Origin of the sequence: Curtobacterium uvaldense, assembly GCF_028307415.1 — a bacterium.
GTDB lineage: Bacteria > Actinomycetota > Actinomycetes > Actinomycetales > Microbacteriaceae > Curtobacterium.
The window spans coordinates 1-57,671 of the sequence record NZ_JAQMHU010000014.1 but is presented as its reverse complement, the minus strand read 5'-3'; the positions used below and the strand labels follow the sequence as shown (position 1 = coordinate 57,671).

Below are 57,671 nucleotides of genomic sequence, written 5' to 3'. Positions count from 1 at the left end.
CGAGCTGCTCTGGTTCCTGCGCGGCGACGGCAACGCCCGGTGGCTGCAGGAGCACGGCGTGCGCATCTGGAACGAGTGGGCGGACGAGGACGGCGACCTCGGCCCGGTCTACGGCGTGCAGTGGCGCTCGTGGCCGACCCCGTCGGGGGAGCACGTCGACCAGATCGCCCAGGTGATCGAGCAGATCCGGACGAACCCGGACTCCCGTCGTCTCATCGTCTCGGCCTGGAACGTCGCCGACGTGCCGGAGATGGCGCTCGCCCCCTGCCACGCGTTCTTCCAGTTCTCCGTGGTCGACGGCAAGCTCTCGTGCCAGCTGTACCAGCGGAGCGCGGACATGTTCCTCGGCGTGCCGTTCAACATCGCGTCCTACGCGCTGCTCACGCACATGATCGCCGCGCAGACCGGGCTCGAGGTCGGCGACTTCGTGTGGACCGGCGGCGACTGCCACGTGTACGACAACCACGTCGAGCAGGTCCGCGAGCAGCTCTCCCGCACGGCGTACCCGTACCCGACGCTCGAGATCGCTCCGCGCGACTCGATCGACGACTACGTGTACGAGGACTTCACGGTCGTCGACTACGAGCACCACCCGGCGATCAAGGCCGCGGTCGCCGTCTGATGGCCTGGACCGAGCCCGTCCGCGGTGTCGGCATGGTCTGGGCGCGCACCGCGTCCGGCGTGATCGGCGCCGACGGCGGCATCCCGTGGCACGTCCCGGAGGACCTCGCGCACTTCCGGCAGGTCACCGGCGACGCCGTGGTCGTGATGGGGCGGCGCACCTGGGACTCACTGCCGCCGCGGTTCCGACCACTGCCGGGGCGTCGGAACGTCGTGCTGACGCGGGACACCTCGTGGTCGGCCGAGGGCGCCGAGGTCGTGCACGACCTGGCGACCGCACTCGACACCGACGAGACCGTGTGGGTGATCGGCGGGGGAGCCGTCTACGCCGACGCCCTGCCCTTCGCCGACCGGGTGTCCGAGACGATCGTCGACCGGGACGTACCGGGAGACACCCGCGCGCCGGCGCTCGACGACGCGTGGGAGCTCGTCGACGAGGGCCCGTGGCAGGAGTCGCGCGTCGACGCCACCCGCTACCGCTTCCGGGAGTGGCGCCGCCGCGCGTAGCGCCCGCGGTGCCCGCGGTGCCCGCGATGCCCGCGGCCGGCACGCGCCGGCGCGACGTGCTCGCGCACAACACGAAGCACGTCGCGCCACGCAATCCCCTGGCGCGACGTGCTTCCGGTTGTGCACCGCGCCAGCGCGCGGCGTCCACCCGCCGGGCCGCGAGTCGCCGCACGGAGCCGCGCCGCGCCTCCCGGCCGCAGCCGAGCCGCGCCGGAACCGGCCGCGGCGTCGCACCGTCCGCGAGCCGCGCACCGTCCGACCGGACGGCGGTGCCGTCGCGCATCCCCGGTACGCTGGAGGGCGTGTCCCCGCGTGAGAATCCCTTCGGTCAGGTCCTCGTCGCCCTCGTGACGCCGTTGACGGCCGACGGCGAGGTCGACTGGCCCGGCGTCGAGCAGCACATCGACGACTGCATCACGGCCGGCGCCGACGGCATCGTCGTCACCGGCACCACCGGCGAGACGAGCACGCTGACCGACCCGGAGAAGCTCCGCCTGGTCGAGGTCGGCAAGTCCGTCGCCGCGGGCCGCGCGAAGATCATCACGGGCGGCGGCTCCAACGAGACCGCGCACGCGATCCACCTCTACAAGCAGAGCGAGAAGGCCGGCGCCGACGGCGTGATGATCGTCACGCCGTACTACAACAAGCCGACCCAGGCGGGCGTCCTCACCCACTTCCGGATGATCGCCGACGCCACCGACCTGCCGGTGATCCTGTACGACATCCCGGGCCGCACGGGCATCCCGATCACGTACGAGACCATCGTGCGGGCGTCACACCACCCGAACATCCTCGCCGTGAAGGACGCCAAGGGCGACTTCGCCGAGGTCTCCCGGGTGCTCAACAACACCGACCTCATGTACTTCTCGGGCGACGACACGAACGTGCTCCCGCACCTGTCGATCGGCGCCACCGGGCTGATCGGCGTCACGGCGAACATCACGAGCACGCCGTACCGCACGATCGTCGACGCCGTGAACCGCGGCGACCTGGCGACCGCCACCGCGGAGCACAAGCGCGTCGAACCGCTCGTCCGTGCGATCATGACCCACGTCCCCGGGACCGTCGCGGCGAAGTACGTGCTCCACGGCCTCGGCCGGATCGGCAGCCCGCGCGTCCGGCTGCCGCTCGTCGGCCCCGAGGACACCGAGGCCTACGCCATCGAGACCTCCCTCGAAGCGGTCCGGGACATCCCCGGTGCCGACTTCTCGAACTTCCGCCCGGACCGCAACGCGGCGGCCGGCGGCGCACTGCCGAAGGTGCCAGGCACCACACGTTAGGAAAGCACGCGGCGCAGCGGTAGCGCGTCGCACGACAGTCAGGACCGAATGCCCACCCAGATCTCCACACCGCAGCCGCTCGAACCCGGCACCCTCCGCGTGATCCCCGTCGGGGGTCTCGGCGAGATCGGTCGCAACATGACCGTGTACGAGTTCGACGGCAAGCTGCTCGTCGTCGACGCCGGCGTGCTCTTCCCCGAGGAGCACCAGCCGGGCGTCGACCTCATCCTCCCCGACTTCGGGCCGATCCGGGACCGTCTCGACGACGTCCTCGGTGTCGTGCTCACCCACGGGCACGAGGACCACATCGGCGCCGTCCCCTACCTGCTCAAGCTCAAGGGCGACATCCCCCTGATCGGTTCGACGCTGACCCTCGCGCTCGTCGAGGCGAAGCTCAAGGAACACCGGATCAAGCCCTACACGCTCGTCGTGCAGGAGGACCAGACCGAGCAGCTCGGTCCGTTCCACCTCGAGTTCGTCGCCGTGAACCACTCCATCCCGGACGCCCTCGCCGTCGCGATCACGACCCCCGCCGGGCGCGTGCTGCACACCGGTGACTTCAAGATGGACCAGCTCCCGCTGGACGACCGGATCACCGACCTCCGTGCCTTCGCCCGCCTGGGCGAGCAGGGCGTCGACCTGTTCCTGCCGGACTCGACCAACGCCGACGTCCCCGGGTTCACCGCGCCCGAGCGTGACATCGGACCGGTGCTCGAGAACGTCATCTCCCGCGCCCGCAAGAAGGTCGTCGTCGCGAGCTTCTCGTCGCACGTCCACCGCGTGCAGCAGGTCCTCGACGCCGCCGCCGCGACCAACCGCAAGGTCGCGTTCATGGGGCGGTCGATGATCCGCAACATGACCATCGCCGCCGAGCTCGGCTACCTCCGGGTGCCGGACGACGTGCTCATCGACACGAAGAAGGCGAAGAACGTCCCGGACGACCAGATCGTCTACATGTCGACGGGGTCGCAGGGCGAGCCGATGGCCGTCCTCGCGCGCATGGCGAACCTCGAGCACCAGATCGAGATCGGCGAGGGCGACACCGTCATCCTCGCGTCGAGCCTCATCCCGGGCAACGAGAACGCCGTCTACCGGGTCATCGACGGGCTGACGAAGCTCGGCGCGAAGGTGGTCCACAAGGGCAACGCGAAGGTGCACGTCTCCGGCCACGCGTCGGCCGGCGAGCTCCTCTACTGCTACAACATCCTGCGCCCGCGCAACGTGCTGCCCGTGCACGGCGAGCACCGCCACCTGTACGCGAACGCCGACCTGGCGATCCAGACGGGTGTGCCGCCGCGCAACGTCATCCTCGGCCAGGACGGCATCGTCGTCGACCTCAAGGACGGCGTCGCGAGCGTCGCCGGACAGCTCGACATCGGCTACGTCTACGTCGACGGATCGACCGTGGGCGAGATCACCGACGCCGACCTCAAGGACCGTCGGGTCCTGGCGGAGGAGGGCTTCATCTCGATCTTCTGCGCCGTGGACTTCACGACGGGGCAGTGCGTGGTCGGCCCGGAGATCCAGTCGCGCGGCTTCGCCGAGGACGACTCCGTCTTCGACGACGTCCGTCCGCAGATCGCGAAGGCGCTCGCCGACGCGGCGGGCAACGGCACACGGGACGCGCACGCCTTCCAGCAGGTCGTCCGCCGCACCGTCGGCCGCTGGGTGAACACGAAGCACCGCCGCCGCCCGATGATCGTCCCGGTGGTCATCGAGGCGTAGGCAGACGCGCCGCAGCCGGCCGGGTGGCCGACCTGCGTCATCCCACAGGCTGATGCTCCCTCGGTATGTCAGCCAATACCGTCCCAGGGTGACCGTCCTGCGTCGCTGGGTGTGGCCCGGCCTGAAGTTCCTCGTGTTCGCCGCCATCGCGGTGTCCCTCGTCCGCCTCGCCTTCTTCGCGGCGCAGCCCGAGGGCGAGGAGACGACCCCGACCGCGCAGCTGGAGGACCCGACCGTCACCGTCGAGACGGGGGACGTCGTCAACGACGTCGAGGCGACCGGTCACGTCGAGTCCGTCGCCGCGACGCCGGTGCGTTCCACCGCCGAGGGCACCGTCAACCGGGTCTTCGTGACGAACGGCACGCACGTCGAGCAGGGCGCGCCGATCATCGACCTGCGGGTCGAGACCCCGGCGGAGGGCACGACCGAGGACGGCGAGCCCTCGCCGGCATCCGTGACCTTCGCGACCGTCGTCGCCTCGTCGTCCGGCACGGTGTCCGGACTCGACCTGGTGGCGAAGCAGCCCGTCGCGATCGGCGACACCGTCGCCCGGGTCGCCCCGGAGTCGTACCGTGTGACCGCGACGCTCGAGGCCGCGCAGCTCTACCGACTCACCTCGCGCCCCTCCGAGGCGACCGTCACCATCACGGACGGGCCGGCGCCCTTCACCTGCACGAACCTCGCGCTCAGCTCCGCGTCCGCCTCGGCGGCGGGCGAGCCGTCGGACGCGGGTCCCGACGGTGCGGACGGTGGCGGGGGCTCCTCGGGCGCCGAGAGTGCGACGCAGCTGCGGTGCGACGTCCCCGGGGACGTCACCGTGTTCCCGGGGCTCGAGGTCACGGTCGCCGTGTCCGCGGGCTCGGCCGAGGGCGTGCTGACGCTCCCGACGACCGCCGTGCAGGGGACCGCGCAGCGCGGCGTCGTCACCGTCGTCGACGACGACGGGAAGCGTTCCGAGCGCGAGGTCGCCCTCGGCCTCAACGACGGCGAGACGGTCGAGGTGCGTGACGGGCTGACCGAGGGCGAGACCGTCCTGCAGTTCGTCCCCGGCAAGGAGGCGCAGCCCGAGGACGAGTTCGCCGAGGACGGCGCGGTGGTGACCGGATGAGCCTCGTGCACGTCCGCGACCTCCGGAAGTCCGTCCCGCTCCCCGACGGCTCCACGCTGGAGATCCTGCGCGGTGTCGACCTCGACGTCGAGGCGGACAGCCGCGTCGCCATCGTCGGCCGCTCGGGTTCGGGCAAGTCGACGCTGCTCAACGTCCTCGGCCTGCTCGACACCCCGACCGAGGGGCTGCACGAGTTCGACGGGCGGGACGTCGGCCGTGCCGGCTCGGTCCGACGCGACCGGGTGCGCGGCGCGGACGTCGGCTTCGTCTTCCAGCAGTTCAACCTGCTGCAGGGTCGCACCGCGGTCGAGAACGTCGAGGTCCCGTTGCTCTACGCGACCGGCCGGGCGTTCTGGTCGCGTCGTCGCCTGGCACTGGGGATGCTCGACCGGGTGGGCCTCGCCGACCGTGCCGACACGCAGCCGCACCGGCTCTCCGGCGGGGAGCAGCAGCGCGTCGCCATCGCCCGGGCACTCGTCCGGTCGCCGCGGCTCATCCTGGCCGACGAGCCGACCGGTGCACTCGACGTCGACACCGGCCGCGTGGTCATGGAGCTGCTCGAGACCGTCGCGGCCGAGACCGGCGCGGCGCTCGTCACCATCACCCACGACACCGCGGTCGCAGCACGGGCGGACGTCGTCCACCGGATCGACCACGGGCTCGTCGTCGACACGGCAGCGTCCGCTACCGAGTCCGCCTCCGCTACCGAGTCCGCGTCCGCGTCCGCGTCCGAGTCCGCCTCCGTCGAGCGGCCGGGGGTGGCGGCGTGAACCGGCTCCTCACCACCGTCGTCGGGACGTTCGTCGAGTCCTGGCAGGAGCTCCGCGTGCACCGCGGCCGGGTCGTGCTCAGCCTGATCGGGGTCACGATCGCGGTGGCGTCGCTCGCGGTCGTCGTCGGTTTCGGGTCGCTCGCCGAGCGGGTGACCGCCGCCTTCAACGAGCAGTACGGCGGACGGCCGGCGACCTACCAGGTCACCGGCTCGTCCTCGGCCACGGGGGACGGCACGGGTGCCGCTGCCGCGGCCGACGCCGAGGCGCTCGACCGGGAACTCCGCGCCGGCGCCGAGCGCTACCACGTCCGGTTCTCGACCGAGGCGTCGTGGACGCAGCGCCCCGTGCAGTTCCCCGACGGGGTCACCCTGGCCCAGGGCGTCACCGTCGACCCCGCGTACGCCGAGATGCACCGCGTCCGCGTCGACGACGGGGCGTGGTTCACCGAGGACGACCGGGATCGACTCGCGCCGGCGCTCGTCGTCAACCAGGCGTTCCTCGACCGTCTCGGCAGCCCGGACGTCGTCACGCACCCGGTCGTGCGCCTGCCGGGGACGCCCGACGTCACCGCGGTCGTGATCGGCCGGTACGTGTCCTCGGAGTACGACACCGAGCCGATGTTCTACCAGCTGGCGCGGTCGGTCGCGACGTCGAGCGCGGAGGCCGCACCCGACGACGGTTCGCAGCGGCTGTTCGAGGTGTGGGTACCGGAGAGCGACGGGAAGGCGGTCGCCGGACGGATCGCATCGGACGCCGAGCGGGCGCTCGGCCCCGGGTGGACCGTCGACGCGAACCGTTCCGACGCGGCCGGCTCGGTCGACGGCGACCCGCTCGGTGCGCTGCGCTGGGTGATCGCCGGGGTCGCCGTCCTCGTCCTGGTGCTCGGCGGGCTCGGGCTGCTCAACGTGTCGCTGGTGAGCGTCCGGCAGCGGATCCGCGAGATCGGCATCCGACGCGGGGTCGGTGCGACCGCCGGACGCATCTTCGTCGCCGTGCTGCTCGAGAACGTGCTGGGGACGCTGGTCGCCGGCGGGATCGGCGTCATGGTCGGCGCGGCGGTGCTCGGGAACGAGACCGTCCGGGGGCTCATCACGAGCGGGGTCGACGTCGGGGGAGCGCCCTTCCCGGTCGAGGCGGCGCTGATCGGTGTCGGCTCGGCGCTGCTCGTCGGGGCGCTCGCCGGGTTCCTGCCCGCGATCGTGGCGGTCCGGGTCAAGGTCATCGACGCGATCCGGTACTGAGCGCGGAGGGCGTCCGGTCGCGGCGGGGCGACCACGGAATGTCCCGAGCGGGGATTAGGCTCCGTCGCATGGCCGGAGGCACCAAGTCGACCACGCGCTCGCGCGCGTCCACGTCGTCCCGCGGGAGCGGGTCGCGCGGTACGTCGCGCACGCAGGCCACGACGAAGAAGCTGCCGCAGGCGGCACCCACCCCGGTGTTCCGCGAGCAGAACCCCGTCGTGACCGCATGGCTCGCGATGGCGCACGGCGTCGGAGCACTGTTCCGGCTGCTCGGCAAGGAGACCCTCGCCAAGGACGAACGACGCGACGGTTTCCCGTTCCTCCTGTTCGTGCTCGCGCTCGCGGGCGGTGTCGTCGAGTGGCTCAACCCCACGAACCCGGTGTCCGTCACGCTCGACGCCTACACGTTCGGCGGGCTCTTCGGGCGACTGGCGGTCGCACTGCCCGTCATCATGATCGTCTTCGCCGGATGGCTCTTCCGCCACCCGGCGTCGGTGCACGACAACACCCGGATCGGCATCGGTCTCGGGCTGATGCTCGTCTCCATCGCGTCGCTCTGCCACGTGTTCGGCGGGCAGCCGAGCGCGTCCGACGGCATGGTCGCCCTGGCCGCCGCCGGTGGTGTCCTCGGCTGGGTGGTGATCAGCTGGCTCGTCGCGGTCGCCACCGTGTGGGTCGCGGTGCCGGTCGCGGTGGTGCTGCTCGTGCTGTCGCTCTTCATCATCACGAAGACCCCGCCGAACAAGACCGGACGCCGCCTCCACGAGCTGTACGCGTACCTGTTCGGTGCGCCGGCCCCCGTGGCCGAGGACGAACCCGCCACCGAGGCGGACGCCGCTCCGGCAGCGTCCCGAGCACGGACGTCGAAGCGCCGCACGAAGGACCAGACCGACTTCCCGCTGTTCGAGGACCTCGGGTTCGAGGACGAGCAGGCTGCCGGCAGCGAGGACGCCGAGAGCACCGTCCCGTGGTGGCGCCGGAACAAGTCCGGTCGCGAGGAGGACCCGGCGTACGACAGCCCCGTGCTGCCCGCGTCGGCGACGCAGGCCGTGCCCGACCGCGGAACCGGTGCCGGAGTCGGCGTCGGTGCCGGTACGGCTGCAGGTGCCGCTGCCGGTGCCGCTGCTCCGGCCTCCGGCGCGAACGCGGGCGCGGCCGCCGGACTCGTGGACCACACGCCCGTGGTGCCCGCCTCGGTGAACCTCAACGACTCGGTCGAGCACGACGACGTGCACGGCGCACAGGAGGTCGAGCAGGACCTCGCCGTCGCCGAACAGGCCCTCCGCGACTTCGGCACCCCGGTGCCCGAGCAGCCCGCGGCGGTCGCCCGGCCCGACGCCGGGGTCTCCCCGGTGGTCTCGCCGACGGCGCCCGAGCCCGAGGCCGCCGACGACGGCCTGCCCGCCGCGACCGCCGCCGACGAGGACCCGGCAGCCCCGTACCGCCTGCCCGCAGCCACCACCCTCAGCGCCGGCACCCCCTCGGTCGCCCGCAGCCAGGCGAACGACGACATCGTGGCGGCGATCACCGGCGTGCTCACCGAGTTCAAGGTGGACGCGAAGGTCACGGGGTTCTCGCGCGGACCGACGGTCACGCGCTACGAGATCGAGCTCGGTCCCGGTGTGAAGGTCGAGCGCGTCACGGCGCTGTCGAAGAACCTGTCGTACGCCGTCGCGTCGAACGAGGTCCGCATCCTGTCACCGATCCCGGGCAAGAGCGCGATCGGCGTGGAGATCCCGAACACGGACCGCGAGATCGTCTCCCTCGGCGACGTCCTGCGCTCCGGCGCGGCCACGAAGTCGAAGCACCCGATGACCATCGGCGTCGGCAAGGACGTCGAGGGCGGCTTCGTCGTCGCGAACCTGGCGAAGATGCCGCACCTGCTCGTCGCCGGCTCCACGGGCTCCGGCAAGTCGGTGTTCATCAACTCGATGATCACCTCGCTGCTGATGCGCGCGAAGCCGTCCGAGGTCCGCATGGTCCTCGTCGACCCGAAGCGCGTCGAGCTGTCGATCTACGCCGGGGTCCCGCACCTCATCACGCCCATCATCACGAACCCCAAGAAGGCCGCCGAGGCGCTGCAGTGGGTCGTGAAGGAGATGGACATGCGGTACGACGACCTGGCGTCGTTCGGGTTCCGGCACGTCGACGACTTCAACAAGGCCGTGCAGAACGACGAGATCGTCCTGCCCGCCGGCAGCGAGCGGAAGCTCAAGCCGTACCCGTACCTGCTCGTCGTGGTCGACGAGCTCGCGGACCTCATGCTCGTCGCCCCTCGGGACGTCGAGGAGTCGATCGTCCGGATCACCCAGCTCGCCCGTGCCGCCGGCATCCACCTGGTGCTCGCGACGCAGCGGCCCTCGGTCGACGTCATCACCGGTCTCATCAAGGCGAACGTCCCGTCGCGCGTGGCCTTCGCGGTCACGAGCGTCACCGACTCGCGGGTCATCCTCGACCAGCCGGGCGCCGACAAGCTCATCGGGCAGGGTGACGGGCTCTTCCTGCCGATGGGCTCGTCGAAGGCCGTCCGTGTGCAGGGTGCCTGGGTGCAGGAGAGCGAGGTCGCCGAGGTCGTCGCGCACGTCACGCGCCAGGCGCGCCCCGAGTACCGGCAGGACGTCCAGGCCGTGGTGGAGCGCAAGGAGATCGACGCCGACATCGGCGACGACCTCGAGCTCCTGCTCGCCGCGGTCGAACAGGTCGTCTCGACCCAGTTCGGCTCGACCTCGATGCTGCAGCGCAAGCTCCGCGTCGGCTTCGCGAAGGCGGGCCGACTGATGGACCTCATGGAGTCGCGTGACATCGTGGGGCCGTCCGAGGGGTCGAAGGCCCGCGACGTGCTCGTCACGCCCGACCAGCTCCCGGGCGTGCTCGCGAAGCTCCGGGGCGAGGAGCCGCCGGCTGCTCCGGCTGCCGACGGACCGCCGTCGGTCCGGCCGGGAGGCACGACCTCCGTCGCCGGGGCCGACTCGGCTCCGGCTGCGGCCGGCTCCGGGGCTCCTGCCGGACCCGCCGGGGCGGGTGCCGGTGGTCAGGACGACGACCGGTACGGCTCGGACCCGGTGGCGGACATGACCCGCGGGTACCCTGAGGTCGAGGACGACGGACCGGACGAGGACGCATGGGGACTGACGGGCAGGGAGTGAGCACGTGACCAGCTCGGAGACCACACACGGGGCTCGGTTCCCCTGGCGCGGACGGTTGCTCCGCAAGGGGGACGGCCCGGCATCGACCGCGAACGTCGCCAACATCATCACCGTGGTGCGCATCCTCATGGCGCCGCTCTTCTTCGTGATGCTGCTCTCCGACGGCGGCCAGGACACGTCGTTGCGCGTCTGGGCGGCCGTCGTGTTCGTCGTCGCGATCGTCACGGACAGTGCGGACGGCATCATCGCCCGACGCCAGAACCTGGTCACGGACTTCGGCAAGCTCGTCGACCCGATCGCCGACAAGGTCCTGATCGGCGGTGCCCTCGTCGCGCTGTCGATCCTGGGTGAGCTGCCGTGGATCGTCACGGTGCTGATCATGCTCCGGGAGATCGGCATCACCGTGTTCCGCTTCGCCGTGCTGTCCGACCGGGTCATCCCGGCGAGCCGCGGCGGCAAGATCAAGACCGTGCTGCAGGCCGTCGCGATCACGCTCGCACTGTTCCCGTGGTGGAACGTCGTCGGTGACCTGGCGCACTGGGTGAACGGCATCCTCATGACGGCGGCGCTCCTCGCGACGGTGCTCAGCGGGGCGGACTACCTGTGGCAGGCCTGGAAGCACAACCGCCGAGCAGCATGACGTCGGCCGGTACCGGGGCCGCCGGTCCGACGGGTCGGTCGTCGATGCCGGGGTCGGGGTCGGGGTCGGTGTCGGGGTCGGTGTCGGCGTCGGACGAGGAACTCGCGCGCGCGCTCGTCGGTGTCCTGACCGCCCGGGGCGAGACCGTCGCGGTCGCCGAGTCCCTCACGGGCGGACTCGTCGTCGCGACGCTCGTGGGCGTCCCCGGGGCCAGCGCCGTCGTCCGCGGCGGGGTGGTCGCCTACGCCACGCCGGTGAAGGCGACGGTGCTCGGGGTCGACGCCGACCTGCTCGCGTCGAACGGCGCGGTCGACCCGGAGGTTGCACGGCAGATGGCCTCGGGCGTCCGGACGGCCCTGGCGGTGGACGGCGTCCCCGCCACGTGGGGGATCAGCACGACCGGCGTCGCCGGACCGGACCCGCAGGACGGCAAGCCGGTGGGCACCGTCTTCGTCGGCATCGCATCCGCGGAACGCAGTGTCGCGACGGAGTTGCACCTCGAGGGGGACCGGGCAGCAATCCGCTCGGCCACCGTCTCCGAACTCCTGGCACGGATGACGACCGAGGTCGACAGCGGGGAATAGGTCCTGTTGCCACTGGGTTACATCCCACGCAATCTCCAGCAGGACGGCAGCCGGCGTGGTTAGCATGCTGCGAACGGCAACGCTACTGTTGCTGAACCCGACCCCAGGTCACCCGGACCGGGCGGGCGCGGAGACGACAGGAAGGAGGAGTCCACATGGTTCTCGTTCGTCAGGAGATCGGCGACGTGCTTCGGGACTTCCGCTTGCAGAAGGGCCGGACCCTCCGTCAGGTCGCATCCAAGGCCAGTGTCGCGCTCGGGTACCTCAGTGAGGTCGAGCGTGGGCAGAAGGAGGCCAGCTCCGAGATCCTCGCCTCGGTCGCGGATGCCCTCGACACCCCGATCTCGACCATCATGCGCGAGGTGGGCGACCGTCTCGCAGTCGTCGAGGGGCTCACCCCGGTCCCCGACACGCTGCCCGACGACCTCGTCGCCGAGTTCGACAACGACCTCGCGGTGCGCTGACGCACCACCCCCTCGAACGCCCTCGCCGGTCCGCCGGCGGGGGCGTTCGTCGTTACGCTGGACCGATGCGCGTGAGTGAGTTCTGGCGAGCCGTCGACCAGGTGTTCGGGGAGGCCTACGGCGCCGTGGTGTCCCGCGACGTCGTGCTCGAGGAGCTCGGTGGACGTTCGGCGGCGGACGCGCTCGACGCGGGCATCGACGCCAGGCGGGTGTGGGAAGCACTCTGTGACTCCCAGGACGTCCCGCTGGACAAGCGGCACGGCAAGGGCCTGGCGGAGCCGCGCGACTGACGCCGTCGTCCGAAACTGTGTTCGGCGTGTTGCTCGAACGCGTGTTCGATCGGTGCTAGGTTCCTGCACATCGGCGCTGTCCCGGACCATCGTCCACAGGTCGCGCGGTCGCAGGCAGTGATGTCGGTGGCCCGCCCTAGGTTCGAGGTCATCGGGAACAGCCCGAAGCCTTGTCGCCGAACACCAGCCCTGCACCACCGGCTGGGGTGGACGCGACAGCCTACAGGCGGCCGACACCGAGCACGAAGGAGCACCCCATGCCATCACCCGCAGACCGCGAGAAGGCCCTCGAGACCGCACTCGCCCAGATCGACCGGCAGTTCGGCAAGGGGACGGTCATGCGTCTCGGCTCGGACGAGCGCGCGCCGGTCGCCACCATCCCGACCGGCTCCGTCGCGCTCGACGTCGCACTCGGCATCGGCGGCCTCCCGCGCGGCCGCATCATCGAGATCTACGGCCCGGAGTCGTCGGGTAAGACGACCCTGACGCTGCACGCCATCGCGAACGCGCAGCGCGCGGGTGGCATCGCAGCCTTCATCGACGCGGAGCACGCGCTTGACCCCGAGTACGCGAAGAAGCTCGGTGTCGACATCGACGCCCTCCTCGTGTCGCAGCCCGACACCGGTGAGCAGGCGCTCGAGATCGCCGACATGCTCGTCCGCTCGGGGTCGATCGACCTGATCGTCGTCGACTCGGTCGCCGCCCTGGTGCCGCGTGCCGAGATCGAGGGCGAGATGGGCGACTCGCACGTGGGTCTCCAGGCGCGCCTCATGTCCCAGGCCCTGCGCAAGCTCGCCGGTGGCCTGAACCAGACGCAGACCACGATGATCTTCATCAACCAGCTGCGCGAGAAGATCGGCGTGTTCTTCGGCAGCCCGGAGACCACCGCCGGCGGCAAGGCGCTCAAGTTCTACGCGTCGGTCCGCCTCGACATCCGTCGCATCGAGACGCTGAAGAGCGGGACCGACGCCGTCGGTAACCGCACCCGCGTCAAGGTCGTGAAGAACAAGATGGCTCCGCCCTTCAAGCAGGCCGAGTTCGACATCCTGTACGGCACGGGCATCTCGCGCGAGGGCTCGCTGCTCGACTTCGGTGTCGACCACGGCATCGTGAAGAAGTCGGGTGCCTGGTACACCTACGACGGCGACCAGCTCGGGCAGGGCAAGGAGAACTCGCGCTCGTTCCTGATCCAGAACGCGGACATCGCGGCGGAGATCGAGGGCAAGATCCTCGCGAAGCTCGGCGTCGGTGGCGCCAAGGCCGATGCTCCGGTCGAGTCGATCGCGCCGAAGCTGGCGGAGCGCAAGGGCGCGTGACCGGCGCAGACGACCACGACGAGGGCCTCGCACCGGTCACCGACCTGTTCGGTGCGCGGTCCCGTCGTGGTCGACGCACCCCGCCGGCGGAGCCGGAACCTGTCCGATCGAGTCCGTTCGAGCCGGGCACGGCCGAGCCGGGCACGGCCGAGCCGGGCACGGTCAGGCCGGGCACGGTCGAGCCGAACCCGGTCGAGCCGAGCCTGAGCCCGGTCGATCTGGCTCCGCGCGCGGAGCGTGGCGTTCCCGGCGGCACCGGGTCGTCCGACGACGGCTGGGCGCCCGAGTCGATGGTGCTCGGTGACGACGAAAGGCGGTTCGGCCGGGCACCGACCACCGCGGTGAACGACGAGTCCGCCAGCTCGGGGTCGGCGACGGGGACGCCCGTCGAGGACGACCCGCCGGTGCCGGCCGCGATCCCCTTCCGCGGACAGCAGTCCGAGGCGGAGTGGGTGTCGCCGGTCGTCGGCGACGGCTCCGGTCGGAGTGCACGCGCCGAGCAGCACGGGTACGACGACGACGACACCGCGGACGCCGCGAGCGCATCGGTGTTCGCCATCGCCAGCGGTGACGAGATCGACCCGGCCGACGCCCCACGACCGCTCGACGAGCAGCGCGCCGATGCCGAGCGCGTGAGCATGCGCGCGCTCGGGCGCAAGGGGGTCAGCGAGTCGGAGATGCGGCAGCTGCTGACGAAGCAGGACCTCGACGACGACGTCGTCGAGTACGAAGTCGCCCGACTGGTGCGCGTGGGTCTGCTCGACGACGTGGCCCTCGCCACCGACCTGGTGGACCGGCTACACGAGCGCAAGGGCCTCGGTCGCCAGGGCGTGGTCGCCGAGCTGCGGCGCCGTGGCATCGACCAGGCGGCGATCGACGCGGCGCTCGAGGCCGCGGAGGACGACGCCGACGACGAGTTCGTCCGCGCGATCGAGCTCGCTGAGAAGCGTGCACGCCAACTCCGTGGGCTCGACCGTGCGACTGCCGAGCGGCGCCTGAGCGGCTTCCTGATGCGCAAGGGGTACGGCTCGGGAGTCGTCCGCATCGCGGTGGAGCGGGCGCTCGACGGTCCGCCGCGACGCTCGCCCTCGGGTGGGGGCACCGTCCGCTTCGAGTAGCGCGGCGGCGAGCTCGACGGCCGTCCTGCGGACGCCGCGGTCGACCTACACTGGGACGATCATGGCCACCGTCGAAGCCCGCCCCAGAACCTACGAGGTCCGCACCCACGGGTGCCAGATGAACGTCCACGACTCGGAGCGCCTGAGCGGGTCGCTGCAGGCGGCCGGGTACGTGGCGTCGGACGGCGAGCAGGCGGACGTGGTCGTCATCAACACCTGCGCCGTGCGCGAGAACGCGGACAACCGTCTCTACGGCAACCTCGGGCAGCTCGCGGGCATCAAGCGCACGCACCCCGGCATGCAGATCGCCGTCGGCGGGTGCCTGGCGCAGAAGGACAAGAACGTCATCCTCGAGAAGGCGCCCTGGGTCGACGTCGTCTTCGGCACGCACAACATGGGATCGCTGCCGACCCTGCTCGAGCGGGCTCGGCACAACGACGAGGCGCAGATCGAGATCCTCGAAGCGCTCGACGTGTTCCCGTCGACGCTGCCGACCAAGCGCGACTCCACGCACAGCGGCTGGGTGTCGATCTCCGTCGGCTGCAACAACACCTGCACCTTCTGCATCGTCCCGTCGCTCCGTGGCAAGGAGAAGGACCGTCGTCCGGGCGACGTGCTCGCCGAGATCCAGGCGCTCGTCGACGACGGAGCCATCGAGGTGACGCTGCTCGGGCAGAACGTCAACTCCTACGGCGTGGAGTTCGGCGACCGTCAAGCGTTCGGCAAGCTGCTCCGGGCCGCCGGTCAGATCGACGGCCTCGAGCGCGTGCGGTTCACGAGCCCGCACCCGGCCGCGTTCACCGACGACGTGATCGACGCCATGGCCGAGACCCCGAACGTCATGCCCCAGCTGCACATGCCGCTGCAGTCCGGGTCGGACCGGGTGCTCAAGGCCATGCGTCGGAGCTACCGGAGCGAGCGGTTCCTCGGCATCCTCGACCGCGTGCGGGCGAAGATCCCGGACGCAGCGATCTCCACCGACATCATCGTGGGGTTCCCCGGTGAGACCGACGAGGACTTCGAGGACACCCTGCGCGTCGTGGAGCAGTCGCGGTTCGCCTCGGCCTTCACGTTCCAGTACTCGATCCGTCCGGGCACGCCGGCGGCGACGATGCCGGACCAGCTGCCGAAGGAGGTCGTGCAGGAACGCTACGACCGGCTCATCGCGCTGCAGGACCGCATCACCGCCGAGGAGCACGCGAAGCAGGTCGGTCGGAGCGTCGAGGTGCTCGTCGCCACCGGCGAGGGCAAGAAGGACGAGACCACCCAGCGCCTGTCCGGCCGCGCCGAGGACTCCCGCCTCGTGCACTTCGCCGTGCCGCAGGGCTCCGCCGTCCCGCGTCCCGGCGACGTCGTCACCGTCGAGATCACGCGCGCAGCCCCACACTTCCTGATCGCCGACAACGAGGGCCCCCTGCGGATCCGTCGGACCCGTGCCGGTGACGCCTGGGACCGTGCGCAGGCCGAGAGCTGCGGTGTGCCGACCCCGTCCGCCCCGGGCGCCGGGCCCCGTCCGGTCTCGCTCGGGCTGCCGAGCCTCCGTGTCGGACGCTGACCGGCCGCTCGCGGCGGTCGGACCGCGCCAGGACGGTACCCCCGACCTGATCGCGGTCGTCGGTGCGACCGGCACCGGCAAGTCCGAGGTCGCCCTCGCCGTCGCGGAACGGCTGCGGGCGAGCGGCCGTCCCGCGGAGGTCGTGAACGCCGACGCCATGCAGCTCTACCGCGGCATGGACGTCGGCACCGCCAAGCTGTCGGTCGCGGAGCGGCGGGGCATCCCGCACCACCAGCTCGACGTGCTCGCGGTGACCGACGAGGCGAGCGTCGCGGCCTACCAACGCAGCGCCCGTGCGGACGTCGAACGGATCACGGCGGACGGCGGCACCGCGGTGCTCGTCGGCGGCAGCGGGCTCTACGTGTCGGCGGTGCTGTTCGACCTCGCCTTCCCCGGCACCGACCCGGAGCTCCGCGCCGAGCTCGAGCGCGAGCACGCCGAGCACGGGCCGAACGCCCTCCTCGCGCGCCTGCGCGCCCTGGACCCGGCCGCGGCAGCCGACGTCGACTCCCGCAACCCTCGGCGGCTCATCCGGGCCGTGGAGATCGCGAGCCGGTCCGAGGTCGTGACCCCGCGCCTCCCGGCCGCGCCCCGCGCATGGCGACCGGCTCGGGTGCTGCACCTGCACCGCGAGCGCAGCGGGGTCGTCGCGTCCCTGCACGCGAGGGCCGAGCGGATGTTCGCCGACGGCCTCGTCGACGAGGTGGAGGCGCTCTGCGCGGAGGGGTTGGAGCAGGGACGCACGGCGCGCGCGGCGATCGGGTACTCGCAGGCGCTCGACGTCCTGCACGGCCGAGCGACGACGGCCGAGGCGGTGGAGGCGACGGCCGTCGCGACCCGCAAGTACGCCAGGCGACAGGTGTCCTGGTTCAAGCGGTACGACGCCGAGGTCATCGACGTCAGCGGCGCCGACGTCGCGGGGCTGCATGCGGCGGCCCGTAGGATCGTGCCGTGACCGAGCTGCACTTCACGAAGGGCCAGGGGACGGGCAACGACTTCGTCCTGTTCGCCGACCCCGACGCAACGGTCGACCTGACCCCCGAGCGCATCCGGGCCATCGCCGACCGCCGCTTCGGCGTGGGCGCCGACGGTGTCATCCGGGCGGTCCGGTCGGAGGCGATCCCCGAGGGGCGCACGCTCGTCGCCGTCGAACCCGCCGCCACCTGGTTCATGGACTACCACAACGCCGACGGCTCGGTCGCCGAGATGTGCGGGAACGGCATCCGCGTCTTCGCGCGGTACCTGACCGAGTCCGGGCTCGTCGACCTCGCGCCGGGGGAGACGCTCACGGTCGGCAGCCGCAAGGGGCTCGTCGACGTCCAGCGCACCACGAACGGCTTCTCGGCCGACCTCGGGCGCTGGGGCCTCGGCATCGAGGGCGGCGGGGCGAACGACGTCACCGTGCGGGCGAAGGAGCTCGACGGTGCACGACCCGGACTCGGCATCGACGTCGGCAACCCGCACGTCGTCGTGGCCGTGGCGACCGAGGACGAGCTCGCCGAGGTCGACCTGACGTACGTCCCCGTCCTCGACCCGGCGCCCGCAGCGGGCGCGAACGTCGAGTTCGTGCTGCCCGGTGACCCCCTCGTCAAGGACGGCGAGGGGGAGATCACCATGCGCGTGCACGAACGGGGGAGCGGCGAGACGCTGTCCTGCGGCACCGGTGCGGTCGCGGCCGCCCTCGCCACGCGGTACTGGGCGGGGCCCTCGGCGCCGGACACCTGGCGGGTGCGGGTGCCGGGCGGGGTCGTCACCGTGCGGATGTTCGCGGCGGAGGACGGCGAGCACGTCGCGCTGGCCGGTCCGGCAGAGCTCGTGTTCTCCGGGGACCTGACCGTCTGACGCTGCCGCGGTGGCGCGGTGGCGCGGTGCCGCGGTGCCGCGGTACCGCGCTGCCGCCGTGCCGGCGCGAGCGGGACGCCGTCGTGCCAGTGGGACGGCGAGGCGGAGACGACGCGCAGGTGTGCTCGTGAGACGCCGGCGTGTCCTCGAGACGCCGTCATGCGTGCGAGACGCCGTCGATCTCGGCGGCGTCTCGGCTGTCCGGATGCGTCTCGCGTCGACGCCGGCGTCTCGTGCGGGTACGGGCGCAGCCCAGCGCAGCCCGACCCGCCGCCTGCGCCCTGCCCCGGGCTACTCGGCGGTTCGGCGGACCCGGATCACGCGGAAGCCCTTGTCGGTCGTGGCCCGCGACACCGCGAACCCGTCCCCGAGCGCGTCCCCGAGCCACCGCTGCAGGGAGTCCCCGCCGAGGTCCTTCGACACCACCAGCCAGGCGTCCCCGCCGACCTCGAGCCGGGGCAGCCACGTCAGCAGGATGGCGTGCAGTTCGTCCTTGCCCACCCGGATCGGCGGGTTGGACCAGATCGTGCGGAAGCGCAGGTCCGCCGGGAGCTCGTCCGGCAGCCCGACGGTGACGTTCGACACCCCGGCTGCGACGGCGTTGCGCTGCGCGAGACCGAGGACCCGCTCGTTGACGTCCACGCCCCAGACCTGGGCGTCCGGCGACTCGAGCGCCATCGTGATCGCGATCGGCCCCCACCCGCAGCCGATGTCGAGCAGGTCGCCCTCGGGCGCGGGCGGCGGCACGGAGCCGAGCAGCACCCTGGTGCCGCGGTCGACACCGTCCGGGCTGAACACGCCCGCGGCGGTGGACAGCGTGAGCGACCGTCCGGCGAGCGTGACGTGCACCTGTCGCTCACGGGCCTCCGACGAGGGGTTCGCGGAGAAGTAGTGCTCGTTCGCCATGGAAGAACCGTACCGGCGAGCCCGTGTGTCCCGGGCGTGGCGGCGGTACCCTGTGGAGAAGATGACGGAAACCACCATGAACGACGGACGATCCGACGACAGCGCCGAGGGTGTCGTGGAACGCGTCCTCCGCAATGCCGAGACCCGGGCCACGTCGGCGATCTTCGCTCCGGCCCAGGCCATCCAGACACGATCGGTCGACGAGCACGGCTGGTCCGGCGACGGCGACCAGTACGAGCGCGAGGACCGCGCCGCCCTGCGGCGCGTCACCGGGCTCTCCACCGAGCTCGAGGACGTCACCGAGGTCGAGTACCGGCAGCTCCGGCTCGAGCGGGTCGTGCTGATCGGCGTGTACCCCCAGGGCGACGCCCAGGACGCCGAGAACTCCCTCCGCGAGCTCGCCGCCCTGGCCGAGACCGCCGGTGCCGTGGTCCTCGACGGGCTCCTGCAGCGCCGGCCCAACCCCGACCCGGCGACCTACCTCGGCAAGGGCAAGGCCGAGGAGCTCGCCATGGTCGTCAAGGCGACCGGCGCCGACACGGTCGTCGCGGACACGGAGCTCGCCCCCTCCCAGCGCCGAGCGCTCGAGGACGTCGTGAAGGTGAAGGTGATCGACCGGACCGCCGTGATCCTCGACATCTTCAGCCAGCACGCCACCACGCGCGAGGGCAAGGCCCAGGTCGAGCTGGCCCAGCTGCAGTACCTGCTGCCGCGTCTGCGCGGCTGGGGTGAGTCGATGTCCCGCCAGGCCGGTGGTCAGGTCTCCGGCGGTGCCGGCATGGGGTCCCGTGGTCCGGGTGAGACGAAGATCGAGCTCGACCGCCGGCGCATCAACACGCGCATGTCGAAGCTCCGCCGTCAGATCGCGGGCTTCCGACCGGCTCGGGAGGCCAAGCGCGCCGACCGGCACCGCAACGAGGTGCCGAGCGTCGCGATCGCCGGGTACACCAACGCCGGCAAGTCCTCGCTCCTGAACCGCCTGACGAGCGCGGGCGTCCTGGTGCAGAACCAGCTGTTCGCAACCCTCGACGCCACGGTGCGCCGGACCGAGAGCAGCGCCGGCCGCGAGTTCACGTTCGTCGACACGGTGGGCTTCGTGCGGAACCTGCCGCACCAGCTGGTCGAGGCCTTCCGCTCCACGCTCGAGGAGGTCGGCGAGGCCGACGTCATCGTGCACGTGGTCGACGGGTCGCACCCAGACCCCTCCGCGCAGCTCGCGACGGTCCGCGACGTCATGGGTGACGTCGGAGCGCGGGACATCCCCGAGGTCGTCGCGTTCAACAAGGCGGACCTCATCGACGAGGCGCAGCGACTCGTGCTGGTCGGACTCGTGCCGGACGCGGTGTTCGTCTCCGCCCGCACGGGCGAGGGCGTGCCCGAGCTCCTCGCCGCGATCGAGGCACGGCTGCCAGAACCGGACGTCGAGTTGACGGTGGTGATCCCGTACGACCGTGGCGACCTGGTGTCGTCACTGCACGACGCGGGAGCAGTCGAGACGACCGACTACGTCGAGGACGGCACCCGCCTGCGGGTGCGCGTCTTCCAGCGCCAGGTCGCGGAGCTCGACCCGTACGTGGTCACGCCGGTCGCGACGGCGTAGTCCCGCAGGCGGTCGCGCCACACCACCGGCCGGGAGGCACGGGTCGGCTCCGGCGTGCCGGTCCGGCCCCTCGGCGGTACGGTGCGGTCGCCTGCCCACGTCGCGCCGTCGGACGGTGCGGCGTGACTTCGCACAACGCGGAGCAGCGTTGTTCCGGCGTCAGATCGAGCGCAAGACCGCGACGACCTTGCCGAGGACGGTGGCCGCGTCGCCGAGGATCGGTTCGAACGCGGAGTTGCGCGGGAGCAGCCACGTGTGGCCGTCGCGCTGGCGGAAGACCTTGACGGTCGCTTCCTCGTCGAGCATCGCGGCGACGATGTCCCCGTTGTCCGCGGTCTGCTGCGACCGGACGACCACCCAGTCGCCGTCGCAGATCGCTGCGTCGATCATCGACTCGCCGACGACCTTGAGCATGAAGAGGTCACCCGTGCCGACCAGCTGCCGGGGGAGTGGGACGATCTCGTCGACGTGCTGCTCGGCCGTGATCGGCACACCGGCGGCGATCCGACCGACGAGCGGGACCAGGGTCGTGGCGTCGACGTCGGGCGTCTCGACGTCGGGGGTCGGTTCGTCGACCAGGACCTCGAGCGCGCGCGGACGGTTCGGGTCACGACGGATCCAGCCGCCGAGCTCGAGCTGGCCGAGCTGGTGGGAGACGCTCGAGAGCGAGGAGAGGCCGGCGGCGTCGCCGATCTCCCGCATGCTCGGCGGGTAGCCCCGGCTGGCGATCGACGCGCGGATCGCGTCGAGGATCGCCTGCTGCTTCGCCGTCAACGGCTTCTGGACCCGCAGTTCGTCCGCCACGTCGTCTCGCCCTTCGTCGGTGCCGGGCGGTCGGGCAGGAATGTCAGTGGTCCCCGCTTGACTCGTCCCAGTCGATCGAAACAGTATCCGACTGCTCCGGGCCGGACAAACACCTGTTCGAGCGTGTCGGCAGAAAATCCCGCACAGATCTCTTCCTGGGACTTGTGCGAGGTCGCATTCGAAACTATGTTCGGTACACGACTTCGGTTCCTCCGAACGGGAAGGCAAGAACGACATGAGCACCATCGCCATCGCTGACCAGCGCACTGCGACGCCCGCCGTCCGTACCCGCCTGCGCATCACGCGCCGCGGCCGCATCGTCCTGACGACCGTCGCGGCCCTCCCGGTCTTCCTCGTCGTCGCCCTCTCCGTGCTGAACGGTGGACAGGCCTCTGCCGGCGACTCGTCGCGTGCCGGTGCTCCCGTGCACTTCGAGACGGTCACCGTGCAGCCGGGTGAGACCCTGTGGCAGCTGGCAGAGGAGACCGCGCCGCAGGCCGACCCCCGCGACTTCGTGCAGGACGTCGTGAGCCTCAACGCCCTCGACGGTTCGACGCTGCAGGCCGGCGAGCAGATCGCGATCCCGGTCAAGTACACCGCGGGCAACTGATCCGGTCGGCGCTCGCCTGACCACCGTCCGGTCGGCGCTCGCCTGACCACCGTCCGGACGGCCGGTCGCCGTTCGGGGGTCCCGGCCTACGATGGGTCGGTGGACACCACGCTCGAAGACCTCCCGATCCGTGACGACCTCCGTGGGCAGAGCCCGTACGGGGCTCCGCAGAAGCACGTGCGCGTCCAGCTCAACGTCAACGAGAACACGCATCCCGTACCGGAGGCCGTCGCTGAGGACATCGTCGCCTCGATCCGGCAGGCCCTGACGACCGTGAACCGCTACCCCGACCGCGAGTTCACCGAGCTCCGCGAGTCCCTCGCGGGCTACCTGAACGGTGGACTCTCCGCCGGGCAGCAGCTCACCCCTGCGCACCTGTGGGCGGCGAACGGGTCGAACGAGGTCCTGCAGCAGCTCCTGCAGGCGTTCGGTGGCCCGGGCCGGTCGGTGCTCGGGTTCCCGCCCACGTACTCGATGCACTCGATCCTCGCGTCCGGCACCGGCACGCGCTGGATCCCCGCGCAGCGCGACGACGAGTTCCGCATCGCGCCGGAGACGGTCGTCGCGGCCATCCGGGAGCACCGACCCGACATCGTGTTCCTGTGCGGCCCGAACAACCCGACGGGCACCCCGCTCGACATCGAGACGATCCGCGCGGCCTACGACGCAACGGACGGCATCGTGATGGTGGACGAGGCCTACGCCGAGTTCATGCCCTCGGACGCCCCGAGCGCCGTCACGCTGCTGCCCGGCCGTCCGCGGCTCGTGGTCGCCCGCACGATGAGCAAGGCCTTCGCCTTCGCCGGAGCCCGTGTGGGGTACCTGGCGGCCGACCCCGCCGTGGTCGACGCGCTCCGCCTGGTGCGGCTGCCCTACCACCTGTCCGCGCTGACGCAGGCGGCGGCGGTGGCCGCGCTCCGGCACGCCCCGGCGATGCTGGCGATGGTCGACGACATCAAGCAGCAGCGTGACCGGATGGTCACGGAGCTGCGGGCGATGGGGTACCGCACGTACGAGACCTGGTCGAACTTCGTCCTGTTCGGCGGGGTCGCCGACCCGAGTGCGGCGTTCGAGGCCCTGCTCGACCAGGACGTCATCGTGCGCGACCTCGGCATCCCGAACCACCTGCGCGTGAGTGCGGGGACGGAGGAGGAGACCACCGCGTTCCTCGAGGCCATGCGCCGCGTGGCCGCCGTCCAGCCGCCGGTTAGGGTTGACGCATGACCGCCCGCACCGCCTCGATCAGCCGGAGCACGAGCGAGTCGAGCATCGAGCTCTCGCTCGACCTGGACGGCACCGGTTCGTCCGACGTCTCGACGAGCGTGCCCTTCTTCGACCACATGCTGACGGCGTTCAGCAAGCACTCGCTCATCGACCTCCGCGTGCGCTCGACGGGCGACACCGACATCGACGTGCACCACACGGTCGAGGACACGGGCATCGTGCTCGGGCAGGCCCTGAAGCAGGCCCTCGGCGACCGTGCCGGCATCGGCCGCTACGGCGACGCGCTCGTCCCGCTCGACGAAGCCCTGGCACAGGCCGTGGTGGACGTCTCCGGTCGTCCCTTCCTCGTGCACTCCGGTGAGCCCGAGGGGTTCGAGTTCCACCGCATCGGCGGGCACTTCACGGGTTCGATGGTGCGCCACGTGTTCGAGGCGATCACGTTCAACGCCGGTATCACGGTGCACGTCCGTGTGCTCGGTGGCCGTGACCCGCACCACATCGCCGAGGCCGAGTTCAAGGCCTTCGCCCGCGCGCTGCGCCGCGCCGTCGAGCTCGATCCGCGGGTCGACGGCATCCCGTCCACGAAGGGGAAGCTGTGACCGCGAAGCCGAACGTCGTCGTCCTCGACTACGGATCGGGCAACGTCCACTCGGCGGCCAAGGCGCTCGAGCGCGCCGGCGCCGACGTCACCCTGACCGCCGACAAGCAGGCCGCGCTCCGCGCCGACGGTCTGCTCGTGCCGGGTGTCGGCGCGTTCGCCGCCGTCGTCGACCAGCTCGAGGGCGTCCGCGGCGGCGAGATCGTCGACCACCGTCTGGCCGGCGGGCGACCGGTGCTCGGCATCTGCGTCGGCATGCAGGTCATGTTCGCCCGCGGGGTCGAGCGCGGTGCGGACGTCGAGGGGCTCGGCCAGTGGCCGGGCACGGTCGAGGAGATCCGTGCCGAGGTCCTGCCGCACATGGGCTGGAACACGGTCGAGGCCCCCGAGGACTCCGTGCTCTTCGACGGCCTGCACGACGAACGGTTCTACTTCGTCCACTCGTACGGCGTGACGGACTTCCCGCTCGACGCCTACGGCCCGTTCCGTGCGCCGCGCCTGACCTGGGCCGAGCACGGGCAGCGGTTCGTCGCCGCCGTGGAGAACGGCCCACTGACGGCCACGCAGTTCCACCCGGAGAAGTCGGGGGAGCCGGGCATCCGGCTGCTCCGCAACTGGGTCGACTCGCTCTGACCCGGCCGTCCACCGGGCGCACGACCGCCCGACGGACGCGAGCCGCGCCTCCCGGCCGTGGCATCCACCGGGGCGGCCGCACCACACCTCACCGAGAACCGACAGGACCATGACCGACCTCACCTCGACCCCGCCCCTCGTCCTGCTGCCCGCCGTCGACGTCGTCGACGGCCAGGCCGTCCGCCTCACGCAGGGCGAGGCCGGCAGCGAGACCTCGTACGGCGACCCCGTCGCCGCGGCCCGCACCTGGCGCGACCAGGGTGCGGAGTGGATCCACCTCGTCGACCTCGACGCGGCGTTCGGGCGCGGTGACAACCGTGCCGTCATCGCGAAGGCCATCCGCGAGGTCGAGGGCGTCTCGGTCGAGCTCTCCGGCGGGATCCGCGACGACGCCTCGCTCGAGGCGGCGCTCGCGACCGGTGCTGCGCGCGTCAACCTCGGCACCGCGGCGCTCGAGAAGCCCGAGTGGGCTGCGCGCGTCATCGGCGAGTACGGCGAGCAGATCGCCGTCGGCCTCGACGTCCGTGGCACGACGCTGGCGAGCCGCGGCTGGACCGAGGACGCCGGGGACCTGTGGGAGGTGCTCGACCGGCTCGAGGCCGCCGGGTGCGCCCGCTACGTGGTGACCGACGTCACGAAGGACGGCACGCTGCAGGGGCCGAACGTCGAGCTCCTGCGCGAGGTCTGCGACCGCACCGACCAGCCCGTGGTGGCCTCGGGCGGCATCTCGACGCTCGAGGACCTCCGAGCGCTGCGCGAGCTGGTGCCGCACGGTCTCGAGGGCGCCATCATCGGCAAGGCGCTGTACTCCGGCGCCTTCACGCTGCCGGCCGCCCTCGACATCGCCTCGGAGTAGGCACCGTGGCGGGCATCTCGAACGGTCGCGGCACCGGGCCCGAGGCACCGGCGTCGGGGGCGCACGACGACGCCCACACCCCGGGCGGTGCCGCGGACTCGGCGGGGAACCCGTGGGCGGGACGGACCTTCGACGCCCACGACGACGTCTACGCCGACGACGACGGCCTGGCGGACCCGGCGCTCGTCGCCGCGATCACCGCCCTGCAGCAGGGCGGGTCGCAGCGCGAGGTCGTCGAGGCCCTGCGTGGCGCACGACTGCTCATCCCGCTCGTGGCCGAGGCCGGTGACGTCGGGCACACTCCCGACGGGAAGCTCGTCGACAAGACCCAGGAGCTGTCGATCGTCACCGTCGCCGGCCCGGACGGGCGCAGCGTCATGCCGGCGTTCACGTCCGCCGAGGCGATGCGGTCCTGGGACGCCGCCGCCCGACCGGTCCCCGCGGACGCACGCCGGGTGGCGATGGCTGCGGCGAGCGAGGAGACGCAGCTCGTCGTGCTGGACCCGACCGCGCCGACCGAGTTCGTGCTCCGTCGACCCGCCGTGTGGGCGATCGGGCAGGACCTGCCGTGGACGCCGTGCTTCGAGGACGCCGAGGTCGGGCAGGCCTTCGCCGCCTCCGTCGTCGACGAGTCCGCCGTCGCACGCGTCGAGCTGTCGCCGGGCGACCCGCTCGGACGCTTCGCCGGTGCCGAGCTGACGGTCGGGCTGGCGCTGCACCCGGGGCTCGACCAGGCTGCCGTCCAGGCGCTCGTCGGCCGGCTGCAGCAGCGGTGGACGGCGGACGCCGTGATCGCGGACCGGGTGGACAGCATGCGCGTGGCGCTGCGACCCGCCTGACGCAGGACCGACCGTGCGGCCGGGAGGCACGGCCCGGCGCCGTCCCGCCCGCTGCGGCCCGTGCGGCGGTGCGACGGGGGCCGCTCGCGCCACGCCGGTACGATGACGGGGTGAGCACGAACCCGACGACCACCCCCGGCTCCGAGCAGACCCCGGTCGGCCCCACCGGTCGGCCCGTCCGGCAGTTCCCGGTGCCCGCGCCGCTCGACGGCCACGGCCCGGCTCGCATCATCGCGCTCTGCAACCAGAAGGGCGGCGTCGGCAAGACCACGACGTCGATCAACCTCGGCGCCGCGCTCGCCGAGTACGGCCGCAGGGTCCTCGCCGTCGACTTCGACCCGCAGGGCGCCCTGTCCGCCGGCCTCGGGGTCCGCACCCACGACGTGCCCACGGTCTACGACCTGCTGATGGGTTCCGTGAAGGACCCGCGCGAGGTCATCCGCCAGACGAACGTGCCGATGCTCGACGTGATCCCCGCGAACATCGACCTGTCCGCCGCCGAGGTCCACCTCGTCAACGAGGTCGCCCGCGAGCAGATCCTGGCGAGCGTCCTCCGCAAGGTGTCGAACGACTACGACCTGATCCTGGTCGACTGCCAGCCGTCCCTCGGCCTGCTGACGGTCAACGCCCTGACGGCAGCACACGGTGTGCTCATCCCGCTCGAGTGCGAGTTCTTCGCGCTGCGTGGCGTGGCGCTGCTCATCGAGACGATCGACAAGGTGCGTGACCGGCTCAACCCGGCGCTGCGGCTCGACGGCATCCTCGCGACCATGTACGACTCGCGGACGCTGCACTCGCGCGAGGTCATGGAGCGCGTGGTGGAGACCTTCGACGACCACGTGCTCGACACGGTCATCAGCCGGACGGTGAAGTTCCCGGACGCGACGGTCTCGGCGCGACCGATCACGCAGACGGCGCCGGAGCACGCCGCGGCGCACGCGTACCGGGCGCTCGCCAGGGAGCTCGTCGAGCGTGGCGCCGTCGCCTGACCCACCGAGGTCATCGGCCGACCCGACGACGCCGGCCGACCGCAGCGCCGTCGACGGCGCCGTCGACGGCGCGCCCGCGGGCACCACGACCGCCCCGGGGTTCCGGGTCCGACTGCGCAACTTCGACGGCCCCTTCGACCTGCTGCTCTCGCTGATCACGAAGCACGAGCTCGACATCACCGAGGTCTCCCTCGGCGCCGTCACCGGCGAGTTCATCCAGTACGTCCGCCAGGCCGAGTCCGCCGACGAGCTCGACGAGGCCAGTGAGTTCCTCGTGGTCGCGGCCACCCTGCTCGACCTGAAGATCGCCGGGCTGCTCCCGCAGGGTGAGCTCGTCGACGCCGAGGACGTGGCGTTGCTGGAGGCCCGCGACCTGCTCTTCGCACGTCTCCTGCAGTACCGGGCGTTCAAGCAGGCCGCGGAGTGGTTCGGGGCACGGTGGCAGCAGGAGTCCCGCCGGCACGTCCGCAAGGTCCGCCTCGAGGAACGGTTCCGCGCCCGCACGCCGGAGCTCGTCTGGACGCTGTCGGTGCAGGACTTCGCCGCGATCGCGACGCTGGCCTTCGCACCGCGGGAGATCCCGACCGTGGGGTTGGACCACCTGCACGCCCCGCTCGTGAGCATCCGGGAGCAGGCCGCGATCGTCGTGTCGATCCTCCGGACCCGCGGCGACGAGGACGTGTCGTTCCGTGAGCTGGTGGCCGGCGTCTCGGAGACGGGTATCGTTGTGGCTCGCTTCCTGGCGATCCTGGAGCTGTACCGGAACGCGTCGATCTCGTTCGAGCAGTTCCAACCGCTGGGGGAGCTGACACTCCGCTGGACCGCCGAGGACTGGTCCGACGAGAGCCTCGCGAACCTGGGAGCCGACTATGACGGATGACACACGTGCCGCCGCGTCGAGTGCCGAGCCCGGGGGAACGGACGAGGTCGCCGAGGCCCGCGCGGTCGAGCAGGAACTGCACGCCCAGCACACCCCGCACCCGGACCTGCCGGTCGACCGGCAGCTCGAGGCCATCCTGATGATCGCCGACGAGCCCCAGTCGCTCGTGTCGCTCGGTGCCGCGGTGGGCGCGCCGGTGCCCGCCGTCCGACAGGCGATCGAGCGGCTCGTCGCCGACTTCGACGGTGTCGACGGCACCGTCCGTCGCGGCTTCGAGCTCCGTGAGGTCGGCGGCGGCTGGCGCTTCTACGTGCGGCGCGAGCTCGACGACGTCGTCGAGCAGTTCGTCGAGGCCGAGCGGCCGGCACGACTGTCGCAGGCCGCGCTCGAGACCCTCGCGGTCGTCGCCTACAAGCAGCCGATCACGCGGTCGCAGATCGCCTCGATCCGAGCGGTGAACGTCGACGGTGTCGTCCGCACGCTCGTCGCCCGGGGGCTCATCGAGGAGTCGTTCACCGACGCCGAGACCGGGGCCGTCAACTACGTCACGTCCGACCTGCTGCTCCAGCAGCTCGGCATCAACTCGCTCGACGAACTGCCGCTGATCTCGCCTCTGCTGGAGGACGGCGCGGACGGTTTCGGGCACAACGAAGGGATCCCCGATGGCCGCGTTTGAGGACGAACGACGAGGTGGGTCCCGAGGGGGATCCGACGGACGCTCCGGCGGGTACGGTCGCGGTTCCGGCCGCTCCGGCTCGGACCGGTCTGGAGGCGCGGGGCGCGACCGTGCCGCTGGTCCCGGCCGTGCGGACGGCCGGTCCGGTGAGGACCGTGGCGGGTACCGCGGACGCGAGGAGCGTCCGACGGGTGGCGACCGCGGCGGCCACCGCGGGCGTGACGACCGGGCCGGTGGTGACCGTGGCGGGTACCGCGGTCGTGACGACCGTTCGGGTGGCGAGCGTGGTGGGTACCGCGGCGGCTCGGACCAGGGTGGGTACCGCGGGCGTGACGACCGTTCGGGTGGCGAGCGTGGTGGGTACCGCGGCGGCTCGGACCAGGGCGGCTACCGCGGGCGTGACGACCGGCAGGGTGGCGAGCGTGGTGGGTACCGCGGCGGCTCGGACCAGGGCGGCTACCGCGGGCGCGATGACCGTTCGGGTGGTGAGCGTGGTGGGTACCGCGGGCGCGACGACCGTTCCGGTGCTGACCGTGGCGGGTACCGCGGCAGGGACGAGCGATCCGGTGGTGACCGCGGACGGTTCGTGAGCCGCGACACCGACCAGCGCAGCAACGACCGCGGCGGGTTCGTCCGTCGCGAAGACGACCGCTCCGGCGGGTACCGCGGCCGTGACGACCGGTCCGGTGGCGAGCGCGGTGGGTACCGCGGCCGTGACGACCGGTCCGGTGGCGAGCGCGGTGGGTACCGCGGCCGCGATGAACGTCCCGGTGGCGAGCGTGGTGGGTACCGCGGGCGCGAGGACGACCGCCGCGGCGCAGACCGTCGCGACGCCGGTAGCCGACCGGACCGCAGCGCCGACCGCCGGGACGACCGCCGTGACGACCGCCGTGACCCAGCGCGCGAGGACCGCCGAACCCCCGACGGCCGACCGAGCACCGTCTGGCACAACGGCCGTCGCTACGTCGGCGGCACGACCACCGCACGCAACGGTGACCGGCCGGGCGCGGGCGCGCGGGGACGCGTGCCGAGCAGCGCGGAGCGCGGGACGACGCCGCGCCCGGAGGGCGCTCGTGACGAGCACGGCGTCCCGGTGGAGGGCACGCCCGAACGTCCGATCATCCCCGACTGGGACGCGACCGAGGCGGGGTCGTCCGCCGGGGGTGCCCCGAGCCTCCAGGCCGACGGCGAGCGTCTGCAGAAGGTGATCGCCGCTGCGGGCATCGCGTCCCGGAGGGTCGCGGAGAACCTGATCGTCGAGGGTCGCGTCACCGTCAACGGTGAGGTCGTCGACGCCCTCGGACGCCGCGTCGACCCCGAGACGGACGCGATCGCGGTGGACGGCGTGCCGGTGCAGGTCGACAGCTCCCGGCGGTACGTGCTGCTCAACAAGCCGGTCGGGATCGTGTCGAGCCTGCAGGACGAGCGCGGTCGACGCGACCTGTCGGAGTTCGTCGACCGGTACGAGGAGCGCCTGTTCAACGTCGGTCGGCTCGACACCGAGACGTCCGGGCTGCTCCTGCTGACGAACGACGGCGACCTGGCACACGTGCTGGCCCACCCGTCGTTCGGCGTGACGAAGACCTACATCGCCAAGGTCGCGGGCAACGTGAACCCGGCGACGGTGCAGCGGCTGCTCGACGGGGTGGAACTCGAGGACGGACCGATCGCCGCGGACAAGGTCCGGCTGCTGGAGTCCGCTCGCGGTGAGTCCCTGGTCGAGATCAGCCTGCACTCGGGGCGCAACCGGATCGTGCGACGCATGCTCGACGCGGTCGACCACCCGGTGCTCGAGCTCGTGCGCCGGTCGTTCGGCCCGCTGCAGCTCGGATCGCTGCCGATCGGCAGGGTGCGCGAGCTGTCCACGGTCGAGCTCGGGGCGCTCCTCCGCATCGCCCGCGACGCGAAGGGTGCTGCACCGGGCGACGCCGACGAGGAGGCTGCCGACTGACGCTCGGTAGGCTGAGGCCCGTGACCGACGCCCCCGCCCCGCTCGCCGAACCGGACATCGACCGGCGGCTGCGCGGACCCGTCCGGGTCGTCGGCGCCGGGCTGCTCGGCGCCTCGATCGGGCTCGCCCTGCGCGAGAAGGGCGTCGACGTCGTGCTCGACGACGTCTCACCGGCCGCGCTGGCGCTCGCCGTCGACTACGGCGCGGGTCGTCGACCAGCCGACGGCGACGCGCCGGAGCTCATCGTGGTCGCGGTCCCGCCGGACGTGGTGGCCGCGGTGGTCGAGCGTGAGCTCGTCGCGTTCCCGCGCGCGGTCGTGACCGACGTCGCGAGCGTGAAGACCGGGCCGCTCGAACGCCTGCGGGCATCGGGCGCCGACGTCAGCCGGTACATCGGGTCGCACCCGATGGCGGGCCGGGAGCGCAGCGGACCGACGGCGGCGCGGGCCGACCTGTTCGTCGGACGCCCGTGGGTGATCGCCGGCCACGACGCCATCTCCTACCAGCGTGCCGCGGTGGTCGAGGACCTCGCCCTCGACGTCGGAGCGACGGTCGTCCCGATGGAGCCGGACTCCCACGACCTCGCCGTCGCGTACGTCTCGCACGCGCCGCAGCTCGTCTCGACCCTGATGGCCGCGCGGCTGCAGGAAGCCCCCGACGGGTCGCTCGACCTGGCGGGCGGCGGTGTCCGCGACGTCACGCGGATCGCCGCCAGCGACCCCGGCCTGTGGGTGCAGATCATCGGGGCGAACGCCGCGAACATCCGGCCGGTGCTGACGGACCTGCGTGACGACCTCGACCGGGTCCTCCGCGCGCTCGACGACCCGGACGGCCAGGGGTCCCCCCGGACGATCGCCGAGACCATCGCCGCCGGCAACCGCGGGGTCGAGCGGCTCCCCGGCAAGCACGGTACGACCAAGCGCTTCGCCCAGGTGGTCGTCCTCGTCGACGACACCCCGGGGCAGATCGCCGCACTCCTGCAGTTCATCGGGGAGATCGGCATCAACCTCGAGGACATGCGCCTCGAGCACTCACCGGGCGCACCGATCGGCATCGTCGAGGTGTCGGTCGTGCCCGAGCAGGAACAGCGACTCGTCGAGGAACTCGAGGGGCGCGGATGGAGGATCGCAGCAGCATGGGCATGAACGACGACACGCACGTCACCCTGGACGAGTCCGGCGTCACGGGGGGACCCGAGGGCCCCGACGCCGGCCTGCCCACCCCGACGCCGCCGGGCGACGGAGCGGCCGGCGGAGCCGACGGCGGCGCGCTCGGCGGGCCGGCCGGCGGCCTGGGCACCCCCGGCGGCGAGCCGGGTTCGACCAGCGCCCCGGTCCCGTCCGGTCTGCCGCAGGGCGCCTTCGTGGCGAAGACCGTCATCGCGGTCGACGGTCCCGCGGGCAGCGGCAAGTCGAGCGTCTCGCGCGCCGCGGCCCGTGCGCTGGGCTTCGGGTACCAGGACACCGGTGCCGCCTACCGCGCCCTGGCGTGGCACGCACTGCAGCAGGGCGTCGACCTCGACGACCCCGCGGCCGTCGTGGCGAGCTGGGACACCTTCGACTACGCGATCGGCACCGACCCCGACGAGTACTTCGTGCGCGTCGGCGACACCGACGTGACCGACGCGATCCGCACGCCGGAGGTCACCGCAGCGGTCGCGCACATCGCGAAGCTGCCCGAGGTCCGCGAGAAGCTCGTGCAGCTCTTCCGACAGGTCATGCGGAAGGCCGACGCGCAGGGCATCATCACCGAGGGGCGCGACATCACCACGGTCGTCGCACCCGATGCCGAGGTCCGCATCCTGCTGACCGCCGACGAGTCGGTTAGGATGGCTCGGCGCTCGGCAGAGGTCACCACGCAGTCAGCCGCCGAGACCTCCGCCGCACTCGCCCGTCGAGACGCGGCGGACGCGAAGGTCGTCGACTTCATGAACGCCGCCGACGGCGTCACGACGCTCGATTCCACCGACCTCGACTTCGACCAGACCGTCCAGGCGGTCGTCGACCTGGCCCGAGCGGCCACGCACTGACGCACGACCGGGCGCCGCCCGGTCACCACGACCGGGCTGCCCGGTCACCACGGCCGGGGAACCGGCCCGGCCGGCACCGGCCACCGACACCGCGGCTCCGGTCGCACACGAGGAAACCCACCATGGCCCAGCAGGACAGCCACGACAACGACGACTTCCCGGAGTACGACGACGCGCTCGGTGAACGGCTCGCCGGACTCGACGACGCCGAGGCGGACCAGCGTGCGAACGCGCTCCGCGTCGGGCTCGACGAGTACGAGCTCGACGACGAGGACGTCGCGCTCCTCGACGCCGGCGAACTCGGCGAGGACGGCGTCCACTACCTGCCCGCGTACCCGGTGCTCGCGATCGTCGGGCGGCCGAACGTCGGCAAGTCGGCGCTCGTCAACCGCATCATCGGTCGACGCGAGGCCGTCGTGCAGGACGTCCCCGGCGTCACCCGCGACCGCGTGAGCTACAAGGCCGAGTGGAACGACAAGCGCTTCACGCTCGTCGACACCGGCGGGTGGGAGCCCGACGCCCGCGGCATCAACGCCTCGGTCGCCGCCCAGGCCGAGGTCGCCGTCGACCTGGCCGACGCCGTGCTCTTCGTCGTCGACGTCACGGTCGGCATCACCGCCACCGACGAGCACGTCGTGAAGATGCTCCGCGGGACCGACCGTCCGGTCATCGTCGTGGCGAACAAGGCCGACGACGACCGCCGTGACCTCGACGCCTTCGAGCTCTGGAACCTCGGGCTCGGCGAGCCGCACCCCGTCTCGGCGCTGCACGGTCGCGGTGTCGCGGACCTGATGGACCTCATCATCACGACGCTCCCCGACACGTCGGCCGTCGCCAAGCAGGAGGTCGGCGGCCCCCGTCGCGTCGCGATCCTCGGGCGCCCGAACGTCGGCAAGAGCTCGCTGCTGAACAAGGCGGCGGGCGAGGAGCGCGTCGTCGTCAACGACCTCGCGGGCACTACGCGCGACCCGGTGGACGAGCAGATCGAGCTCGGCGGGCGCGTCTGGCGCTTCGTCGACACCGCCGGTATCCGGAAGCGCGTGCACCTGCAGCAGGGCGCGGACTTCTACGCGTCGCTCCGCACGACCGCGGCGCTCGAGAAGGCCGAGGTCGCCGTCGTCGTGCTCGACGTGACCGAGCCGATCTCGACGCAGGACCTGCGCATCATCGACCTGGTCCTCGAATCCGGTCGGGCACTCGTCCTGGCCTACAACAAGTGGGACCTGCTCGACGACGACCGGCGTCGCTACCTCGAGCGCGAGATCGAGCAGGACCTGGCGCACGTGGCCTGGGCGCCGCGCGTGAACATCTCCGCCCGGACGGGTCGCCACCTCGAGAAGCTCGTCCCGGCGCTCGAGACCGCACTCGAGTCGTGGGACACCCGCATCCCGACAGGCAAGGTCAACGCCTTCATCGCCGAGCTCGTGCAGGAGCACCCGCACCCGGTCCGCGGCGGCAAGCAGCCCCGCATCCTGTTCGGGACGCAGGCGTCGAGCCAGCCGCCGACGTTCGTGCTCTTCACCTCGGCGTTCCTCGACCCGCAGTACCGCCGCTTCATCACGCGTCGTCTGCGCGAGGTGTGGGGCTTCGAGGGGACGCCGATCAACGTCAACATGCGGGTGCGCGAGCGCCGCAAGCGCACGTAGCGGTCGGACGACGACGTGGCACGGCGAGCACGGCGAGGCCCCCTGGCGGGCCTGCTGGCGCTCGCCGTCGTCGTGTCCGGGCTCGGTGCCGCCTGGCTCGTCACCGGTGACGACGACGTCGTGCGGACCGCACGTGCCACCGACCGAGCGTCGACGGCACCGGAGGGAGCCGGACCGCTCGGGGTGTCGAACGCCCTCGGCGCTCCGATCCCCGGTGCCGACCGACGACCGGACGTCCCGCGCAGCGTCGAGGACTGGGTCGGCCGGGTCCTGCCCGTCTCCGGCACCGTGGTGCCCCTGGTCGACGGGATCGCCGCGACCGTCCGGATCGAGCGCATCGACGAGTCGTCCGTGGCGGTCCGGATCGACGACCTGTCCTCGCCGCCGGGCACGCGCGCGGTCCGACTCGTCCTGTCGCCGGACGCGATGCCCGACCGCAGCACCCTCGCGCACGCCCCCGGCGTCGTGACGGCCTCCGTCGACGAACACACGTCCGGGGGCTTCTCGCTCATCACCGACGGCTCGTCGCTCCAGGCGGACACCCGTTCCGCGGCCCTGGTGGACGACGAGACCGACGAGGTGCTCGGCGTCGCACTGCTCGTCCCCGCCGACTGAGGGGACCCGCGTCGACCGACGAGGACCGGCCCGCACCTCGGACACGTCCCGGATGCGGCACCATTGACGTGTGCGTCTCCCCGTCCTCGCCGACCGTCTCTGGTGCCGGCTGCACCTGGACCGTCTCGCCGGTGGGCGACAGGCCGACTACGTGATCCGCGAGGACATGCTCGCCCACCCGGACACGGTCCGTTCGTTCCGGTGGATCCGCTGGTTGCTCGTCGCCGAGACCGCGGTCGGACTCGCGGCGATCGTCGTCGCCGTGCTGCTCACCCGTGCGGGGGAGACCGTGGCCTGGGCCGTCTGGTTCCGGGCGACCGTGGTGCTCCTCATCACCCTGACGCTCTACGTGTTCGCGTGGCGGGCGCAGCTCGGCTACTACTGGGCGTACCAGCGCCTCCGGCTCTTCAGCAGGATCTTCCCGGTCGTGACCCTGGTCGTCGCTGCCGTCCCCGGGCTCTACCCGTTCTGGATGGTCATCGAGCAGATCCTCTTCTCGCTCCTGATGATCGGCATCGGCGACGTGCTGACGAGCGACCACATGCGCGCGACGTTCCGGAAGCCGGTCCGCACGCCGCGGGAGGACCACTCCACGGACTGACCGACGGCGGTCCCCAGGTCGGCGTGCACCCGTACGATGGTCGGCACGGGGGTGGTGTGTGAAACTCAAGGTGACCATCGCGGGGCCACGAGCAGACCGCGACGTCGTGGTGACGGCGGACGTGACGGCGACCATCGGTTCGCTCGCCGACCGGCTGTCCCGTGGGCGGACGGCGGCCGACGGCGTCCCGCTGACGCTGCGCGTGTGGTTCCCCGACCGACCGCAGCCACGCCTGCTCAACCCGTCCGCGACGGTGCACGAGTCGTCGCTCCGTTCCGGCTGCCGGGTCGAGGTCGTCGCCGCGACCGACCGCCGCCGCGGCGACGACGTCGAGGACGCCCCCGCCGCCGTGGCGCACGTCGTCTCCGGGCCGGATGCCGGCAACGAGTACACCCTGTCCGAAGGGGTGAACCTGATCGGCCGCGACGCGATGGCCCAGGTCTGGCTCGCCGGGGACGACCTGGTCTCCCGTCGTCACGCCACGGTCACGATCGGCGACACGGTCGAGGTCGTCGACCTGAACTCCGCGAACGGGGTCGAGGTCGACGGTCGGCTCGTCGCGCGGGCGTTCGTCGACCCGGAGACGACGGTCTCGGTCGGTGACACCACACTGCGCATCCGACCGCTGCCCGCCGCACCGTCCGTGCCGGGCACGGGTACCCCGGCGTCCGCGGTCCCCGAGGTGGACTTCAGCCGCTCGCCCCGCGTCGAGCCAGCGCACCGCGGCCAGCAGTTCACGCTGCCCGAGATCCCGGTCCCGGGGGAGAAGCCCCGGCTGCCGATGATCGCGATCATCGCGCCGATCATCCTCGGCGCGGTCCTGTTCCTCGTCACGAAGCAGCCGTACACGCTGATCTTCATCGCGCTCTCGCCGGTCATCATGATCGGGACGTGGATCGACCAGCGTGTCCAGGCCCGGCGGCGCCGCCGCGACGAACGCCAGCGGTTCGAGGAGTCGCTCGCCGACTCGCGCGAGCGGCTGGCAGCGGCCCGCACGACGGAGATCGCGGCGCGGACGGCCGAGTCGCCGGCCCCGGCCGTCGTGACGGCCGCGATGCGTGACCGCTCGGCGCTGCTGTGGACCCGGAAGCCCGAGCACACCACCTTCCTCGAGGTCCGCTTCGGTGCCGGCACGCAGCCGTCGCGGTCGACCGTCACGCTGCCCTCCAGGAACTCCGGCAGCGTCGACGACTGGAACCGCGCCGAAGCACTCGCCGACGAGTACGCCACGGTCGGGCCGGTGCCCGTGGTGGAGACGTTCGAACGTGCCGGCGCGATCGGTGTCGCCGGCACCGGGCTGGCGGCGGACGACGTCGCACGGTCGCTCGTGGTGCAGCTCGCGGGGCTGCACAGCCCGGCGGACCTCGTGCTCACCGCCTTCGCCGGTGGCACCACCACCGACCAGTGGTCCTGGCTGAAGTGGCTCCCGCACGTCGACTCGCCCTACAGCCCACTGCGGTCCACGGGGCTCGTGCACGACTTCGCCGGCGCCTCGACGCTGCTGGCCGAGCTCGAGGGACTCGTGGCGATCCGCCGTGCAGCCGGCTCGGGCCGCGGTGAGCAGGTCCGGTCGCGCATCGACGAGTCCCGCGCCCTCGACGAGGACCACGGCGAGTCCGTCGACCGCCTGCCCGCGACGCCGGCCGTCGTCGTGCTCGTCACCGCCGAGGCTCCCGCCGACCGTGCCCGTCTCGTCGCCCTGGCCGAGGAGGGCCCGGACCTCGGCGTCCACGTCCTCTGGCTCGCGCCCACGCTGCAGGCACTGCCCGTCGTCTGCCGGACGCACATCGTGCTCGACCGGACGAGCGGGTCTGCCACCGTCGGCTTCGTCCGGTCCGGGCAGTCCGTGGTGCTCGACGAGCTCGACCGTGTGGACAGCATCGAAGCAGCGACCGTCGCCCGTGCGATCGCCCCGATCCAGGACTCCGGCGCGCGGGTCCTCGACGAGACCGACCTGCCGCACAGCGTGGCGTTCGTCGACCTGTACGAGGGCGACGTCGCCGGTGACCCGTCCGCGATCGTCCAACGGTGGTCGAAGAACGACAGCCTGACCGCCGCGTGGTCACCGGGATCCGGGCGCGAGAGCGGCGGCGTCCGTGCCGTCGTCGGTCAGGGACCGAGCGAGCCGCTCGCCCTCGACCTCCGCGCCCACGGCCCGCACGCGCTCGTCGGCGGGACCACGGGCGCCGGCAAGAGCGAGTTCCTGCAGACGTGGATCATGGGCATGGCGACCGAGTACGCGCCGGATCGACTCACGTTCCTGCTCGTCGACTACAAGGGTGGCGCGGCGTTCGCCGAGTGCGTCGGCCTGCCGCACACCGTCGGGCTCGTCACCGACCTCAACCCGCACCTCGTCCGCCGCGCCCTCACCTCGCTGCGGGCCGAGCTCCGGTACCGCGAGCACCTGCTCAACGACCGTGGCGCGAAGGACCTCGTCACGCTCGAGCAGCGCGGTGACCCGGCGGCACCGCCCGTGCTCGTCATCGTGATCGACGAGTTCGCCGCACTCGCCACCGAGATCCCGGAGTTCATCGACGGCGTCATCGACGTCGCGCAGCGCGGTCGGTCCCTCGGACTGCACCTCGTGATGGCGACCCAGCGCCCGAGCGGGGTCATCAAGGACTCCCTCCGGGCGAACACGAACCTCCGCATCGCCCTCCGCGTCGCCGACCCGGTCGACAGCGAGGACGTCCTCGGCGTGGCCGACGCCGCCTTCTTCGACCCGGGCACCCCCGGTCGCGCGGCCGCCAAGATCGGCCCGGGACGCGTGCTGGACTTCCAGACCGCCTATCTCGGTGGTCGTTCCGACGACGTCGTGCACGAGCCGGACGTCGACGTGCAGGACTTCCCCTTCGGCCCCGGCAGCACCTGGCCGAGTCCACCGCGGGCACCGCGCGACTCGACGCGGGCGCGTGACATCGAGCGGCTCGCCGCCACGATCGTCCGCGCGGCGGACCGGCAGGGCCTCGAGGTCCCGCGGAAGCCGTGGCTGGACCAGCTGCCCGATGCCGTCGGCCTGGAGGCACTGCCCGCCTCCGACGGGTCGGCACTGGTGATCGGGACGGTCGACCTGCCCGAGTCCCAGCGGCAGACCCCGTTCCGTCTCGACCTCGATGCGGCCGGCAACGTGGCCGTGCTCGGCGCGGGCGGGGCCGGGAAGTCCGCGGCGCTCCGCGCCGTGGCGGTGGCGGCCTCCGCCGCAGCGGACCGGTTCCCGGTCCGGATCACCGGACTGGACTTCGGCGGTGGTGGCCTGCGCATGCTCGAGGCGCTGCCGACGGTGGGCACCGTGATCAGCGGGCCGGACGACGAACGGATCACGCGCCTCCTGGCCGACCTCGAGTCGACCGTCGCCGACCGCTCCGGGCGGTTCGCGGCCGCCCGGGCCGCGAACCTCAGCGAGTACCGCGACGTGACCGGCATCGCCGAACCGCGCATCCTCGTCCTGGTCGACGGCATGGGGGCGTTCCGCAACGAGTACGAGTTCCGCCTCGGCACCCAGCCGGTCTTCGACCAGCTCGTCGCGATCGCGGCGACCGGGCGCGCGCTGGGCGTGCACCTGGTGATGAGTGCGGACCGCACCGCGGCCTTCCCGTCGAACCTGCAGGCCGCGATCGGCGAGCGCATCGTGCTCCGCCTGGCGACCGAGATGGAGTACCACGCGGCCGACGTGCCGGCGGACGTGCTCGAGGACGCCGTGCCCGGCAGGGGACTCGTCGACGAGCACGAGGTCCAGGTGGCGGTGCCCGGTGGCAGCGCCGACCTCGTCGCGCAGGCGGCGGCGGTCGAGGAGCTCGCCGCCGACCTGCTGCGCCGTGGGGTCGTGGAGGCCCCGCCGATCCGCCGACTGCCCGAGGACGTCGATCGAGCCGCGCTGCCGGTCGCCGTGGCCGGGCGACCGACGATCGGCCTCGCGGACGACACCCTCGGCCCGGTGGGCATCCCGACCGACGGCCTCTTCGTGGTCACGGGACCCTTCGGCTCCGGACGCTCGACCACCATGCGGACCGTCCTGCGGTCCGTGCGCGCGACGTGGCCGGACCGACCCGCGCACCTGGTCGTCGGCAGGCGGTCCACGCTGCGCGACGCCACCGACTGGGCGTCGGCGGCGCAGGACGCGACGGACGCCGAGGCCATCGCCTCGCAGCTCGCGACCGCGCTCGAGAGCGGTGCGTCGAGCGGGCCGGACCCGGTGATCGTGATCGAGAACGTCGGTGACTTCGAGGGGCTGCCCGCGGAGAGCCAGGTCGCGCGGCTCATCAAGGCCGCCCGCCGTGCCGGGGTGTTCGTGCTCGCCGAGGCCGACACGGTCACGGCCCCGAACGCGTGGCAACTCTTCGCCGAGCTGAAGACCGCGCGTGCCGGGATCGCCCTGCAACCGGAGGAGACCGACGGGCTCACGCTCTTCCGGACGGCGTTCCCGCGGGTGACCCGGACCGACTTCCCCGTCGGGCGCGGCATCATGGTCGACTCCGGGCGGATCACCCGCGTGCAGGTCGCTCGGGACCCCGAGTCCTCCTGATCGGGGACCCGTTCGTCCCCCTCGAACGGGGGTGTGGACATCGCATGGGTGATTTGTTCCGGACCGGTGTTACCGTTGTCGCGGTCGCCGGAGGGGCTGGCGATCCAGACCACCGTGAAGGGGTGCAACGTGGCCAACATCAACGTCTCCTACCAGGAGCTCAACAGCAACGCCGACCGTCTGCTCGCAGGGCGTGACGAGATCAACGCGACCCTGTCGAAGCTGCAGGCACAGATCGCGTCGCTGACCCAGGCCGGGTTCCAGACGGACCGTTCCTCCGGTGCCTACAACGAGGCGTACAACCGCTTCACGAGCGGCGCGCAGAACACCATCGGCGGGCTCAACGACCTCGCGCAGTTCCTCCGCACGACCGCGCAGACGCTGGGCGACGTCGACCAGCAGCTCGCATCGCGACTCGGGCGCTGATCGGGACGACCGGACCAGGGACGGCCGGCGCTGCAGGTGCCGGCCGTCTCCTCCGTTGGGGGTAGAGCATGTACGGGGAGATGGCACAGCTCCGGGCGAAGGCCCGTGCGCTGCGCGACGACGCCGACGGGCTGCGGTCACGAGCGAGCGCGCTCGTGGCGCAGGCCGACGGGCTGTCGTCGGCGGGGAAGGCCGCCGACGCCGTGCGTCGTCGAGTCCAGGAGTCGGGCACGGAGCTCGGCAAGAAGGCGCAGCTGCTCGACGAGGCAGCAGACGCACTCGATGCGCACGCCAAGGCAGTCGACGCCGTGAAGGCACAGATCGCGGAAGCCGAACGCATCGCACGTGACCTCTGGAACCAGGCCGCGCACCTGGCGGCGAACGTCGTGAACGCCGTCAAGGACGTCGCGTCGAACGCAGTCAACGGCTTCATGCAGGTGATCGGTGCCGCGGGCTCGGGGGAGCCCGACCACGTCCGTGTCTCCGTCCACGAGCTCGGTGGCCAGCAGGTCTCCGACGGCCAGGTCGCGAGCGCAAAGTCGTTCATCGCGCAGGTGCCGTCACCGCCGCCGTCCGGGTCGAAGGACTGGATCGACGTGCGCGGCGCCGCCATCCGGAACGGCGTCGGATGAGCGGGGCACCGGCGACCGACGTCATCGACTGGGACCTGACCGTCGACGAGCTACGCACCGTCCGTGAGCACCTGCCCGGTCTCGTCCTGCCGTCCTTCGTACCCTCGGGGGCGCAGGACCAGCAGGGCACGGGAGCGCTGGTCGAGCGCGGGGTGCTCACGCGACAGCCCGACGCTGACGCTGAGTCGTGGTCGGATGACCTCGACGCGCCGTTCCTGCTCACGCTCGCACTGCAGAACGCCGGCTCGATCGTCATCCAGGTGAGCGCCTGGGCCCCCGACACGACGTGGGCGCACTCGACCGTCATCGGGGGCGACGCTGCTTCGCACCTCACCGTGCGGAGCGCGCGACCCGGCGACGGCAGCCGTGCGCACCTGCGCGGAACGGTGCTCGACCAGGCGTGGTCGTCACTCGTCGAACTCATCCCGTCGCTCGAGGTCACCGACCCGGCCCGTGGGACGACGACGGTCAGCACGGTTGCCTCGCAAGCGTTGGTCGACGCCATCCAGCGCGGCGACGCCCGGGTGCTCGATGCCGTCGTCGACGAACTGCACGTCCCGACCGATGCGGTCGGCCTGTTCCGTGGCCTGGCCGAGCCCGTGCAGCACGGCTTCCGCGTGAAGGCCTTCACCGCTGACCGTGGCCCGGTCTTCGTCGCTGACTGGTTCGGCACCCGCCGCGGATGGCTGCGGATGAGCGTCGGGATCGACGCGGGAGCGCGTGGCTCGGAGGTCACGCCCGAACTCCTCACTGATGCCGGCACGGTCACCGTGACGGCGCAAACGGACCAGGAGATCCGCACGGATCTGCTCGGGCTCGTCGCTGGACTCATCAGGGATCGAGATGTCTGACGGGATCAAGGTCGACTACGCGGAGATCGATCGCCTGACCACGGGGATCACTGCGCTCAACGCCTTCGCCGGCCCGCTCGTGCCGAAGGTCGGGGCGCTGTCGGTGGACGGGGACCTGCTGGCCTCGGCCATCCTCTCGCCCGGCACCGCACTCGCCGCCGAGGGTGCAGTGATGAGCGCTTCGGCGCAGCTCAGCGTGACGATCGTCTCCACCGAGGCGCTGGTGATCATCACGGCGTCGTTCTCGAAGGTGTACGAGGCGGCCGAGGCAGGGCTTGCTCTCACCGTCGCCGGCTTGCAGGTCGCAGCAGCTGCGACCTGGGCGACCACGACGGATGTCGCTGAGACGGTGGCGCTCGTCACCGGGACCGTCGTCTACGGCACGATCGCCCTCGGAGCGCTCGCCACCGAGGCTGTCAGGAGCGGCGTTGCACTCGACGTCCTGGGCATCGTCACGGTGTCCTTCAGCGAAGCAGCGCTCACCGCGCTGAGGACCGATGGCGACCTGACCCAGCGCACCGCGGTGTTCACCCTGGCGGCGGCTCGGTCCTTCAACAGGAACTTCTCCGCAGCTCTGCCGTGGATGAGTCCCGACATCGTCGCGATGGAGCAAGCCTGGTTGGGCGATCTCCGCACGACGAACACCTACGACGGCCTCCTCAGTACGTTGATCGGGGATGGTCGCCAGTTCGGCTTGTTCGAGGACGGTGTGCCGCGCTTCATCGACGGTGTCCTGTCCGACAGCCAAGTCGATGATCGGCGGCAGCGCGCTCTCGTTGATGGCATCCGTGAGACAGGTCAGCAGTTCACCACCGATGGGGCCGGGAACATCATCCCGACCGACGTCAGCTCGTTGCTCGCGAGTTCGGGTCAGATTGACCGGATGGGCCAAGAAGACTTCGCGAACGTCCGGGTGTTCAAGACGGTTGACGAGAACGGCGTCACTCGCTTCACAGTCCAGATCCCGAGCACACAGAGCTGGAATCCCGAGGCCGGCGACACCCCAAATGATCTGACCTCGGACGTGATTGCGATGCGTCACGGTGACCAGACCGCTCTTTCGCAGGCCGTCATCGAGGCTCTACGGAAGGCAGGGGTCAAGGACGAACCCGTGATGCTGACAGGCTTCAGCCTCGGCGGGATCACGGCTGGTGCGGTCGCCGCGGGTGACAGCGGATACAACATCCAGCAGGTGGTGACCGCTGGTTCCCCGATCGGTGCGATGGACATCCCGTCCGACGTGCACGTGACAGCCCTCGAGTCCACGGCTGATCCGATCGCGGCCTTGGACGGAACGCCGAATCCCAGAGATTGGACGACGCTTCGTGGGGATCCGCCGCTGAAGGCCAACGAACACGACGCGCCGACTGTCGCCACCGCACACGATGCGAATCGATACGCGGTCATGGCCAGCGGTGACCCCTCAGTGAATGACGACCCTGCAATCACGCAGTTTCTCGGAGGGAACGGGAAGACGACAACCGTGACGGATTACCAAGTGCAGAGGAGATCAGAGTGACAGGCGGAAGGGTGCGTACGGGCATCGTCGTCGCGATGATGGCGGTCGTGGCGCTGTCTGGTTGCAGTGCACTCCGCACGGCTCCATCCAGCGCACCATCGGTTTCGCTGCAGGATCCCACGGGTGGGCAGTCGCTCGAAGAGGCGCGGAATCAGCTCTCCTCGATCGAGGGGCTGTCCGACGTCTCCATCGAAGAAGAGAAGACCGTGTCCGGGCTCAACGAACACCATGAAGTCTCGATCGCTGCGACGGTCGAGGATGCATCGGCGGCGCCCGCCTTCGTCGACCAACTCGCACAGCTCGGATGGTCCGTCAACGAAGCAGAACCCGACACGGGAGTGTTCATCCGTCTGAGGACGAGTCCGCAGCTCGCCATCGGAGATGTGGCAAAGGAACGGGGCTGGTCAGAAGCCGCCTACACGACTTCGACCGCCGAGTTGAAGCAGCTCGTCCTGCTCTCCCCGAACGAACTCAAGGAACGCTTCGGCCCTTGGCCAGGTGAAGCGCCCTGACAGCGCTTCGCTGGACAGCGCAGCAATCTTGACGAGCGAGCGCAGGAGAGCGAACGCCGGCGTGGGTCGGTGAAGTGCAACAATGCGGGACTGTTCGCCCGTGCAGCGCCCACCTCGTCCGATGCTGGCTCAACGGAGCATCGGTGAACAGTCGAGCGGGAGGGACAGGTACTCGATGCGCGCGCGGTCAAGGAGTACGAGGGCGATGATCGTTACTGCAATCGTCGTTGCCGGCGGTTTCTCGATCTCGCTGAGCGGCTGCTCTTCGTCGAGCGGTCTCAGCCCGCTCGCAGAGGGCGGATCTGTCATCGACATCGATTCAGGATCGCCGTGTTTCGCGCTGCCGGACGACTTCGATGTGCCTCGTGAGTACTGAGTTGACGAGAGCGGAGCAATCGGGCGTTCTCGCTGACGAGCACCGTGGTCGACCCGCGACCCGGACGGCCAGCGGACGTTCCTCGAGGAGTACACCGCATGGCGGACGAGGTGTCCGAGCCTGGTCGATCGTTGCGGTATTGCTGTGTGGTGTGCTCGTCCTGCCGGGCTGTACGCCTGCTTCTGCTGCTCGGGGACAGACTCCTGAAGACGCGAAGGAGTACCTCCGGACGCTCCCGGGCATCGCCGCTGCTGAGGTCTCGGTCGAACAGAGCACCTCGGGGCTCGACGCGTCGAACTCGAACAGGGCATTGATCATCCTGACCCTGGAACCAGAATCCACGAACGAGACGATCACCGATTGGGAGATCGATGCGATCGTCCAGACGGGGTGGTCGGTGCACGCGAGCAGAGAACTCGCGAACGGTGTCGGTATCGGCGTGCGCGGCGCGCCCGACTTGAGCGTGGGGAAGCTCCTGCAGCGGTCCGGTTGGGTCGAGGAAGGAGCCGCCGTCCCCGGCAGGACGTCGGCGATCGTCCCGGCGAGTCTCCTGCGGGAGCGCCTGGGCGAGTGGCCCGCTGCTGCACCGACGGCGATGCAGTGCAGGATGAGCTCGTGTGGAGGCTGATCGCGGCGGGCGTCCTGCTGTCGCTCATCCCTGCGCTCAGCGGGTGCTCGGCGTCTGGCCCGGACGCTGAAGTGGCTGCATCGCGCGAAGCGGTTGCTGCCGAGATCAACGCCCTGCCCAACGTGTCGACTGCAACGGTCGACGAGGAGAAGACCACGGACGGGCTCTCCGCGCACCACCGTATCGCCGTCGACATCTCGGCACCCGACGCGGGGCGCTCGGAGGAGGACGTCGCCGAGCTGATCGACGCGGTCCTTCCCTTGGCCTGGTCCACGCGCGGGCACGAACCCGACGCAGGCGTCGTCCTGCGGATCAGAACGGAGCCGCAACTCGAGATCGGACGGATCGCGCAGGACTCCGGCTGGCGGGACGTCGGGTTCCCGTCGACCCCTGCGCTCGTCGAGAAGATCGGGTACCAGGCGAGCTTCGGACGCCGAACGCTCGACCAGCAGATCGGCACCTGGCCCGTCGACGCAGAAACCACACCGGGCGAGGGCTCGCAGACCAGGGGACAACCAGGGCCAGGCACACCGCAGTGATCGGGAGCATGGTCGGACCATGACGACGAACAGCCTCCCCGGTGGCACCTACGACCTCGGCGACCTCGAGGTCACCCGCTTCGGCTACGGCGCGATGCAGCTCGCCGGCCCGCACGTGTTCGGCCCGCCGGCCGACCGCGACGAGGCCGTCCGGGTGCTGCGCACCGCGGTCGAGCTCGGCATCACCCACATCGACACCGCGGACTTCTACGGACCGCACGTCACGAACGAGATCATCCGCGAAGCCCTGCACCCGTACCCGGAGCAGGTCCACATCGTCACGAAGGTCGGTTCGCGCCGGAACGACAAGGGGCAGTGGCCGCCGGCGCGGAAGCCCGAGCAGCTCGTCGAGGACGTGCACGCGAACCTCGAGCGGCTCGGTCTCGAGCAGCTCGACGTCGTGAACCTCCGTGTCGGCGGATTCGACGCCCCAGAGCCGGGCAGCATCGCACCGCAGTTCGAGGCACTCGCCGAACTGCAGCAGCAGGGCAAGATCCGCCACCTCGGACTGTCGACCGTGACGGGCGCGCAGCTCGTCGAGGCCCTCCGGATCGCGCCCGTGGTCTGCGTGCAGAACATGTACAACGTGGCGCAGCGGGGCGACGACGACCTCGTCGACCTCACGGCGGCCGAGGGCATCGCCTACGTGCCGTACTTCCCGCTCGGCGGATTCTCGCCCATCCAGTCCGAGGCGCTCGACACCGTCGCGCAGCGGTTGGGGGAGTCGCGCCTGTCGGTCGCCCTCGCATGGCTGCTCCAGCGCTCGGACAACATCCTGCTCATCCCGGGTACGTCATCCGTGGAGCACCTGCGGCAGAACGTCGAGGGCGCGGGCATCACGCTGCCGGCGGACGCGATCCGCGAGCTGGACGCGATCGGCGCGGCCTGACCCGAGCGGCGCATGCGGGCGGAGCCGAAGCTGGAGTCGGCACGCACCGACGCCTGCACAACCGGGAGCACGTCGCACCACGGGAATCCCTGGCACGACGTGCTTCCGGTTGTGCGGGAGCACCCCGCACCCCGCACCCCGCACCGCGCAGCCCGCACCCCGCACCCCGCACCCCGCGCCACCGGACGGACCACGGACACGGTCTGCCGGACCCGGCCGGCGTCAGGCCACGGTCGCGAGCGCGAACGGCAGCACGGCCGACGCCCCCGCACGCCGGAGCTCCCGCCCGGCGACGGTGACCGTCCACCGGCTGTCCACCAGGTCGTCGACGAGCAGCACCGGCCCCTGGTGCGACGCCAACGCCGCAGCCAGCTCCGGGTCCACCACGAAGGTGTCCCACACCCCGGCCAGCCGGTAGGCGCTGTTCGTCGCACCGTCTCCGCGGGGCTCCCCGCCGCTCCGTCCGAGGGTCCCGAGGAACTGCAGTCGCCCGATCGAGGCCAGCGCCTGCGCCAACGACCCGACGAGCTCCGGCCGCGACCGCGACGACATCGCGACGACACCGGTCGGCCGCTCGGCCCAGGGCCAGTCCTTCAGGGCGCGGATGCACCCGTCGACCAGCTCGCGGGACACGGGTCCGTCCGGAGTGGTGGCCGAGAACAGCGCCCGGAGCGGCCCGCCCCAGCCGAGATCGGTGAGCCGGGCGACGGCGCGGCCCGGTTCGACGAGCTCGCCGGCCGGGATCCTGCCCTTCACGGGCACGCCGAGCGCGGCCATGCCGGACGGCCACTGCGCGCGCGGCGCGATCTCGACGCCCACCTTGTCGAGCGCGGCAGCCGCACCGGAGGTGTCCGACTCCGAGATCGACGTCGGGTACCAGACACCGGCGCAGTTGTCGCACCGCCCGCAGGGTTCGGCGGAGGGGTCGTCGAGGTCCTGCTGCAACAGCTGCATGCGGCACGCCGAGGTGGACTCGTACGCGAGCATCGACGCGGCCTCGGCCTCGCGGGCGGCGGCGACCCGCTCGTACCGGGCGGCGTCGTACTGCCACGGCTGCCCGGTCGAGACCCAGCCGCCGGCGACACGGTGCACGGCGCCGTCGACGTCGAGCACCTTCAGCAGGAGCTCGAGTGTCGATCGCTTGATGTCGACGAGGCCCTCGAGCGCGACGGTCGACATCGCCGTGTCGGTGGAGAGCGCGCCGAGGACGGCGGAGGCGCGGGCCTCGGTCGGCATGGACGCACTCGCGAAGTACTGCCAGATCTCGCGGTCCTCGCGTCCGGGCAGGAGCAGCACGTCGGCGTTGTCGGTCGCACGCCCGGCGCGGCCGATCTGCTGGTAGTAGGCGACGGGCGACGAGGGAGCGCCGACGTGCACGACGAACCCGAGGTCCGGCTTGTCGAAGCCCATCCCGAGCGCACTCGTCGCCACGAGCGCCTTGAGCTCGTTGCCCTTGAGCTGCTGCTCGAGCTGCTCGCGTTCCTCGGTGTCGGTCCGCCCGGTGTAGGCGCGGACGGCGTACCCGTTCTCGCGCAGGAGTCGGGCGATGTCCTCGGCCCCGGACACGGTCAGCGTGTAGATGATGCCGCTGCCGGGCAGGTCGCCGAGGTGCGCGAGCAGCCACCCGAGGCGCTGTCGGGCGTCCGGCAGCGTCAGGACGCCGAGCCGGAGCGACGCCCGCGCCAGGGAACCGCGGATCGTGAAGACGGGAGCGTCCGGACCCGCGGTGAGCTGCTCCGCGACGTCCTCGACCACGCGCTCGTTCGCGGTCGCCGTCGTCGCGAGCACGGGGACACCCTGGGGGAGGGAGCGGATGAGCTCGGCGAGCCGGCGGTAGTCGGGGCGGAAGTCGTGTCCCCAGTCGGAGATGCAGTGCGCTTCGTCGACGACGAGCATGCCCATCCGGGCGATCAGCGTCGGCAGCTGCTCGTCGCGGAATCGCGGGTTGTTGAGCCGTTCGGGGGAGACGAGGAGCACGTCGACCTCGTCACGCGTGAGGGCCGCCTGCGTGTCCGCCCACTCGTGCGCGTTCGCCGAGTTGATCGACACCGCGCGGACACCGGCCCGCGCGGCCGCTGCGACCTGGTCGCGCATGAGGGCGAGCAGCGGTGAGACGAGCACGGTCGGGCCGCCGCCACGTCGCCGCAGCAGCAGGGTCGCGAGGAAGTACACGGCCGACTTGCCCCACCCGGTGCGCTGCACCACGAGGGCACGCTGCCGGTGTTCGACGAGCGCCGAGATGGCCTCGAGCTGCCCGGGGTGGAAGACCGCGTCCGGTCGCCCGGTCAGGGCGGCCAGGGCCTCCTGTGCCTCCGCAGCGATCTCGGCGGACGGCGGGGCCGCCGCAGGAGCAGGTGAGCCGACGGACGAACCGACACCGAGACCAGACATGACCCCATGCTGTCAGCACCCGCCGACGCACCGTGCCCCGGCCCTCCAGGCTGTGGACACCACGACAGGACGCGACGAGACGCGACCCCGCTACTGGTACGTGATGAGCGACGGCGTCGGCTGCACGTCGGCCATCGTCTGCTGCGGCGACAGCATCGGCGTGTCCTCGTCGTAGAAGTTCTTCCAGCCCCAGTGCACGCCTTCCGGTGCGTCCTGGTGCAGCGCCTTCCAGGTCGCCTGCTTGTCGGGCTGCGAGCCCTGCCCGTCCACGTGGATGAGGACGTCGAGCTCCGGGTGCGACGCGAGCGACGACCGGTCCTGGATCATCGACAGCCGGAACTGGTGCAGGACGAACGCCTTCGGCGGTAGCCCCTTCGACCGCACCAGGTCGGCGAGCCACGACGAGACCTCGTTCACCTCGGACGCCGAGACGCTGCCGATCTGCTGCAGGGGCACCTGGTCGGCGGTCAGTCGCCACTCCGGGTCGAGTGCGAGCCAGACGTTCGGCTTCGCGAGCAGCGACTCGTACCGCTTCGCCTGCGACAGGAAGTCGGACCGCCCCGGCTGCAGGTCGAGGATGACCGGCATCCCGGCGTCGCTCGCCGCGTCGACGTAGGGCTCCAGCGTCGACGCCGGCAGCTCGGTCGAGTAGTCGCCGTCGGCCCCGGCGTCCCCGGCAGCGACGGTCGCGATGACCTCCATCGCGGGCGTCACCGGCTCGTCGCCGAGCCCGTCGTACTCCTTCGCCGTCCCCTCGGCGCGGCGCACGGTCGCCGCCGGGTCCTGCTCGCCCAGCACCCCGAGCACCGGCGCGCCGGGAGCGCCGTACAGCGCCACGTAGCGGTGTCCGTCGAAGGGCCGCTGCCCGCCGTGCGGCAGCTGCCAGCCGCTCTCCGCCGCCCGGACCGTCCACTGCGGGTCCGGGAGGTCGCCGAACGCCGAGCCGACCAGCACGGTCGGGTGCTCCGCGCGGTCGTGGAGGGCCGACACGACGTCCGGGGCGGCAGCCGGGTCGGTCACGCCGTCCGGCATCGCGACCACACGGGCGCCGGCAGCCTCCGCCGTGGCCACGGCTGCGGCCTCCGACCGACGGTCGGACACGACCACGGTCGCCGCACGGGAGGCATCGCTCGCCTCGGGCACGTCGCCCCGTTCCGGCGCGTCCTGCTCCGGGACGTCGGTGTCGACCGCCACGCTGCCCTCGGCCTGGTACCAGTCGGCCCCGAGCCGGCGGAGCTCGGCTGCCACCCGGTCACCGTCGTCGCCTGCGTCGGCGGACGGTGTCGACGAGGGCGTGCCGCCGTCGGACGTCAGCAGCAGTGGGACGTGCGCCGCACGCGCGGCGCTCGCCGCGTCGCGCACCGCACCCGCGTCGGAGGCCGACGCCACGACCGCACCGGGAGCCGACGCGAACAGCGCTCGGCTCGCGGCGACGGAGCGCGCCGACGGGTCCTGCTGGGCCACGACGTCCACCGAGTCGGCGGAGGACCGTGCCAGCTGCGCGACCGTCGGCGCGTCGTCGTGGGAGGTGCAGCCGGCAGCGCCGAGCAGGAGCCCGGCGACCGACAGTGCGAGCAGGGTACGGGTGGGACGAGCGCAACGCATCCGAGCCACCCTACGAGGGACCGTCACGACACCCTGTGAGCGCAACAGGTGTCGTCTCGTAGACAGGGTGCATGCCATCCGCGCCGGACGACCACCCGACGATCGGGGCGGTGGTGGCCCCCGAGGTGCACTGCGCCACCCTCAACGTCAGACGTCGGGTGCCGCACGCGCCCGGTCACGCCGACGCGTGGGAACGTCGCCGCGACGCCGTCGTCGCGCTCGTCGCCAGCGAGCAGCCGACGGTGCTGGCCGTCCAGGAGGCACTGCCCGCCCAGACCGCGGACCTCACGGCCCGTCTCGGGTCACGCTGGGAACCCGTGGTCGTCGGTCGCGGTGCGCGTGGCGGTGGCGAGGCGGTCGGCCTGTTCCTCGACCGGGAGCGCCTCGACGTCGTCGAGCGGCGCACGTGGGCGCTGTCCCGGACGCCGTCGCGCCCGGGCTCACGGTCCTGGGCGACGGCCTTCCCGCGGCACGCCGTCGGCGCCGTCGTCGCGGACCGCACCACCGGGCGGGAGTTCACCGCGATCGCGACGCACCTCGACGTCGCCTCGTCCTGGGCACGGCTGCGCGGCGCGCAGCTGCTCGGGCGCATCGTCCGCGAGCGCGGACTGCCGGCCGTCGTGATGGCCGACTGGAACTGCCCGGCCGGGTCGGCACCCTGGCGAGCACTGGCGGACGCGGGGGTCGTCGACAGCTGGGGACGAGCCTCCCGGCAGGTGGGGGAGGCCTACGGGACGTACCCGCACTACCGGGAGCCGCGTGTCGGCGGCCGGCGGATCGACGGGGTGCTCGTGACCGAGGACGCCGTCGTCGACCGGGTCGCGGTGAACGTGCGCCGACCGGGCGGTGTCTGGCCCTCCGACCACGCGGCCGTGCACGCGGTCGTGCGGTGGGCCTCGTGATGCGCTCGCTCGGGCTGACCTTCCTGCGCCGGCGGTTCCTGCCGGCCGACGTGGTGCGGGTCCTGACGCTCCTCAGCATCCCCGTGGCCACGATCGGCTGGGGGAGCACGTCGTTCGCGGTGATGTCGCTCGCGTTGTTCGGGGTGGTCCTGCCGCGGATGCTCGGACTCCGGCCCGCGTTCGACCTGGCGGTCTGCGTGCTGGTGCTCGTCGCCGGGTGGTCGAGCGCGCTCGAGTGGTACACGTCGGTGTTCCTCTGGGACAAGCTGATCCACGTCGTCCTGACCGGACTGCTCGCGGCGCTGCTCGCGGTGATCGCCGCAGACCTCCGGCTCGTGCCGCACGCCCCGGACGCCGGACGCGTGACCGTGTCGCTCCTGGTGTTCACCCTCGGGCTCGCGATCGGGTCCGTGTGGGAGATGTGCGAATGGCTCGGGCACAACTTCGTCGACTCGGCGATCTACGTCGGGTACGACGACACGATCGGCGACCTGGCCGCGGACGGGCTCGGCGGGCTGCTGGTCGGGCTCGCGCTGCCGTGGCTGGCGGCCGAGCGGGACGTGGTGCAGCAGCCAGCGCGCTCGCCGCAGGGCTGACGGCCCGGCCCGACCGATCGCTCCCGTGGAGGCGGCGACGCGCCGTGGCACGAGCAGGGTCCGGCGTCCGCTATGCTTGACGGGCTGCTCGCGCTCCGGTCGGACGCGGGCGGTGGAACGCCGGAGACGGAGTTCCGAGCCTCTCGGGGCTCACGGGCTGTGGCGCAGCTTGGTAGCGCACTTGACTGGGGGTCAAGGGGTCGCAGGTTCAAATCCTGTCAGCCCGACCGAAGGAAGCATGGCGGAGGGGTCGTCGCGAAGACATGGCGAGTATTCGTCGCGCGGGCCTGCTCGATGCGCTCGTCTTGAAGTCGCGACCATTGCACGGGATCACGGTGCGGGAGTCGCCAGTCCTCGCGCCTGGACGTGTCGATCTGAAACGATTCACCGTGGTCACCGGTTTGCACGGAGCCGGCAAATCGTACCTGCTTGCCGTCATTCGTGAGGCGTTGCCGCGGTGGCAGAGTGGCTGGGCTCTTCCGCCCGTCAGCCGCTGGGACGCCACAGACTTCGTCGGGTCGTATTCCTTGACAGTCCGGCCTGCTGACGGCGCACGCACTTCAGTTGCACCTGTCAAATTTCCTCTTGACCGCGTGAAACACGTTCGGCAGTATTCTCGCGCTTTGCGTAATCTCACTGTCACCGAAGTCAGCTCGGACGTCGTGATGGGATCGCTCATCACGGCGGCTCAGGATTACTACTTCGAGGCGTCAGAGGCTCGAGACGTCATGCGGGCTCACGGCTCGCAAGCCCTCGGGAAACGCGACCTCGAAGCCCTCGGGCGCATCACGGGCCATCGTTACGAGGAGTTGGCGATCGCCATCGCTGACGCCCAAGGCGAGCGTCTCCCGTTGTTCCACGGCAGAAGGGACGGCAGGGACTTCACAACCTTCACGATGAGCCGAGGCGAGTACTCCGCGGCGTACACGCTCTGGTTGCTCCGACAAGCGGAGGCGAACGAGGTCGTGCTGATCGATGAGCCGGAGACCTTCCTGGCCGGTCCGGCGCACGTCCCGCTGATCGAGGAGATCGGGCGTCTTGCCGCCAGTAATGCTTGTCAAGTGATCGTCGCGACACACTCGACGCAGATCATCGAGCACGTTCCGGCCGAGGCGCTCCGACTTGTCCTCGCAACGGGCGGCGGGGCGATCGTGACTGAAGACGTCGATGCGCCGACCATCCTCCGTACGTTGAAGAGACCGTCCAGCGGCGTGACAGCTGTCGTCTTCGTGGAAGACGGACTCGCCGCTCGTCTGGTACGAGCGATCATCGATCGTTTTGCGGCGCATGTGCGCTCGAGCGTCGACGTCGTGGAGGCCGGCGGGGAAGCGGCTGCGAAGGCGGCAGCCAGGACGTTGGGGAATTCAAGGAGGCTGCGCGCGACCGTCGTCCTCGATGCCGACATGCGGAGAGCGTCTCCCGATGCAGCGGAGTACTACCTGCCAGGCGCCGCAGCTCCAGAAGTCGAACTCCTCAGGATGCTCCAAGAGCAACCCGACCAGTTGGCGACCATGTTGGATGTCCGTACCTCCGGCGTTGCGATGGCGTGCGCAGCAGCCGCCCTCGGGGATCATCACAGGGCGTTCGGCAACATCGCTTCTGCTGTGGGGGTGTCCGAGGAACGACTCCTCGACGCAGCCATCTCGATCTGGCTCGAGCGCTTGCGGGAAGACCCAGCGCTCGTGGATCTGGTCGAGATGATCACGTCCCTCCCGACGACGTGAGGTGCCTCGTGACCGCCGAGACTCTGTGGGTTCTCGGCCGCTCCTGCTCGCAGGCTCCTCGTCACGGATGTCCGGCATCACGGCGGCGGCGCGACGGCAGCACTGCTGGCGCCTGAGTAGGAACCGGCAGCGCATCTCGCTGCGTTACGCTCCCGCCATGCTCTGGGGGAGACGACGAACGCTGACCGCCGCCTTGACGGCCACCACGCTGACGGCGGTCCTGCTGGTCAGCGGCTGCTCGGCGAACGTCGACGCCGGAACCGCGGGCGCTGCCCGAGCTGAGCACGAGCTGTCCGAGCTCCGCGGTGTGCGGTCGGTCAGCGGTTCGGGCACGAACAACCTGCCGTTCGCGGGGACGGTCCAGGTCACCGTGACCACCGACGACGACCTGTCCGACGCCGACCTGCGACGGGTGACCCACGAGGTCGGACGGTGGATGCACGACGCCACCACCGCGGGGACGACCTACAGCGCCTCGGTGGAGGCCGACGGGTTCCACTTCTCGGTCGAGGGGCGCGCGGCCGAGAACGACCAGCTGCTCGCCGTCGTCGACCGGCTCCGGGGCGACGACCGTTGGCTCGGCGGGAAGGTCACGGCTCCGGCCGGCTCCGGCACCCGGCCGGGCTCGGTCGGAGTGGACGTCCGGGAGAGCGCCGACCTGGTGCGCGGATGGGGAGCGGTGCGCGAGGCTGCCGACGCCTCAGGGTGGCGGTCCCCGACGCTCACCGCATCCCACTGGTCGACGCCGCCGACGGACCGCTTGCCGTCCGACGAAGCAGACCTCCAGATCTCCGACCGGATCGCCGGGTCTGACGACAGCACCGGGACCGACGACACCGTCGGCGACCCGACGCCGGAGATCACCGCGTACGAGCGTGTGCTCGCCGCGCACGAGGTGACGCGGGCCTCCGTCACACCGGGTCGGCTCCTCCTGCACACGAAGGACCTCGCCGATGTGGGGGACGCGACCGCGATCGCTCAGCAAGCAGCGCCGGCCGCGCAGGTCATCGTGGACGGCGGCATCGTGACGAAGGACGAGCCAAGGGGCGACGACGACCTGCCCGACGCCGCCGACTACGCCGAGGCGGACCGCCTCGCGGCGGTCGCCACCCGGCCGGACGTCACCGCGGTGTCGCTCACGCCGACCGTGGTCGACGTGACGGTCGACGACCCGGACCAGGTCCTGGCGACCGCGACGGCGCTCGCCGCTGCTGCTCCGGCCGCTCCGGTGGAGTCGATCCGAATCGGCCCGCAGGAAGTCACTGATGGTGCCGACGATGCTGCTGACCGGGACGATGCAGGCGATGCGGATCGCCTGTCGGTGAACGGGTCCCCGGCGCTGCTGGGCACATCGATCCAGGTCGGCACGACGCTCCGGGGCTTCCTCCCCGCGTCCTCGGACCAGTTCGGCAGTGACCGGTCCGTGTCGGCGACCCTGCCTGGCTCGGATCAGGTGCCGGCGTTCGTCGAGGCCCTTCGACCGGTGCTGCCGGACGGCACCGGACTGCACGTCCGTCTCGCCGACCGCGGTACCGGCAGCATCACGGACCTGACCCTGCACGACGGGGAGCTGACGGCCGTGCCGCTCCGCGAGGGCGAGGTGCGGGGCGGCGACCGTACCGACCTGGAGCGCGCCTTACAGGACGCCTGGAACGGCTGAACCGGACAGCTGTTCGGGGGCCGCTCCCTGGACGGAGGCATGCCGTCGTGAGTCAGTCCTCCGCTACCCGCCCGTCCCGCACGGCCCGCACGACGTGCACGACGTGCACGACCGCGATCACGACGATCACCGTGGCGACGACGCCGGCGATCCACGATCCCGTCACGCCGAGCACGGGTCCGCTCGTGCACCGGCTCGTACCCGCACCCGGCGCCGCATCCGCACACGAGCTCACCCGCGTGACGGCGAGGAACAGTGCCGGCACGGCCGTGACGAGTGCCAGCACGACCCACGCGATCGCTCGGTCCACTCTCCGCCGCGCAGGCGCTACTGTCAGCACGTGGGGACCAGGGGCATCTACGTCGAGACCGTCATCGATGCGGACCTCGACCGCGTGTGGGCCGCGACGCAGGACCCCGAGCAGCACGTGCGCTGGGACGTCCGGTTCTCGGAGATCGTGCCCGCGGGCGCGGAGGACGGGGCACCGACGCACTTCCGCTACGTCCGACGCTCGCCGCTGCACGACGTGCACGGCACCGGCGTGAGCATCGGGGAACGCCGCCGCCCGGACGGATCGCGCACGTCGGCGCTGCGCTTCGGGACCGCCGACCGCCTCTCGCCGATCCGCACGGGCCGGGGCTACTGGCGCTACGTCCCGACCGACGACGGGCGCACGCGGTTCGTCACCGGCTACGACTACGACGGCGGATGGGGGCCGCTGGACCTGGTCGTCCGGCCGCTCCTCGGCTGGGCGACCGCGTGGAGCTTCGACCGCCTCCGGATCTGGCTCGAGGGCGGACCCGCACCGGAGGCGTGGCCGCTCACATCGGTCCTGCAGCCCTGGCGCCGGGACCGGCCACGAGCCTCCAGGACGCTGCGGGCACCCGCAGGCAGCGCCCGACGCACCGACCACCTGCACGACGCGCCGGCGACGCTGGCGACGCTGCCCGACCCGAGGGACGACCGATGACGTCCGTGTTCGAGGAGGCGCTCGGCGCCGACTTCCAGCGACTCCACCCGATGATGCGACGACGCTTCGGAGTCGGCCTCGACGCCGGCGAGGCCTGCACCGGACGTGGCGTCATGTCGTCGATCCGACGCGGCCCGTGGTGGACCGTCCCCTTCCTGCAGATCGGACGGCTCCGGAACATCCTGGTTCCCGACGTGGGGGAGGACGTGCCGTTCACGATCGAGAACCACCCGTACCGCGACGAGCTCGGCCGCGAGACGGTGACGTTCGTGCGGACGTACGAGACCAGGCCCGGTCGCACGGCGCGCTTCGACGCGACGATGGTGCTCGTCGACGGCAGGGTGCTCGACTACCTCGGCACGCACCAGCACCTGGCGGTCGACCTCGACCTGGCGGTGGACGAGCGGGGCGGGCTCGTACTGACGTCCGACGCACAGCGGTTCCACGAGGGGCCGGTCTCGTTCCGGTTCCCGATGCTCCTGAGCGGTCGCGCCACCCTGCACGAGTGGTGGTCGGAGGACGACCAGGCGTTCCACGTCGACCTCGAGGTGCACAACCGCGTGTTCGGCTTCCTGTTCGGGTACCGCGGGACGTTCACGTGCGAGTGGACCCCCGCCACCGACGCACCGGACCGGTTGAAGCCGGTCCGCACCGAAGCGCGGACCTGAGACCGCCGGGCGTCAGTCCGTCGCCGCTCGCCCGGAACGGACGGCCCGCACGACCTGGACGACCGCGATCGCGACGACCACGACGGCGACCGCACCGGCGGCCCACGACCCGGCGACCCCGAGCACGGGTCCGCTCGTGCACCGGCTCGTGCCCGCACCCGGCGCCGCATCGGCGCACGAGCTCACCCGCGTGACGGCGAGGAGCAGTGCCGGCACGGCCGTGACGAGTGCCAGCACGACCCACGCGATCGCTCGGTCCACAGCGAGCTCCGTCCGCTCCCGTGGTCAGGTGCGACCAGGCTCGCACGCACCGGGGTGACGGGCCGTCTCGATCCCGCAACGATGGTCGCCGAGCGTGGGCGCCCGGCGGACCGCCACCGGCCGCCGGACGGGAGGCGCGTGGCGGCGTCGCCCAGCGCCTCCCGTCCGCCACGGGTTGCGTTTCCCGGACGTGCGCGCGCCGTCCAGGCGTTCTCCCGGTTCCGTGACCTACTGTCGCCGGAAGCGCGGATGCGTGAACTCTCCGGATCGGTCGAAGGATCGCTCACCACAGAAGGTCGGTCCTCGATGACGACCACCCCGCTCGCCCCCGGT

The 57,671-nt window shown here is 71.7% G+C and carries 55 protein-coding genes and 1 tRNA gene (1 of these 56 running past the window's edge); 50 read left to right on the top strand and 6 right to left on the bottom strand.

Annotation, left to right across the window (positions count from 1 at the left end; genetic code table 11):
- The 17 genes from PIJ49_RS09900 to dapF all read left to right on the top strand — a co-directional run.
- Positions 1-622 carry the 3' portion of a thymidylate synthase gene (locus PIJ49_RS09900; RefSeq protein WP_251154821.1) on the top strand. 203 nt of this gene lie to the left of the window's left edge, so the window shows 622 of its 825 coding nt (coding positions 204-825); its start codon lies beyond the left edge, outside the window; its stop codon occupies positions 620-622.
- Entirely contained in the window at positions 622-1,128 is a 507-nt protein-coding gene (locus PIJ49_RS09895; protein ID WP_271826493.1) for a dihydrofolate reductase, read from the top strand. Before PIJ49_RS09900 ends, PIJ49_RS09895 begins: the two co-directional genes overlap by 1 nt.
- Positions 1,129-1,430: 302 nt before the next feature.
- Positions 1,431-2,408 (top strand): 4-hydroxy-tetrahydrodipicolinate synthase, encoded by a 978-nt coding sequence (gene dapA / locus PIJ49_RS09890; RefSeq protein ID WP_271826492.1) that lies wholly within the window; start codon positions 1,431-1,433, stop codon positions 2,406-2,408.
- Positions 2,409-2,456: 48 nt separating this feature from the next.
- Positions 2,457-4,133, top strand: a complete 1,677-nt coding sequence (locus PIJ49_RS09885; protein ID WP_271826491.1) for a ribonuclease J — start codon at positions 2,457-2,459, stop codon at positions 4,131-4,133.
- An 88-nt stretch (positions 4,134-4,221) separates the two neighbouring features.
- Positions 4,222-5,241, top strand: coding sequence for a permuted SH3 domain-containing protein (locus PIJ49_RS09880; protein ID WP_271826490.1), 1,020 nt, complete (start codon positions 4,222-4,224; stop codon positions 5,239-5,241).
- The gene (locus PIJ49_RS09875) at positions 5,238-6,011 is read left to right on the top strand and encodes an ABC transporter ATP-binding protein (RefSeq protein WP_271826489.1); all 774 of its coding nucleotides are present in this window, start codon (positions 5,238-5,240) and stop codon (positions 6,009-6,011) included. The genes PIJ49_RS09880 and PIJ49_RS09875 overlap by 4 nt, the downstream gene beginning before the upstream one ends.
- On the top strand, positions 6,008-7,255 hold the full coding sequence (locus tag PIJ49_RS09870) for an ABC transporter permease (protein WP_209686057.1): 1,248 nt from the start codon (positions 6,008-6,010) through the stop codon (positions 7,253-7,255). Before PIJ49_RS09875 ends, PIJ49_RS09870 begins: the two co-directional genes overlap by 4 nt.
- 68 nt (positions 7,256-7,323) lie before the next feature.
- Entirely contained in the window at positions 7,324-10,401 is a 3,078-nt protein-coding gene (locus PIJ49_RS09865; RefSeq protein WP_271826488.1) for an FtsK/SpoIIIE family DNA translocase, read from the top strand.
- Positions 10,402-10,405: 4 nt separating this feature from the next.
- Positions 10,406-11,041, top strand: coding sequence for a CDP-diacylglycerol--glycerol-3-phosphate 3-phosphatidyltransferase (gene pgsA, locus PIJ49_RS09860; protein ID WP_066653285.1), 636 nt, complete (start codon positions 10,406-10,408; stop codon positions 11,039-11,041).
- Positions 11,038-11,625: a CinA family protein gene (locus PIJ49_RS09855; RefSeq protein ID WP_271826487.1), complete on the top strand. Its 588-nt coding sequence runs from the start codon at positions 11,038-11,040 to the stop codon at positions 11,623-11,625. The genes pgsA and PIJ49_RS09855 overlap by 4 nt, the downstream gene beginning before the upstream one ends.
- A 155-nt stretch (positions 11,626-11,780) precedes the next feature.
- The gene (locus tag PIJ49_RS09850) at positions 11,781-12,089 is read left to right on the top strand and encodes a helix-turn-helix domain-containing protein (RefSeq protein ID WP_058742950.1); all 309 of its coding nucleotides are present in this window, start codon (positions 11,781-11,783) and stop codon (positions 12,087-12,089) included.
- A gap of 65 nt (positions 12,090-12,154) precedes the next feature.
- Complete coding sequence (locus PIJ49_RS09845; protein ID WP_209686053.1) at positions 12,155-12,379, top strand: DUF3046 domain-containing protein; 225 nt, start codon at positions 12,155-12,157, stop codon at positions 12,377-12,379.
- Between the two features lie 257 nt (positions 12,380-12,636).
- Entirely contained in the window at positions 12,637-13,695 is a 1,059-nt protein-coding gene (gene recA, locus PIJ49_RS09840; protein WP_066653287.1) for a recombinase RecA, read from the top strand.
- Positions 13,692-14,813, top strand: coding sequence for a regulatory protein RecX (locus tag PIJ49_RS09835; RefSeq protein ID WP_271826486.1), 1,122 nt, complete (start codon positions 13,692-13,694; stop codon positions 14,811-14,813). Before recA ends, PIJ49_RS09835 begins: the two co-directional genes overlap by 4 nt.
- A gap of 61 nt (positions 14,814-14,874) precedes the next feature.
- Positions 14,875-16,368: a tRNA (N6-isopentenyl adenosine(37)-C2)-methylthiotransferase MiaB gene (gene miaB / locus PIJ49_RS09830; protein ID WP_271826485.1), complete on the top strand. Its 1,494-nt coding sequence runs from the start codon at positions 14,875-14,877 to the stop codon at positions 16,366-16,368.
- Entirely contained in the window at positions 16,355-17,323 is a 969-nt protein-coding gene (gene miaA / locus PIJ49_RS09825; protein WP_271826484.1) for a tRNA (adenosine(37)-N6)-dimethylallyltransferase MiaA, read from the top strand. Before miaB ends, miaA begins: the two co-directional genes overlap by 14 nt.
- Positions 17,320-18,210 carry a diaminopimelate epimerase gene (dapF, locus tag PIJ49_RS09820; protein WP_271826483.1) on the top strand — a complete coding sequence of 297 codons (891 nt, stop codon included), beginning with the start codon at positions 17,320-17,322 and terminating at the stop codon, positions 18,208-18,210. The genes miaA and dapF overlap by 4 nt, the downstream gene beginning before the upstream one ends.
- Before the next feature lie 291 nt (positions 18,211-18,501).
- Here the strand turns inward: dapF and PIJ49_RS09815 are convergent, their stop codons facing one another.
- Positions 18,502-19,116 (bottom strand): class I SAM-dependent methyltransferase, encoded by a 615-nt coding sequence (locus PIJ49_RS09815; RefSeq protein WP_251160850.1) that lies wholly within the window; start codon positions 19,114-19,116, stop codon positions 18,502-18,504.
- A 61-nt stretch (positions 19,117-19,177) separates the two neighbouring features.
- On the opposite strand from PIJ49_RS09815, the gene hflX reads away from it, so the two are divergent.
- Complete coding sequence (gene hflX / locus PIJ49_RS09810) at positions 19,178-20,716, top strand: GTPase HflX (RefSeq protein ID WP_251160849.1); 1,539 nt, start codon at positions 19,178-19,180, stop codon at positions 20,714-20,716.
- A 159-nt stretch (positions 20,717-20,875) separates the two neighbouring features.
- Here the strand turns inward: hflX and lexA are convergent, their stop codons facing one another.
- Complete coding sequence (lexA, locus tag PIJ49_RS09805) at positions 20,876-21,520, bottom strand: transcriptional repressor LexA (RefSeq protein WP_066653301.1); 645 nt, start codon at positions 21,518-21,520, stop codon at positions 20,876-20,878.
- Positions 21,521-21,755: 235 nt separating this feature from the next.
- On the opposite strand from lexA, the gene PIJ49_RS09800 reads away from it, so the two are divergent.
- From PIJ49_RS09800 to PIJ49_RS09680, 25 genes are all read left to right on the top strand, one after another.
- Entirely contained in the window at positions 21,756-22,130 is a 375-nt protein-coding gene (locus PIJ49_RS09800) for a LysM peptidoglycan-binding domain-containing protein (RefSeq protein ID WP_066653310.1), read from the top strand.
- 99 nt (positions 22,131-22,229) lie between these two features.
- A complete protein-coding gene (locus PIJ49_RS09795) occupies positions 22,230-23,354 on the top strand; it encodes a histidinol-phosphate transaminase (RefSeq protein WP_271826482.1) in 1,125 nt (374 codons plus the stop codon).
- Positions 23,351-23,953: an imidazoleglycerol-phosphate dehydratase HisB gene (gene hisB / locus PIJ49_RS09790; RefSeq protein ID WP_066653318.1), complete on the top strand. Its 603-nt coding sequence runs from the start codon at positions 23,351-23,353 to the stop codon at positions 23,951-23,953. The genes PIJ49_RS09795 and hisB overlap by 4 nt, the downstream gene beginning before the upstream one ends.
- Positions 23,950-24,585: an imidazole glycerol phosphate synthase subunit HisH gene (gene hisH, locus PIJ49_RS09785; RefSeq protein WP_066653320.1), complete on the top strand. Its 636-nt coding sequence runs from the start codon at positions 23,950-23,952 to the stop codon at positions 24,583-24,585. Before hisB ends, hisH begins: the two co-directional genes overlap by 4 nt.
- Before the next feature lie 109 nt (positions 24,586-24,694).
- Positions 24,695-25,441, top strand: a complete 747-nt coding sequence (gene priA, locus PIJ49_RS09780) for a bifunctional 1-(5-phosphoribosyl)-5-((5-phosphoribosylamino)methylideneamino)imidazole-4-carboxamide isomerase/phosphoribosylanthranilate isomerase PriA (RefSeq protein ID WP_066653322.1) — start codon at positions 24,695-24,697, stop codon at positions 25,439-25,441.
- A gap of 5 nt (positions 25,442-25,446) precedes the next feature.
- A complete protein-coding gene (locus tag PIJ49_RS09775) occupies positions 25,447-26,280 on the top strand; it encodes an SseB family protein (RefSeq protein ID WP_271826481.1) in 834 nt (277 codons plus the stop codon).
- A 110-nt stretch (positions 26,281-26,390) separates the two neighbouring features.
- On the top strand, positions 26,391-27,269 hold the full coding sequence (locus PIJ49_RS09770; RefSeq protein ID WP_066653324.1) for a ParA family protein: 879 nt from the start codon (positions 26,391-26,393) through the stop codon (positions 27,267-27,269).
- A complete protein-coding gene (locus tag PIJ49_RS09765) occupies positions 27,253-28,149 on the top strand; it encodes a segregation and condensation protein A (protein ID WP_442874625.1) in 897 nt (298 codons plus the stop codon). The genes PIJ49_RS09770 and PIJ49_RS09765 overlap by 17 nt, the downstream gene beginning before the upstream one ends.
- Positions 28,139-28,825, top strand: a complete 687-nt coding sequence (gene scpB / locus PIJ49_RS09760) for an SMC-Scp complex subunit ScpB (protein ID WP_081984758.1) — start codon at positions 28,139-28,141, stop codon at positions 28,823-28,825. The genes PIJ49_RS09765 and scpB overlap by 11 nt, the downstream gene beginning before the upstream one ends.
- Positions 28,826-30,020: 1,195 nt before the next feature.
- The gene (locus PIJ49_RS09755; protein ID WP_066657976.1) at positions 30,021-30,776 is read left to right on the top strand and encodes a pseudouridine synthase; all 756 of its coding nucleotides are present in this window, start codon (positions 30,021-30,023) and stop codon (positions 30,774-30,776) included.
- An 11-nt stretch (positions 30,777-30,787) separates the two neighbouring features.
- Positions 30,788-31,921, top strand: coding sequence for a prephenate dehydrogenase (locus PIJ49_RS09750; protein WP_442874627.1), 1,134 nt, complete (start codon positions 30,788-30,790; stop codon positions 31,919-31,921).
- A 200-nt stretch (positions 31,922-32,121) separates the two neighbouring features.
- Positions 32,122-32,805, top strand: a complete 684-nt coding sequence (gene cmk / locus PIJ49_RS09745; protein WP_245172547.1) for a (d)CMP kinase — start codon at positions 32,122-32,124, stop codon at positions 32,803-32,805.
- A 122-nt stretch (positions 32,806-32,927) separates the two neighbouring features.
- Positions 32,928-34,451 (top strand): ribosome biogenesis GTPase Der, encoded by a 1,524-nt coding sequence (der, locus tag PIJ49_RS09740; protein ID WP_066653326.1) that lies wholly within the window; start codon positions 32,928-32,930, stop codon positions 34,449-34,451.
- 15 nt (positions 34,452-34,466) lie between these two features.
- Complete coding sequence (locus PIJ49_RS09735) at positions 34,467-35,066, top strand: hypothetical protein (protein WP_271826478.1); 600 nt, start codon at positions 34,467-34,469, stop codon at positions 35,064-35,066.
- 70 nt (positions 35,067-35,136) lie between these two features.
- Positions 35,137-35,667 (top strand): hypothetical protein, encoded by a 531-nt coding sequence (locus PIJ49_RS09730; RefSeq protein ID WP_271826477.1) that lies wholly within the window; start codon positions 35,137-35,139, stop codon positions 35,665-35,667.
- A gap of 58 nt (positions 35,668-35,725) precedes the next feature.
- Positions 35,726-40,189 carry a type VII secretion EssC family protein gene (locus tag PIJ49_RS09725; protein WP_271826476.1) on the top strand — a complete coding sequence of 1,488 codons (4,464 nt, stop codon included), beginning with the start codon at positions 35,726-35,728 and terminating at the stop codon, positions 40,187-40,189.
- Positions 40,190-40,318: 129 nt separating this feature from the next.
- Entirely contained in the window at positions 40,319-40,615 is a 297-nt protein-coding gene (locus PIJ49_RS09720) for a WXG100 family type VII secretion target (RefSeq protein ID WP_058728075.1), read from the top strand.
- An 80-nt stretch (positions 40,616-40,695) separates the two neighbouring features.
- The gene (locus PIJ49_RS09715; protein WP_271826475.1) at positions 40,696-41,247 is read left to right on the top strand and encodes a hypothetical protein; all 552 of its coding nucleotides are present in this window, start codon (positions 40,696-40,698) and stop codon (positions 41,245-41,247) included.
- A complete protein-coding gene (locus tag PIJ49_RS09710; RefSeq protein ID WP_271826474.1) occupies positions 41,244-42,098 on the top strand; it encodes a hypothetical protein in 855 nt (284 codons plus the stop codon). Before PIJ49_RS09715 ends, PIJ49_RS09710 begins: the two co-directional genes overlap by 4 nt.
- The gene (locus PIJ49_RS09705) at positions 42,091-43,617 is read left to right on the top strand and encodes a hypothetical protein (RefSeq protein ID WP_066653361.1); all 1,527 of its coding nucleotides are present in this window, start codon (positions 42,091-42,093) and stop codon (positions 43,615-43,617) included. Before PIJ49_RS09710 ends, PIJ49_RS09705 begins: the two co-directional genes overlap by 8 nt.
- Positions 43,618-43,628: 11 nt before the next feature.
- Complete coding sequence (locus tag PIJ49_RS09700) at positions 43,629-44,129, top strand: hypothetical protein (protein WP_271826473.1); 501 nt, start codon at positions 43,629-43,631, stop codon at positions 44,127-44,129.
- A gap of 205 nt (positions 44,130-44,334) precedes the next feature.
- Positions 44,335-44,505, top strand: coding sequence for a hypothetical protein (locus tag PIJ49_RS09695; RefSeq protein ID WP_158407737.1), 171 nt, complete (start codon positions 44,335-44,337; stop codon positions 44,503-44,505).
- 151 nt (positions 44,506-44,656) lie between these two features.
- The gene (locus PIJ49_RS09690) at positions 44,657-45,133 is read left to right on the top strand and encodes a hypothetical protein (RefSeq protein WP_271826472.1); all 477 of its coding nucleotides are present in this window, start codon (positions 44,657-44,659) and stop codon (positions 45,131-45,133) included.
- Complete coding sequence (locus tag PIJ49_RS09685; RefSeq protein ID WP_271826471.1) at positions 45,121-45,672, top strand: hypothetical protein; 552 nt, start codon at positions 45,121-45,123, stop codon at positions 45,670-45,672. The genes PIJ49_RS09690 and PIJ49_RS09685 overlap by 13 nt, the downstream gene beginning before the upstream one ends.
- A 19-nt stretch (positions 45,673-45,691) precedes the next feature.
- Positions 45,692-46,561 (top strand): oxidoreductase, encoded by an 870-nt coding sequence (locus tag PIJ49_RS09680; protein WP_271826470.1) that lies wholly within the window; start codon positions 45,692-45,694, stop codon positions 46,559-46,561.
- 222 nt (positions 46,562-46,783) lie between these two features.
- On the opposite strand, the gene PIJ49_RS09675 is transcribed toward PIJ49_RS09680, so the two are convergent.
- Both PIJ49_RS09675 and PIJ49_RS09670 read right to left on the bottom strand, forming a co-directional pair.
- Entirely contained in the window at positions 46,784-48,952 is a 2,169-nt protein-coding gene (locus tag PIJ49_RS09675) for a RecQ family ATP-dependent DNA helicase (protein ID WP_271826469.1), read from the bottom strand.
- A gap of 90 nt (positions 48,953-49,042) precedes the next feature.
- Complete coding sequence (locus PIJ49_RS09670; RefSeq protein WP_271826468.1) at positions 49,043-50,557, bottom strand: hypothetical protein; 1,515 nt, start codon at positions 50,555-50,557, stop codon at positions 49,043-49,045.
- Between the two features lie 71 nt (positions 50,558-50,628).
- Between PIJ49_RS09670 and PIJ49_RS09665 the strand changes: the two genes are divergently transcribed.
- The 5 genes from PIJ49_RS09665 (at position 50,629) to PIJ49_RS09645 (ending at position 55,439) form a co-directional block, all read left to right on the top strand.
- Positions 50,629-51,459 carry an endonuclease/exonuclease/phosphatase family protein gene (locus tag PIJ49_RS09665; protein WP_251160837.1) on the top strand — a complete coding sequence of 277 codons (831 nt, stop codon included), beginning with the start codon at positions 50,629-50,631 and terminating at the stop codon, positions 51,457-51,459.
- Positions 51,459-52,055, top strand: coding sequence for a DUF2238 domain-containing protein (locus PIJ49_RS09660; protein ID WP_510167330.1), 597 nt, complete (start codon positions 51,459-51,461; stop codon positions 52,053-52,055). The genes PIJ49_RS09665 and PIJ49_RS09660 overlap by 1 nt, the downstream gene beginning before the upstream one ends.
- A gap of 153 nt (positions 52,056-52,208) precedes the next feature.
- Positions 52,209-52,282, top strand: a tRNA-Pro gene (locus PIJ49_RS09655).
- Between the two features lie 438 nt (positions 52,283-52,720).
- On the top strand, positions 52,721-53,779 hold the full coding sequence (locus PIJ49_RS09650) for an AAA family ATPase (RefSeq protein ID WP_271826466.1): 1,059 nt from the start codon (positions 52,721-52,723) through the stop codon (positions 53,777-53,779).
- A gap of 157 nt (positions 53,780-53,936) precedes the next feature.
- Positions 53,937-55,439, top strand: coding sequence for a hypothetical protein (locus PIJ49_RS09645; RefSeq protein WP_271826465.1), 1,503 nt, complete (start codon positions 53,937-53,939; stop codon positions 55,437-55,439).
- A gap of 52 nt (positions 55,440-55,491) precedes the next feature.
- On the opposite strand, the gene PIJ49_RS09640 is transcribed toward PIJ49_RS09645, so the two are convergent.
- A complete protein-coding gene (locus PIJ49_RS09640; RefSeq protein WP_066653393.1) occupies positions 55,492-55,749 on the bottom strand; it encodes a hypothetical protein in 258 nt (85 codons plus the stop codon).
- A gap of 30 nt (positions 55,750-55,779) precedes the next feature.
- Between PIJ49_RS09640 and PIJ49_RS09635 the strand changes: the two genes are divergently transcribed.
- The gene (locus PIJ49_RS09635) at positions 55,780-56,409 is read left to right on the top strand and encodes an SRPBCC family protein (RefSeq protein ID WP_251160834.1); all 630 of its coding nucleotides are present in this window, start codon (positions 55,780-55,782) and stop codon (positions 56,407-56,409) included.
- The gene (locus tag PIJ49_RS09630; protein WP_251160833.1) at positions 56,406-57,077 is read left to right on the top strand and encodes a DUF4166 domain-containing protein; all 672 of its coding nucleotides are present in this window, start codon (positions 56,406-56,408) and stop codon (positions 57,075-57,077) included. Before PIJ49_RS09635 ends, PIJ49_RS09630 begins: the two co-directional genes overlap by 4 nt.
- A gap of 12 nt (positions 57,078-57,089) precedes the next feature.
- Here PIJ49_RS09630 and PIJ49_RS09625 read toward each other — a convergent pair whose 3' ends face one another.
- Entirely contained in the window at positions 57,090-57,338 is a 249-nt protein-coding gene (locus PIJ49_RS09625; protein WP_066653399.1) for a hypothetical protein, read from the bottom strand.
- Positions 57,339-57,671 lie beyond the last annotated feature (333 nt).

Bases quoted from the DNA above. Each gene is read 5' to 3' on its own strand.
- PIJ49_RS09895 (WP_271826493.1), top strand. From the start codon at position 622: ATGGCCTGGACCGAGCCCGTCCGCGGTGTCGGCATGGTCTGGGCGCGC.
- PIJ49_RS09885 (WP_271826491.1), top strand. From the start codon at position 2,457: ATGCCCACCCAGATCTCCACACCGCAGCCGCTCGAACCCGGCACCCTC.
- PIJ49_RS09875 (WP_271826489.1), top strand. From the start codon at position 5,238: ATGAGCCTCGTGCACGTCCGCGACCTCCGGAAGTCCGTCCCGCTCCCC.
- PIJ49_RS09865 (WP_271826488.1), top strand. From the start codon at position 7,324: ATGGCCGGAGGCACCAAGTCGACCACGCGCTCGCGCGCGTCCACGTCG.
- PIJ49_RS09855 (WP_271826487.1), top strand. From the start codon at position 11,038: ATGACGTCGGCCGGTACCGGGGCCGCCGGTCCGACGGGTCGGTCGTCG.
- PIJ49_RS09850 (WP_058742950.1), top strand. From the start codon at position 11,781: ATGGTTCTCGTTCGTCAGGAGATCGGCGACGTGCTTCGGGACTTCCGC.
- PIJ49_RS09845 (WP_209686053.1), top strand. From the start codon at position 12,155: ATGCGCGTGAGTGAGTTCTGGCGAGCCGTCGACCAGGTGTTCGGGGAG.
- recA (WP_066653287.1), top strand. From the start codon at position 12,637: ATGCCATCACCCGCAGACCGCGAGAAGGCCCTCGAGACCGCACTCGCC.
- miaB (WP_271826485.1), top strand. From the start codon at position 14,875: ATGGCCACCGTCGAAGCCCGCCCCAGAACCTACGAGGTCCGCACCCAC.
- PIJ49_RS09815 (WP_251160850.1), bottom strand. From the start codon at position 19,116: ATGGCGAACGAGCACTACTTCTCCGCGAACCCCTCGTCGGAGGCCCGT.
- hflX (WP_251160849.1), top strand. From the start codon at position 19,178: ATGACGGAAACCACCATGAACGACGGACGATCCGACGACAGCGCCGAG.
- PIJ49_RS09800 (WP_066653310.1), top strand. From the start codon at position 21,756: ATGAGCACCATCGCCATCGCTGACCAGCGCACTGCGACGCCCGCCGTC.
- hisB (WP_066653318.1), top strand. From the start codon at position 23,351: ATGACCGCCCGCACCGCCTCGATCAGCCGGAGCACGAGCGAGTCGAGC.
- priA (WP_066653322.1), top strand. From the start codon at position 24,695: ATGACCGACCTCACCTCGACCCCGCCCCTCGTCCTGCTGCCCGCCGTC.
- scpB (WP_081984758.1), top strand. From the start codon at position 28,139: ATGACGGATGACACACGTGCCGCCGCGTCGAGTGCCGAGCCCGGGGGA.
- der (WP_066653326.1), top strand. From the start codon at position 32,928: ATGGCCCAGCAGGACAGCCACGACAACGACGACTTCCCGGAGTACGAC.
- PIJ49_RS09715 (WP_271826475.1), top strand. From the start codon at position 40,696: ATGGCACAGCTCCGGGCGAAGGCCCGTGCGCTGCGCGACGACGCCGAC.
- PIJ49_RS09710 (WP_271826474.1), top strand. From the start codon at position 41,244: ATGAGCGGGGCACCGGCGACCGACGTCATCGACTGGGACCTGACCGTC.
- PIJ49_RS09705 (WP_066653361.1), top strand. From the start codon at position 42,091: ATGTCTGACGGGATCAAGGTCGACTACGCGGAGATCGATCGCCTGACC.
- PIJ49_RS09695 (WP_158407737.1), top strand. From the start codon at position 44,335: ATGATCGTTACTGCAATCGTCGTTGCCGGCGGTTTCTCGATCTCGCTG.
- PIJ49_RS09680 (WP_271826470.1), top strand. From the start codon at position 45,692: ATGACGACGAACAGCCTCCCCGGTGGCACCTACGACCTCGGCGACCTC.
- PIJ49_RS09675 (WP_271826469.1), bottom strand. From the start codon at position 48,952: ATGTCTGGTCTCGGTGTCGGTTCGTCCGTCGGCTCACCTGCTCCTGCG.
- PIJ49_RS09670 (WP_271826468.1), bottom strand. From the start codon at position 50,557: ATGCGTTGCGCTCGTCCCACCCGTACCCTGCTCGCACTGTCGGTCGCC.
- PIJ49_RS09665 (WP_251160837.1), top strand. From the start codon at position 50,629: ATGCCATCCGCGCCGGACGACCACCCGACGATCGGGGCGGTGGTGGCC.
- PIJ49_RS09660 (WP_510167330.1), top strand. From the start codon at position 51,459: ATGCGCTCGCTCGGGCTGACCTTCCTGCGCCGGCGGTTCCTGCCGGCC.
- PIJ49_RS09650 (WP_271826466.1), top strand. From the start codon at position 52,721: ATGGGATCGCTCATCACGGCGGCTCAGGATTACTACTTCGAGGCGTCA.
- PIJ49_RS09645 (WP_271826465.1), top strand. From the start codon at position 53,937: ATGCTCTGGGGGAGACGACGAACGCTGACCGCCGCCTTGACGGCCACC.
- PIJ49_RS09630 (WP_251160833.1), top strand. From the start codon at position 56,406: ATGACGTCCGTGTTCGAGGAGGCGCTCGGCGCCGACTTCCAGCGACTC.